The sequence below is a fragment of the Synechococcales cyanobacterium CNB genome, from assembly GCA_030263455.1.
Lineage (GTDB): Bacteria > Planctomycetota > Phycisphaerae > Phycisphaerales > UBA1924 > CAADGN01.
Map to the genome: position 1 here is coordinate 57155 of SZOZ01000012.1, position 57098 is coordinate 114252.

The window sequence follows — 57098 nt, forward strand, 5'->3', positions numbered from 1 at the left end:
GCCGGCTTGTTGCCGGGTCCGGCGGCCAGAAGAGGCCCAGCGGCGCCAACCGCTCGTTCAGTTCGTCCACGCACACGCCAGGCTCGACCCGGCAGCGCCGCGCTCCGGCATCCACCGACGGCACGCCCCGGCAGTTCACGGAGAAATCGATCACGACGGCCCGGTTCGTGCACTGCCCGGCGAGGCTCGTCCCGCCGCCGCGCGGCAGGATCGGCAGCCCACGCGAAGCGCAGAACTGCACCGCGCGAACAGCGTCCTTGACCGACGCGGGAATCACGACCGCCAGCGGCTCGACCTGGTAGAGAGACGCGTCGGTCGCGTAGAGCATCCTGTCGTGCAGGCCGAGCCGGACCTCGCCCTCCACCGCCGCTGCAAGTTCGCGTCCAAGCCCGTCGAGGCCCGCGTGAATAGAACCCCCGTCGAGCACCGGCAGCCGTGCCATGCGACCTCCCGCGCCACTATACGGCACGGCAGGTCGTGTCACGCCCGCGCAACACACCCGCCAGTCGGCACCCGCTCCAAGCCCACGGCGGTACCTAGGCTGCGCCGGGCCTGATCACACGCCCGAGCCAGGAGACGAACCGTGAAACACTCGACCGCCGCGCTCGTGCTCGCCGCCGGGATGGTGCTCGCCGCGCCGCACGCCGCCCTCGCCATCGGCGACGGGGCCGACTCGCTGCCCATCAGCCAGATCACGCTCTACCGATCGGGGGTCGGCTCGTTCGTTCGGCAGGGCGTCGTCGAGGGTGACGCGCAGGCCAGCCTCCGCTTCCGCACCGAGCAGGTGAACGACATCCTCAAGTCGATGGTCGTGCTCGACCTCGACGGCGGCACGGTGGCCGGTGTGACCTACGCCTCGAAGGAGCCGCTGGAACGCCGCCTGCGGGCGTTCGCGGTGGACATCTCCGATGACCCGAGCCGGGCCGTCCTGCTCACGCGACTGCGAGGGGCCCAGGTGCTCGTGCGCACGACGGAAGGCGAAGAGCGCGGGGCCGTGCTGGGCGTCGAGGCGCGGAACGTCGTGCATCCCCAGACGAACCGTTCGACGGTCGAGCACTCGCTGAACCTGCTCACGGCCCAGGGTGTGCGGACCGTGCAACTCGACTCGGTGCGCTCGTTCCAGGTGCTCGACGCAGCCCTCGCCGACGAACTGAACAAGGCCCTCGCCGCGCTGGCCGAGCACCGGGCGGACACGACGAAGTCGGTGGCGATCGACTTTACAGGTCGCGGGTCGCGCCGCGTGGTCATCGCCTATGTGCAGGAGACGCCGGTGTGGAAGACCTCGTACCGGCTGGTGCTGCCCGAGGAGGGCGGCGATGCCGGGCCGCGGCTCCAGGGGTGGGCCATCGTCGAGAACACCACGGATGAGGACTGGCAGAACGTGCGGCTGGCGCTCGTCGCCGGCCAGCCGGTGAGTTTCCGCATGGACCTCTACGAGCCGCTGTACCTCGACCGCCCCGAGGTGCCCGTGCCCGTCGCGTCCGGGGTCACGCCGCGCGAATACGCCGCCGGCGTCGGCAAAAGCCCGATGCGTGATGCACAGGAGGAGAGCGCGACCGAGAGGAGGCGAGGAGCCACGGCGCGTCTCCTCATGCCGGGAGCGCCCACCGCCGCGATGGACAAGGAGGCGGGTGACTTCTCGGCCGGGTTCACGGCGGAGATGCTCGGGCGCTACGTCGCCGGCTCGCGTGCCACCGCCGCGCAGGAGGGCGAGGTTTTCCAGTACGTCCTCGATACGCCGGTCACGGTCGCGCGCCAGCAGTCCGCCATGCTGCCGATCCTCTCCGCCCTGATCGACGCCCGACGCGTCAGCATCTTCAACCGCAACGACGGCCTCTCCAGCCCCATGCGCGGCGTCGAGATCACGAACACCAGCGACCTGCAACTCATGCCAGGCCCGATCGCCGTCTTCGACGGCGCGGCCTACGCGGGCGACGCCCAGATCGGCCACGTCCCCGCGGGCGACAAACGCCTCCTCGCCTACGCCGTCGATCTGGACGTGGCCGCGACGACCACCGACCGGGGTGCATCCTCGGTGCGCAAGGTCCGGATCGTGGACGGGCTGATCGAGCAGACGACCCAGCAGCAGCAGACGGTCGAGTACGCGTTCGAGAACAAGGATCGCGAGCAGGGGCGAACCATCATCGTCGAGCACCCGCGACTCGAGGGCTGGGAACTCGTGGACACCGCCGAGCCGAAGGAACGCACACAGGACACGCTGCGTTTTGAGGTGTCGGCCAAGGCCAACGACACGGCGAAACTGGCCGTGACGCAGCAGATCGTGCAGAGCCAACGGCTCGAGCTGCTCTCCTACGACCTGCCCACGCTGCTGGCGCACCAGCAGGCGGGGCGTGCATCGGCGAAGGTCGTCGAGGCGTTCCGGGAGGCCGCCCGGCGGCAGGCCCTCGTCCAGGAGGCGGAGAGGACGATCGCCCGGCTCCAGAACGAGCGCAATGAGATCAACACCGACCAGCAGCGCGTCCGCCAGAACATGCAGACCGTGGACCGCCAGAGCGACCTCTACACGCGCTACGTCAAGCGGCTCTCCGACCAGGAAACCCGCCTCGAACAGATCGGCGCGGAGATCACGCAGGCGACGAACGAGCGCGAACGCCTCCGGGCGGAACTGGCCGCGTACCTGCGGAGTCTGAACGTCGAGTGAACAAACGAGCCGCGACCGTGAGGGAGCGGTTCACCCTCACACGGCTTCACCCTTCACTCCGTCAACCACGCCAGCGCGATCTGCACCATTACCACGGCCAGCGCGGCCGCCATGACGAGCAGCACGACCGGGTGCGCGGGCGTGCGCTCGCGCTGAGCCGGCCGCACGAGCCGGAGCCGCGGCTCGACGCTCGGGCCGTGCAGCCCTTCGCCCAGTCGGGCCGCGTCCTGCACGATGGCGATCACGAGGTTCGTGTCGAACGGGCGCAGGCCGAGGTTCACGCCCAGCGCGACGAGGCGGTCGCGCTTCTCCGGCGGCAGGACGGCGGCACGACCGCCCTCCAGCGAGGCCGCCACTCGGACCGCCATCGCCCAGCGGGCGTCTGACGCGGTCAGCGCGGCCGCGGAGCGGTTCTCGACCTCGACCGCGTGGGCCGCGTCCGCCCATCGGATGTCCGGGGCAGCGTCGTCCGTGCGCACCGTTCGCCGACGCGGCAACGTCCCGGCGTTGACCACTCGCAACGCGGGCACGCCGGATCGGGACTGAAAACGCGGGTCCGTCACTCGCCATTTCTACGGGCGAACGGTGTGCCCGGCTCGCAGCATGCTCCGCCAGGCGCACAATCGCCGTTATTGGGACTCGCCCCGCGGCCGATACACTTCCCGCCCGGCACCGCATGACTCCCCCACGATTCGGCCAGAGAGCCATCGCGTGAGCGACCCCCGACCCGCAACGCCCGCTGCGCCGCTGCCCGAGGTCCGCACGCCTCTCGCGCCCGCCGATGCGCTTGCGCGGCTCTCGACCGCCGCCCGGCGCGGCCGCCTGCCCGACTACCGGCCGGTCGATGACACGGCCTTTGAGGCCGAGGCGTTCGCCACGCCGTTCACGCACGTCCTCAGGGGACGGTTTGCCGACGGGCAGGACGGCACGACGCGGATCACCTTCGACCTGCGGCGCCCGTGGCCGATGCCGGCGGTCTTCGCGGTCGTGCTCGCCGTCACGGTCTGGCCGGGCGTGCTGCTGACGGACTCGCTGCTGGCGACGTACTGGCCGGCCTACGGCGGATGGACGACGCGCATGCCGTGGCTGACCTACGCCTGGTACCTGCCGCTGACGGCCCTCCCGCTGCCGTGGGCGTGGCGTGCGTGCGTGCGCCGGTCGGCGGCGATGGCGCGCGAGTCCGCCCGCGAGACGATCTCGAAGATCGCCCGCGAGACGGACGGCACGCTGGCCGGCGCGGCGTGATGCGCGCCGGGTTGCACGTCACTTGACGTCCTTGCCCTCGACCACGTCCAGCGGCTTCGGATAGGGGTGACCGACGAACTCGCCCCGCTTCAACTTGCCGATGTACGTGTGGTAGGCCTTCATCGCCTGCGACCCGAAGATGAGCATGATCGGGATGTTGGCGAAGAGCATGACGCCCGTGCCGAGCGCGGTCCACGAGTCGAGCTGGGCGTCCGTGCGGATGAAGCCGAGCGTCGAGATGATGATGAGTGCGCAATAGCACACCTTGTAGAGCATGACGCCCCCGTTGCCGACGAGGTAGACGATCCCCTGCTCGCCGTAGTAGGCCCAGGAGATCATGGTTGAGACGGCGAAGAGCCAGCATGCGATGGTGACGAGCCACATCCCCAGGCCCGGCATCACGCGGTCGAAGGCGTGTCCGGTCAGGGCGGCACCGACGAAATCGTTGTAGAGACCCGGGCTGTCGAGTCGCGGCTCGTTGGGGGATGAGTACGGGGCCCAGGCGATGCGCAGCGTGCCGTTCACGTCCTGAACCAACCCTCGGAGGCGGTGCAGATCGCGGCCGGTGCGCGAGTCGTGGTCGCCGTGGACGATCATGAACACCGTGTTGCCCGCACGCCACGCCCCGCTGATGCGCCTGGCCTCGGCCGTCTTCTCCGGAACGCCCTCGGTCCGGGGCACCCACCGGGACGGGTCCGTCCCGAGCGCGACGACGGCGGAACGCGGCCAGACCTTGTACGCGGGTTCGCCCGGGCCGGTCTCGCCGTTGAGGAAGGCTACTTCCGATTCGCTCTCACCGATGAGCACGCCGTGGATGGTCCGCGATCGGGTTCCCTCCTGCACGGTCAGTGCGTGGGCGTTCACGAGGGCGGGCATCGAGTCAAAGGTCGCTTCCGCTTCGCGGTTCCACGCGCCGCTGAGCAGGATGACGAGCGTCGTCAGGGTGCAGACGACGATGGTGTCGATGAACGGCTCGAGGCCCGAGACGACGCCCTCGCGGACCGGCTCGTTCGTCTTGGCGGCGGAGTGGGCGATGGGGGCCGACCCCTGGCCCGACTCGGACGAGAACAACGCCCGCTTCATGCCCCACAGGAAGGCGTACCCGGCGGTGCCGCCGAGGAACGCGCCGCCGGCCTCGGCGGGCGTGAAGGCCGAGACGACGATGAGTTTCAGCATGTTCGGGATGTCGCCGATGTGCACGACGAGGACGTACACCGCCGCCAGCAGGTACAGGATGCACATGAGCGGCACCAGCCGCCCGGCCACCGCGCCGATGCGCTTGATGCCCCCGATGATGACCATGCCGACGAGGATCGCGAGGATCACGCCGACCACGAACTTCGGCACGGCCGGGAAGTAGCTGTTGGTGATCTCGGCGACGTTCCAGGCCTGGAACATGTTGCCGCCGGTGATCGCCGAGATGATGAGCGTGACGCAGAAGATGCCGCCGACGATCGCGCCCAGCGGCTTGAGCGCGGGGCTCCACTTCTCGAAGCCCTTCTGCGCCACCCACATCGGCCCGCCGTGCGGGTTCTCGGGGTCGTCGGTGTTGCGGTAGAGCATGGCGAGCGTGACCTCGGTCATCTTCAACGCCATGCCGAAGATGCCCACCATCCACATCCAGAAGACCGCGCCTGGCCCGCCCAGCGCGATGGCCAGCGCGACGCCGCCGATGTTGCCCAGCCCCACCGTCGCCGAGAGCGCGGTCGAGAGCGCCTGGAAGTGGTTGATCGCGCCCGGGTCGGCCTTGTTGTCGTACTTGCCGCGGATCACCTGCACGCCGTGCGTCAGCGCGCGGTACTGCCCGAAGCCGGACCAGATTGTGAACAGCACGCCCGTGGCGAGCACGATGTACAGGACGTAGTCGTGCCAGAGCACGCCGTTGATCACGTCGATGAAGTCGGTCAGGGCTTGCATGTCGGCTCCGTGCTGTGGGTCGCCGGCGCGATGCGGCCCTGGTCCGGCGGGCCGCGCGAGGGCGTCCGTGTCTGTCCCGGGCGCGACCCCCGCCGCCCCGGGCGAGCGGGGAGTATCGTCGATCCTGCATGTGGTGTCCAGAGGCCCTGGTCGAGGCCTGCACAGCCGCCCTCCGGGCCGAGGCCCGTCGTCTCGACGCCGAGCAGGCCGTCCACGGCCTCGACGCCCTCGACGAGACCGCCTTCCACCCCATCCTCGCCGCCGGCCTCGCGGACGCCGGCTTCGAGGCGCTCCGCGAGCAGCCCTACCCCGGCGAGCCGGCCCGCCTCGCACGGCACGCCGAGCGGAAGCGGTGCGACCTGGTCGTGCTCGAACGCCCGGGGCTGCGCCTCATGGACGAGACGGTCGAGCTGCGGGAGCGCGACCGGGCCGCGGGCACCCTCTTCGAGGCGTCCGCCGCGGTTGAGCGCATGCCCCAGGGCGCCGTCCCCCCCTCCGACGCGGCGTGGCTCGAAGTGAAGGCCGTCGGACAGTTCACCTACGTCGAGGGGTTCGCCGGGCCGAACCGGCGTTACGCCGCCGAGCTGGTCGGCGGTCCGCTCGCCGACGCCCGCAAGCTCGCCGCCGAACGCGCCATCCGGCTCGCGGGCGTGCTCATCATTCTCTTCACCGCCGACGCTGCGACGGCCGAGCACGACCTGCACGCCCTCGCGCACAAGGCCCTCGACCGCGACCTGCCCGTCGGCGCGCCGATCCTCGACGGCTTCGGCCTGACCGACCGCATCGGCAACGCGCGGTGCACCGTCGCGCTCCTGCCCGTGCGACCCGGGCCGGACTGATCGCGCGACGCGGGGTTCATCCGACGATCCCCGGGGATCAGCGATGGATCCCCGGGGTCCAGCGACGGATCCCCGGGGCGCAGCGGCCGGAACGCAGGGACCGAAGGCAGAACCCGCGGGTCAGACCGTCTCGGCCGCGACGCTCACCAGCCCGAGCGACTGCTCGACGGCGTCGGCCGCGCTGCGGGCCGCGTGCCGGCCCGCGAACTTCTCCGCGATCCGCGCCATCTCCGCCCGCTGCCGGGCCGCGAGCGACGGGTCCGCGAGCAGCCGCAGGGCGTGCTCGGCGATCGGCTCCGGGCCGCCGAAGTGCGGCACCAGCTCCGGCACGATCTCCCGCCCCGCGATCAGGTTGGGGAGCGTGAAGAACTCGGTCGAGAGCACCCACCGCGCCAGCAGCACGTACACCAGCGGGTTCGAGCGGTAGACGATGACCATCGGCCGCTGCTGGCGGGCGATCTGGAGCGTGACCGTGCCGCTCACGACCAGCGCCAGCTCGCACCAGTGGATGACCGCGTCGGCCCGCCCCGCCACCACGCTGAGCGACCCGGGCCAGCCGCCGTGGCCCGCCGCGATCGCCCGCAGCCGCTGCTCGACGGCCGGCGTCGTCGCCGCGACCACGCCGACCGCCCCCTCGTGCGCCCGGCCGATCGCCCGGAACGCCTCCAGCAGCAGCGGGAAGTTCTTCGTGATCTCGGCGGGCCGCGAGCCGGGCATCAGGGCGATGCGGGGCGATCCTTCGGGCAGTCCCGCCGCGGCCTCGTCGAGCGCGGCCCGGTCCAGCGGCCGGTCGAAGAGCGGGTGCCCGATGAACCGCGCCGGGATCCCCCGCTCGCCGAACCACGCCTGCTCGAAGGGGAGCAGGCAGAGCAGCAGATCGGTCAGCCGGCGCAGCTTGTGGATGCGCCACCCCCCCCACGCCCAGACCTGCGGCGCGACCAGGTGCACGATGCGCAGCCCCATCGACCGCGCGATCCGGCAGATCGGGAAGTTCGCCGCGGGCGAGTCCACCGGCACGAGCAGCCGCACCTCCGGGTGCCTCTCGAGCCACGCCCGCACCCGCCGGTTGATCCGCTGGTGCTCGCGCACCTTCGCCAGCCCCGGCACGCCCATCACCGCGTCCTCGCCCGTGCGCTCGACGAGCGTCGCCCCCGCGGCCGCCATCTTCGGCCCGCCCCAGGCGTAGATCGGGAGCGTCGGGTGCCGCGAGCGGAGCTCGCGCACGACCGCCGCGGCGTGATCGTCCCCGCTCGGCTCGAAGGCCGTGAAGAGCACCCCCGACACCTCGGGCGCGACGGCGGGCAGGCTCTCGGCGCGACGGCTCAAGGACGGACTCAAGCGACCGGCGGGCGGCAAGTCAACGCCGGCGCGTCGCCGTCAGAACCCCGCGGCCCGGAGCCACTCCGAAGGCTGGCGGCCCAGCGCAATGGCCACGGCGACCAGCGATTCGAGGCTCGGCAGGTGCGCGCCGCGCTCGATCGAGCTCAGCTGGCTCACGCTCACGCCGGACTCGTCGGAGAGCTCCTTGAGCGTCCAGCCGCGCTCCGTCCGCGCCAGCCGGATGTGCCGCCCGAGCTCCTGGCGCAGCCGGTCCTGCGGCCGCTCGCCGAGATGGAACGCCGCCGCCGCCTGCGCGAGCGTCCGGCGCAGCTCCTCCACCGAGAACGGCTTGGCGAGATAGTCGAAGACGTCCTGCCGGAACGTCTGCCGCATGCTGTCCAGCGACGGGTAGCCCGTGACCACGATCACGCACAGCCGCGACCACCGCCGGCGGATCTCGGCCAGCACCTCCTCGCCGCTGTGCGGCCCCATCTTGATGTCCAGCAGGACCACGTCCGGCAACGCCCGCTCGCACTCGGCGTAGAACGCCGCCGGCGTCGCCACCGCCCGCACCTCGTGCCCCTCCTCCTCGAGCACGCGGCGGACGTACTCGCGGAAGTCGTCGTCGTCGTCGAGCGCGACGATCGACAGCCGGTGCGGCACGGGTTCGCTTTCAGCGGGCGTCACGGAACGTTCTTCGCCTCCTCGCTTCTGCCGGCCGTGTCCGCCGCGGGCGCGGGGAGCACGACCTCGAACACCGCCCCGGACCTGCCGGGACGGTTGCGGGCCAGCATAACGCCGCCGTGCTCCCGCACGATGCCCTCGGCCACCGCCAGCCCCAGCCCGGTGCCGCGGGCGTCCAGCGTCGTGCTCACGAACGGCTCGAACATCCGCGAGAGGACCGCCGGCTCGATGCCTGGGCCGTTGTCCGTCACGGTGAGGGCGATCCAGTCGCCCCCGTCCCGGCGGGACAATGTTGCTTCGACTTCGACCGCGGGACGGCCGTTGGACTGCGACCGGCCCGCCCCGCGCCGGGCGGCATCGACCGCGTTCCGCACGAGGTTCACCAGCACCTGCACGAGCCGATCGCCGTCGCAGTCGAGTTCCATCGCATCGGGCACGCGATCCACCATCTCGACGTCCGCCGAGCCTCGGTCGAGTCGGACGAGCGTCAAGGCCTCCTCGACGAGCGGCCGCAGGCGAACACGCGCGGTCTCCGGCGGTCGGGCGCGCGCGAAGTCCAGCAGGCTCTCGCTCAGGCGTTCGAGCCGCCGCACCACCCGGAGCATGAGCTCCGCCTCAGCGGCGTCGACGCGGTGCGTCGGCTCGGCGGCCAGCTTCTCCACGAGTCCCTTGAGCACCGCCAGCGGCGTGTTCAGCTCGTGCGCGATGCCCGCCGACATCATCCCCAGGCTCGCCAGCCGGTCCGCGTCCGCGAGGTTCCGGCGGGCCGTTTCCAGCAGGTGGTTCTTGCGCCGCAGATCGGTCGCGACTTCCTCCAGCCGAGAGAGCGCATCGGCGAGCGCGGCCTCGTGCCGGCGCAGCGACACGATCGACCGGTTCCGCGACCGCATGATGTCCCCGAGTTCGTCGGCCGGGATCGCGGATTCGGGGATGATCTCCTCCGAGGCACGCCCGGCCTGCACGGCCTCGTCCGCGGCGAGAATGCGGCGGATCGGCGAGTAGACCTGCCGCGGCAGCACGAAGACCTCGAACGCCGCCGCGATCAGCCCGTAGAACGACAGCAGCGCGAGCGCGACCAGGCCGTACAGCCTGAGCACGGCCGACCGCGCCGCCTCGATCCGCGCCCGCGCGGTGACGAACACGCCCTCGCCCTCCTCCCACGCGACGAAGAGCGCCGCGACCTGGCTCTCGTCGTCCGCCGGCGCTCCGGTCGGGGTCCACGGTCTCGACCGCGCGAGCGCGGCGAGGCCCGGGTCAAGCCCGAGTTCCTCCGCGCTGCCGGCACGCATTTCAAGACCGCGCTCGCGGGCCGACGCGCTCGACGCAAGCGCGGCCAGGTCCGCCGACGAACCGCCCGCCCGCGCCTCGGCCGCGACGAGGCGCAACGCGAGCGCGGCGTGATCGGCCTCGGCCTCGCGGACGACCTTCGCGAGCGCGGGCCGCAACGCGAGCAGCAGCATCGCCGTCAGGGCGAGCGAGAAGCACGTGTGCAGCACGATCAACTTCCGCCGCACGCCCATGCCGAAGAGCAGCCGGCGACGGCGCTTGTCGCTCCGCGTGCCGGCTTCCCCCCCACCACCCTCACCTAGACTCGCCCCGTGATCGGCCACGGTGGATCGTTCGAGACGCGCTCGCCCGGGGCAAGCGCCCAGGCGGCGGACGCCAGGGACGCGGCCACGCGCCTGGTCGCCCACCACGCGCGCCGCTTCCCGAACCTCGAACCCGCCGAACTCCCCGAGTCGGGGCTTGATGCGCGCGATGCGGCCTTCGCGCACGCCATCGCGGACGCCTGCGTGCGCCGCTGGCTCACGCTCCGCTATCTGCTGGAACGATGCCTGTCGCGCCCGTGGTGGAAGGTCGAGCCGAAGGTGCAGGCCGCGCTGCTCGTCGGTGCGGCCCAGCTGCTCCTGCTCGACCGCGTGCCCACGCACGCCGCCATCGACGAGACGGTCGAGTGGGCGAAGCGGCACGTGCGGCCGGGGGCTGGCGGGATGGTGAACGCCGTCCTGCGTGCGCTCGCGAAGTTGCGCGCGCCGGACGGGTCGGGCGAGCGGGCGCTGCGCGAGCGGGCGACGCTCGCCCGGGACGAGTTGCCGCTCTCCGACGGCCGTGCGCTCGCCTTGGCCGGGCCGGCGCTCCCCGACGACCCCGTCGCGCGCCTGGGCGTGGCGACAAGCCTGCCCGAATGGCACGTCCGCCGCTGGGTGAAGAGGCACGGCCATGACTGGTCGCGGTACCAGGCGTTGCACACGCTCGTGCCGCCGCCCACGGTGCTGAACGTCGCCCACGCCGCGTCGCCGTTGCCGGCGGACACGCCGGTGGAGCCGCACGATGCGTCGGGTCACCTCGTGTGGACCGGTCCCCGCGCCGCGCTCGTTGCGCTGCTGCGGAGTCGCTCCGACGTCTGGGTGCAGGACGCCGGCTCCGCGCTCTCCGTCGGCGCGGCGGCGAACGAGCGACCTTCGCTTATCGCCGACGTCTGCGCCGGGCAGGGCACGAAGACCCGCCAACTGGCCGCGTTGTTCCCGAGCGCCCGGATCGTGGCGACGGACGTGGACGACTCGCGGCGCGCCGTGCTGGCCGAGACCTTCGCCCGGCATCCCGGCGTGGAGGTCATCGACCCTTCCCTCCTGCGGCAGCGTTGCGACGGGCGAACCGACCTCGTGCTCCTCGACGTGCCGTGCAGCAACAGCGGCGTCCTCGCCAGGCGGGCCGAGGCTCGCTACCGCCTCGGAGAACGCCAGCTCGAACGGCTGACGGGCACCCAGCGGCAGATCATCGCTGACTCGATCCCGTTGCTCTCTCCGCGCGGTCGCATCCTTTACTCGACGTGCAGCCTCGAGCCGGAGGAGAACGAGGAGATGGTCGAGTGGGCGGGCAGGTGGCACCGATTCTCACCCGCACGCGGCGGCCTGGCCGCGCCGACCGGCCTGCCGGGAGAATCTCACAACTCGTACCGCGACGGCTCGTTCGCTTCGCTTCTGGCACGATGACACGCCGAAAATGAGGGCGGGCCTCGGGCGTGGGGGCTACACTGTCCGCCACCCCTCCGGGGGCCTCGCGTGCGGCGACGGAACGCCGACCGAGTGCGCCGGGTCCGGTCCTTTCGCTCCGCCGAGGTGAGGCCGATGAACTTGCTGGACATCCTCACCCCCGAGTGCATTCGCGCGCCGCTGCACGCGGCCGACAAACGCGGGGTGATCGATGAACTGGTGGACCTGCTCGCGGTCGCGGGCAAGGTCGAGAACCCGGCCACGCTCAAGGAAGCTGTCTGGACCCGCGAGCAGACCCGCACGACGGGCATCGGGCACGGCTTGGCCATCCCACACGGCAAGTGCCCGGGCATGCCCGCGCTCGCCATGGCGCTCGGACGACCAGCCCAGCCGCTCGACTTCGAGGCCATCGACAATCAGCCCGTGCGCCTCGTCGTCCTCCTGGCCAGCCCCGCCGACCGGACGAGCGACCACATCCAGGCTCTCGCCCGCATCAGCCGCCTGATGACGATGGAAGACTTCCGCGAACGGATGTACAACGCGGCGAGCGCTCAGGAAATCTGGGAACTCCTCAGGGCAGCCGAATCCCGGTCCTGAACCCGAGCGTCACCCGCCGCGTCGGCGGCGCGGCATGCGACGATGACGCCGGCCAACGCCTCCAACCTCCCGAGCGCACGGTCCGCCTGGGACCGGAAGACCACGAACGGGAAGAGCGTCGCCAACGCCACAACCAGCCCGAACGCGGTCGTGTACAGCGCTTCCCCGATGCCTCCCGCCACCAGCGCGGGGTCCGTGACGACCTCCGCCCCGCCGAGCAGCCGGAAACTGCGGATGATGCCCGTCACCGTGCCGAGGATGCCGAGCATCGGTGCTGCGGTGATGATCGTCGAGAGCGGTACGGCGAACCGTTCGAGGGCGGGACGTATCGCCTCGATCTGCTCGGCGGCGAGCGCTTCCAGAGCCTCGCGCGACGCCTCGCCCGAACCAAGCAGCGATGCCGCGAGACGCCCGTAGACCGACGCGTCCGAGTCCGCGAGCGCAGTGGCCGCGGCAACGTCGCCCTTCCGCAGCCTTGACGTGATCTTCGCCAACCGCCGCACCCGACCCCGGCTGTGTGTGCTCATCCAGAAGGCGGCCCGCTCGAAGCACAGCGCGCCCGCCAGCAGGCTCAACGCCAGCAGCGGGTACATGACCCACCCGCCGGTGCGGAAGATCTCGACCAGCAACTGCACCCAGCCCGGCATAGGCCCGGATCGTAGCGAGACGGAACGGGCGCCGGCGTTCGCCCTCTATACTCACGCCCCGTGTGCCCACGTTGCCCGAGCTCTGTTCCTGCCGCGCCGAACGCCGCCGTCTCCGGGGCGAGCGGTCTGTCCCACCGCACGGTCGCGCCGCTCGAAGCGATCGAACGTGAACTCGCTTCGAGCATCGAACGGGCCGGTTACCCGGGCGTCCTGGACGCGGCGGTTCGCTACGCGGCTCTCGACGGCGGAAAGCGGCTGCGACCGCTGCTGGCGTGGCACGCCTGTCGAACCGTCTGCGGCCGAGGCGAGCCTGCCCTGCCGGTCTGCGCCGCTGTAGAACTGGTCCACGCCTTCAGCCTCGTCCACGACGACCTGCCGTGCATGGACGACGACGATCTGCGCCGCGGTCGGCCCACGCTGCATCGGCACGCGGGCGAGGCCGTTGCACTGCTCGCCGGCGACGCCATGCTCGCGCTCGCCTTCGCGACCGTCGCCCGTGTCTCCGATACCGCGCTCTCCTCGTCGCTCGCCACGGAACTCGCGCAGGCGACCTCGGCGATGATCGTCGGCCAGACGCTCGACACGCTCGGGCACGACGAACTCGCTCCGACGCACGCGACGCTCGAACGCATCCACGCCAAGAAGACGGGCGCGCTCATCCGAGCCGCGGTTCGCATGGGCGCGATCGTGGGCCTGCGCGAGCCGGGGGGGCAACCGGAGTGCCCCGACCCTCTTGCCGCACTGACGGACTACGCCGAGGCCATCGGCCTGCTCTTTCAGATCATCGACGACCTGCTCGACGTCGAGCAGACGCACGAACAGACCGGCAAGCGAACCGGCAAGGACGCCGCCGGCGGGAAACTCACCTATCCCGGGTTGCTCGGCATCGAGGCGTCACGCCGAGCGGCCTCCGAACTCCATGCTCGCGCCGTCCTCGCTCTCAACCCACTCGGCCCCGGGGCGGCCGCGCTCCGAGAACTGGCGGACTACATCGCTGTTCGGACGAAATAGAGGCTCACGCGAACGCGGGAACGACCGGCACCGAAGAATCCGGGCCGACCCCAGCGTGACAATGGACTACACTGATTTCAGAATCTATTGAAAGCCGGCCGCCCGGCACCAGGAACCCGAATGTCCATCCTCGAAACCATCCAAAGCCCTGCCCAGCTCAAGGGGATGGGCGTCGAACACCTGGAGACACTCGCGGCGGAGATCAGAGAGGCCATCGTCCGGCAGGTCGCGCACTCCGGCGGCCACCTCGCCCCGAACCTCGGCGTTGTCGAGCTCACGATCGCTCTGCACGCGGTCTTCGACTTCGCCCATGACCGGCTGCTCTTCGACGTCGGTCATCAGTGCTACCCCCACAAGCTGCTCACCGGCAGGCAGCACATGCTCCAGGGTCTGCGCACCCGCGCCGGCATGGCGGGCTTCCCGGCGCCGAGCGAATCGCCCTACGACCTCTTCGCCGTCGGGCACGCGGGCACGGGCATCTCCACCGCGATCGGCATGGCCCGTGGCGACACGCTCAACGGCGAGGCCTACGACCCGCGTGCCAACCCCGACGGCCGGCGCGTCGTCACGCTGATCGGCGACGCCTCCATCGTCAACGGCGTCGCCATGGAAGGCCTGAACAACGCCGGCACGCTCAAGCGCCAGTTCCTCGTCGTCCTCAACGACAACGGCATGTCGATCAGCAAGCCGCAGGGCGCACTCTCGCAGTACTTCGACCGCCTGCGCCTCAGCCACATCTACGCAGATTTCAAGAAGGGCGCTCGCGACATCCTCCGCCACATCCCCGGCGGCTCGCTCCTCGAAGAGGCCTACCACCGCATGGGCGAGGCCACCAAGGCCATGATCTCCGAAGGGAGCTGGTTCGAGCACTTCGGCCTCGTCACCGTCGGCCCCATCGACGGGCACGACCTGCCCACGCTCATCGAGTTTCTCTCCGAGGCCCGCGAGTTCGACCGACCGATGGTCCTGCACGTCAAGACCGTCAAGGGCAAGGGCTACGACTTCTGCGAGAAGGACTCCGTACGGTTCCACTCCCCCCCAGCGTTCCACACGGCCGAGGACGACGAACTCCTCTCGGAGGGGTGCCGCGTCGAACTACGCTCCGACGGCCGATCGTTCACCCGGGCCTTCGGGGAGGCGATGCTTGACATCATGGAGCGTGATCCGCTCGCGGTCGCCTGCACCGCCGCGATGCCTGACGGCACCGGCCTCACACCCGTCCTCGAACGCTTCCCGGATCGTGCGTGGGACACGGGCATCTGCGAGAGCCACGCGATGGACATGATGGCCGGCCTCGCCCGCACCGGCCGACGGCCGTTCTTCGCCGTTTATTGTACCTTCCTCCAGCGTGCGTTCGACCAGGCATTCCAGGAGGTCGCGCTGCAGGGGCTGCCGGTGCGGTTGTGCCTCGACCGCGCCGGACTCGTCGGCGGCGATGGCGCGGTGCACCACGGCTTCTGCGACATCGCGTTGCTGCGCGTGCTGCCCGATGCCGCGATCACGGCCGCCATCGATGAACCGAGCCTGCTCGCCGCGCTCGAGTTCATGCGGAGCTACGACGCCGGCCTGTCCTCGGTACGTTACCCTCGCGACACCGTGTCCATGCGGTTGGCTTCGGAGCCGTGCCCGCCCTTCGAACTCGGTCGCGCGCGTCGCCTGACGCCTCCCTGCCCTGTCTCCGAACTCGACGCCGCCGTGCTCGCCTTCGGCACGCCCGCCATCGCTGCACTCGAAGTCGCCGATTCGCTCTCCGGCGAGTACCGCGTGGGCGTCTGGGATGCGCGGTTCGCCAAGCCGATTGACGCCGAGCTTGTAACCGAACTCCTCACCGCGGGCGTTCCCGTGGTCACCGCAGAGGATCACTCGATCATCGGCGGGTTCGGCGCGGCCGTTCTCGAAGCCGCGCAGGCGCTCGGGCTGGATGCTTCGAGCGTCACTCGTCTCGGCATCCCGGACCTGTGGATCCATCAGGACTCGCGGTCGCGGCAGCTCGCCGAAGCAGGCATCGACGCCGCGGGCATCGCCCGTGCCGTCCGTGCCGCGGCCGGCACACGCCTCCCCGGTACGACGATCGAAGCGACGCCTCCCGCGCCGGTCGAGCCGCCCATCCGCTAGACTCTCTCATGCCCCGCGCCGCGCTGCTCGCCTACAGGCACGACGACGCCGAATCGACACGGGCGGCAACGCAGGTGCGCCCGCTCATCGAGCGATTCGGCCGACTCGTGGGCGTGGCGGATGCCAACGACCACGCCACGTCGCTCGACGGCAGGGGCGCGGACCTGCTCGTCGTCCTCGGCGGCGACGGCACCTTGCTCTCGATGGCTCGACGCACTGTGATGCATGGCGTTCCCCTCCTCGGCGTGAACCTCGGCCGCCTCGGCTTCATGGCCGAGTTTGATCTCGCCTCCCTCGCTTCACACGCCGCGTCGCTCTTCGGCGACGCCCCGCTGCGCCTGCACGAACTGGCCCTCCTCCACGCCTCGGTGCGTGCCCCCGATGGCTCGACCCGCTTCGAAGGGCTTGCGCTCAACGAGTGCGCCATCACCGCCGGCCCGCCCTACCGCATGATCGAGCTGGCCCTCAGCATCGACGGGCGGCCCGGCCCGATCGTCTCGGGCGACGGCCTCATCGTCTCCACGCCCACCGGCTCGACTGCGTACAACGTCTCGGCGGGCGGGCCGATCGTCGCGCCGGGGGTCGGCGCGTTCGCCATCACGCCAATCGCCGCCCACACGCTCTCCTTCCGTCCCATCGTCGTGCCCGACTCGGCATGCGTCGAGATCGCCGCGTTGCGCGTGAACTACGACGCCAGAGGCAACGGCACCACGCTCGTCCTCGACGGCCAAGTGCAGACTTCGCTGGCTGCGGGCGAGCGTGTCATCCTCGCCCGCAACGGGCGCGGCGTGCGCTTCGTCCGCAATCCGGACGGCAGCTTCTGGGCGACCGTGATCGAGAAACTCCACTGGGCCGCCCAGCCCCGCATGCGCACCCCGTAGCGAGAGCCGGCCATGAGACTCTGGATCATCCGCCACGGCAAGGCCGAGCAGGATTCGCCCACGTGCAGCGACGAGCACCGCCTCCTCCGCGACCGGGGCCGAATGCAGGCCCGATGGCTCGGAGAGCGGATGCGGGAATCCGACGCCCCACCCGTGCTGATCCTGTCGTCGGGCTTGCTGCGCGCCGTCGAGACAGCACGCATCATCCAGGATTGTCTCACCTGTCCTCTGCTGGTCGAACCCGCGCTCGAAACGGGTCGGCCTGCCGACGACGTGCTGCAACTCATCAAGGCTCATGCCGACGCACGCTCGCTGGCCGTTGTCGGGCACAATCCGCAACTGGAGTCCCTGGCAGAGATCCTGGCGGGTTGCGGCGAGGACGAGCCGTTCAGCATCAGGACCGGGCAGGCTCTCGAACTCGACCTGACACGAACGGTTGACGGCGCCCTGTCCGGTTCGATCATCCGCTCGCTGCGTGCGGACGAGTCCGAGGCCGCTTCCTGAGGGCCAGGCACGAACGCGGCGGGCGATCGCTAGCCACCGTGGGCCACAGTTTCCGCGATCTGCCCTGTTTCTTCCGTTGTGCGGCTCGTCGCGCGCCGGAATGGCGCGGCTTGGTTTTACGATCGTTCCCATCACCCTTTCCGGGAGAACTGCCATGGCCACGATCGACCACGCGCGCATCACGCTCTCCGTTCTCATGCTCGTGCTTCCACTCGCGGCTTCATGCTCGAGTGCGCCAACGCACGAGCGCGCGAGCGACCCGTACCCGCTCAAGCGTTGCCCGGTCTCCGGACGGACGCTGGGGGAAAATGCGGTCGTGTGTGAGATCGACGGACGCGAGGTGCGGTTCTGCTGCGAGGACTGCCCCGACCGGTTCGAGTCCGCGAAGGCCGAACTGTTCGCAAAGATCGACGCCGAACTGACCGCTGCACAACTTCCCGACTACCCCACGGATAAGTGCATCGTGACCGGCGCACCGATGACGCTCGACAGGAAGGACGTATCGATCAACATCATCTACCGCAACCGCCTGGTGCGGGTCTGCTGCGAGGACTGCCGGGCGCAGTTCGAGAGCGCACCCGAGCACTATCTCTCCATGCTCGACGAAGCCCGTCGTGCTGCCAGCGCGGTGGAGTGATACGAACCGGGTACGACCGCTGCACGCTGAGGGTCCGGCATGCGCGATGCCGCCACGACGTTGCGGACAGTCGAGGCGCAAGGCTCGTCGCGATCCGCAGACGCGCCGTCTTCACGCTCGCCGCCCGGCGCTCGCGTCCGGCCGCAACGTCCCGGGGAGGACTCGAACCTCCGACCTGCGATTTAGAAGGCCGTAGGGATACGCACAGAATACACGGGAAATCGGCCACTTTCCAACGCTTCTCCACCTTGGCAAGGATTCTGGCAAGGATCATCCCGCACAACCGGACCCCCAGAGGCCGGGAACCCTCTTTCCTTGGCGAGGGTTTCCGGGGTGCGTAGAATACTTGTGGCCCCCAAGATGAGCCGTCACCCGCCTTCAGGCGGAAACCGGGCCGGGGTCTGAATGATGAACTGCGAATGACGGACTGCGGATTCTGAAGCCCTGAATGATGAATGAGGAACCGCGAACTGCCCCAACCCGGCGCGTTCGTCCGTTCAGGGTTCCACCGTCCAGCGTAACGACGGCCCCGATTCGTTGACGGCCCGCGCCCCCTGGGAGCGTCCGTCATGTCTATTGCATCATCCGGCGGGGCGCTCCCCGCCGAGTTCGCGCGTGAAGTCGCGTCGATCGTTCTCGCCGAAATCCAGCGCCGGGGCATCGTCACCCCTGAATACCTGGACAGCGCGCAAGCGTCGGTCTACCTGGGCATGAGTCAGGATTGGTTGGCCAAGGCCCGAAGTGACGGCGGCGGCCCCAACTACTCCAAGGTGTCCGGCTCCCGTGGCGGCGCTGTCCGCTACAAGCGCACCGACCTGGACAAGTTCATGGCGGCCCGCCGCACTGGGGAAGGCCGCTAAACATGGACCCCGGATGCCACGCCAACTACTCCCATGCCTGGGCGTTCCTTGATCGTTTCCACCCCAGGCGGCCCCGCACCATAACGGGAATCACGCTGGACAAGCGCCAGATTCCTACGGCCACCTTCGGGCCGAACCAGCGCGCCGACTTCCTCACTTGGGCGGAAGCGTGCGCGAAGATGCCCGCCAATCTCTACTTCTCCGTCGCCGAACCGATCGGTACGCCAACGGAGAAGATGAGCCGGGCGGAAGTCCGCGCCGTGCATTGGTTGCACGTTGACGTAGACCCCCGCAAGGGTGAAGACCTGGAGGCGGAGCGATCCCGAATCCTGGAACTACTGCGCGATCCGACGGGGCTTCCCGCCCCGTCGGTCATCGTGTCCACCGGCGGCGGGTTCGCAGCGTACTGGGCGCTGTCGGAACCGATCATCATTGACGGGGACTTGGCCCGCGCTGAAGACGCGGCGCTCTACAACCTTGCGATAGAGCGGGCGTTGGGCGGGGATACTTGCCATGACGTTTCGCGCATCATGCGTCTTCCGTTCACCGTCAACCTTCCCGACGCTGGCAAGGTGAAGAAGGGCCGCGTTCCCGCTCTGGCCGCCGTGGTTGAGTGGCACGCCGATCGGGTCTATCCGTTGTCCGCTTTCCCGAAGGCCCAGGTGGACGGACAGGCCCCGACGCCCAAGGTGGACGCGGCCAGCGCGCGCAGCATCGCGCACGTTGACGACCTGGGCGAGCGGGTTTCGGACAGGCTCAAAGTGTTGATCGTCAACGGGTGCAACCCCGACGAACCGAACCACTTCCCTTCCCGATCCGAAGCGGTCTTCTACGTCGCGTGCGAACTTGTCCGCGCCGGCCTGGACGATGCAACGATCCTGGGCGTACTCCAGCACCCGGAGTTCCGCATAGCGGAGAGTGTGCGGGAGAAGGGGAACGGGGCCGCGCGCTACGCCGCGCGTCAGGTGGAACGCGCCCGCGCCGCCGTTGATGAAGAGGCCGCCGATTTCCAGTGTGACGACAAGGGGAACCCGTTCCCGTCGCCCCACAATATCCGCGTGTCCATCCGCAAACAGGACGTGCGCCTCTGGTGGGATGAGTTCGCCGATCGGAAGTTCATTGAAGGCTTGACGGGGTTCGGACCACACCTTGACGACCGCGCCGTAGTCCGCTTGTGGATCAACGCCCAGGAAGTCCACCGGCTCCGAACCGGGAAAGAGTTCTTCCATGACGTTGTGTCCGACTACGCCATTTCCAACCGTCGGCATCCCGTGCGTTCGTACCTGGAGGAAGTCGCCGACACCTGGGATGGAACGCCCCGCGTTGAAACGTGGTTGATCGACTACGCGGGCGCTGAAGATACGCCCTACGTCCGCGCCGTGTCCCGCTTGCCCTTGGTGGCCGCCGTGCGCCGCATCCTGTCCCCAGGGTGCAAGTTCGATGAAATGCCGGTCCTGGAGGGACCACAGGGCGGCGGGAAGTCTTCGCTTCTCCGCACGCTTTGCCCCGATGAATCGTGGTTCACCGATGATCTTCCGTTGGACGGGGACGCCAAGCGGTTCATTGAAGCCGTGAAGGGGAAGTGGATCGTTGAGGCGGGCGAACTGAAGGGCATGAGGAAGGCGGAGGCCGACGCGCTGAAGTCGGCGCTATCACGTCAAGTGGACCGGGCGCGCATGGCCTACGGGCGGGAGCCTGTAGAACTGGCGCGCCAGTGTGTCATCTTCGGGACCACGAACAGTGAACGGTACCTGAAGGACACCACAGGGAACCGGCGGTACTGGCCGATCCGATGCGGGGCGCTGGACGTGGCCGGGCTTGCCAAGGTGCGCGATCAACTCTGGGCAGAGGCCGCCCGCCTGGAGGCCGACGGAGTGTCGATCCGCCTGGACCCGTCCCTCTACCCGCACGCGGCGGAGGCCCAGGACGCCCGCCGACAGGAAGACCCGTTCATGGAAGCCCTGGAACCGGCTCTGGCGGGCTTGGTGGGCAAACTCCGCGCCCAGGACGCTTGGTCGATCGTCGGCAAGGCCGACGTCGGCACGCGGACGCAGGAAGATATGAACCGCCTGGGGGAGGCCATGCGGATGCTGGGCTGGGAGCGGAGCCGTCGGCGGTTCGATGATGGACGGCGGGAGTGTTGCTACGTCAAAGGCAACGCTGGCGAGCGGGAACGGCCCGTGGTCCTGAACTGTGTGGAAGGGCGTTGGGAGGGGGTGTCCGATGCCTTCTAGCCGTCCATGCCTCCGCCCAGGGCTGGACGCCCAGGGGTGGACGGGAAATCGCCCCTGGGGCTTCAGGAACGCCGATTTCGACCCCCTGTCCACCCTGTCCGTCCTGGACCACCCCACTTCCCCAGAGGGGCTAGCGGCCTGTGCTATACCCCTACCTGTCTATTCCTTTGATGAAATAGGGGTGGACAGGGTGGACAGTAGTAGAAATGGCCTCTGGGACTTCAGGAAGGCCGAATCCGCGTCCACCCCTGGGCATGGACGGAGGATGGACAGGGGATGGACGGCTCCGCCCCGGCTTGGGCGTCCATGCCGCGCAAGCCGCGCCGCATCCGATAACCCCTCGCGCGCCCGTGACCCTTGGTTATCGCACCCTAGACCACCCTTGCCAAGGGCCGCCGAATCCTTGCCAACGCCCCTTGGTCCGCTAGGAACCGCCTTCCCGTGGCCCCAGGGGCGTATCCCTTCCGCCTGTTACTTCCCGGCTCCGACCACCGACCATCGTTCTCGGACCACCACCTGTGAAGATGGGAGGTCTGGGAGGTCTGCAGTGGTTATGAGGGGGTGGTCCGAGAAATCGCAGATTCTCGGACCTAGGTACCCCTCCACCCCAGCGCCGGGCACCATTTCGATCATCGCAACTTGTTAGTAGTCGCAAACCAATAGCCATGAGTACGAAACCACCCACACCCCTTGATCCGAACGGCCTCCCGCCCATGCCTTCGCGCGGATGCCCGGTCAGTTCCAGCATGTTCGATCGACTGTTGGAGGCCGCGCGCCGTGGCGGTTGGCCCGCCGTCTATACGGTCTTCGCACAGGGCGAAACCGTCATCGACCGTGGCGGCCTGGGCGGAGTGTGCGAACGCCCCTCGCGCCGCGCCACGTTGAATGAGTTCCTCGCCAAGCGTTCGGACTTGGCCGCGCTCTTGGATAACGCGGCCCAGGAACGGCGGGACCGGCTCTTGGAGAATCTCCAAGATGAGGTGGAACAGATAGCCCTTGGGCCGGGCGACGTTACCCAGGACTTCGACGATAAGGGCCGACTGAAGCGCACGCGGATTGATCGGCGCAACAAACTTCACGCGCTGTTGAAACTGTTGGCCGCGCACGATCCCGACACCTACGCGGAGCGCCGCAAACTGGACGTGGCCGGACAGGTGAATCACGCGCACGCCCACCTGTCATTGGGCAACGCACCCGGCGGGTACGTTGTAGATATGGACTCCGTAGCGGCGCTGGAGCCGGGCGAGCAAGCCGAACTGTTCCGACTTCTCACCAAGATTGAAGACGCGCGCCGCGCGCTTCCCCCTGGAGATTCCGACCAATGAACGCAAGCGACCACCAAAGGCGCGTGGCCTTCCTGAACCTGAAGGCCAACGCGGGCGCGATCACACCAGATGAGCGGGCCGAACTGGATCAACTGTGCCAACTGCGCTTCGTTGAAACCACTGGAGGCGGGCCGATCATCGTGGAACCGCTCCCGATCCGGCCCGAAGACTGGAACGCATACGCGCAGCGCCGCAACGCTGAACGCACGCAGTTTCATACGGATACATAAGGCTACATAGTTTTACAAGATAGTTCGTACTTGTCAGTATTTCCGAGCAACGTAGAATACTAATGATGCAACCGGAAGAGGCCACAACCATTGCGGAGAAGATCATCGACTCCGACTTGATGCCCAAGCCAACGGCCTTGGCCGTCATCGCGGCCATTCAGGCGGCGGGCGGGGCGCGTGTCGGCCCGGAGCATTTCGTCCCGGCGGCCAAGGCAAAGCGCGCCAAGGTGCGCAGCGTGGCGGCGGCCTGTGGTTGGGGGCGATGCTGGCATTGTGGCGAGTGGCGCGACGTGGGCGCGGAGCCGCCGGACGATCCGTGTACCTGTCCCTGTGTGGTTGAAGTCATCGACGATGAAACCTGGGCCGCGCTGTCCGTCTACTTCCTGTGCGGCGGCCCAATCCGTGCATCCCTTGGCCTTCCGGCTTCACTGGCGGCGCGCTCCCGCCACTTCGATCCCGCCGTTTGACGACGGCGGTATGGTTTCGCATCGCGGTTGGCATCCCCGTGGTGCTCCTCTCTCCGCCGTGGTGGGCATACCACGGCGGGGTTTCCGAATCTGAATCACCCTCCCGCCCGCTAGTGGCGGACGGGCGGGTTTATGGCAAACGAACGAATCGACACGTCCATTTCAATGTCGGTCACTCCCGAAATGATCGACGTTCACCGGGACGGCTTCATCCTGGGCGCGAACACCGACGGTTCACCCGTCTTCCATGATGCCTTCACCAAGGCGCGGGCGACGATGGAAGCCGTCTTCACCAAGTCGCGTGCGCTGTCCGAAGCCGAGCGGGCGCTAAAGGCGGCCACGGCCCAGCAAGCCGACCCCGCCCAGGAACGCCGACTCCGCACGCTGGCCGCCCGCACCCTGGGCGAATGTCGGAAGGCGGTTGAAGGGGCGTTGGAGTCCATCGGGGCGCATCGCGCAAAGGCCGATGAGGAAATCACGAACGCCCTGGGCATCCCGGCGGCGCGTCTACAGGTCACAGATTCCCAGCGTGCATCGGACGTGCGGGCCGCGCTGCGCGCAATGGGCAAGGCCGAACGAATGGCCGCGCTGCGCTCCGCCGTTCAGGACGGGGACGCGGAAGCCGTCGGCGCGATCCTGTCGGCCAGTCCGCTTGCGGCGGGCCTGTCCCGAACCGAAGCGGACAATCTGCGCGCCGACGCTGAACGGCGGTTCACGCCCGAACTGGCCGCGTTCCGGTCCAATCTGGACCGGCTACGGGAAGTCATCGTCCGCGCTGGCGACGTGACGGAGAAGCGGTTCGGTTCCTTGGTCGGGCGCGGAAACTCCCCCGCCGCACGGGTGGAGGCGGCGCTGTCGGCGCTGGAGTCCAACTGATGGCGGAAGAGAATCCCAGTACGAACCCGTCGGAGGCGGAGTCCGTCGCCAAACTGACCAAGGCGCTTGAAGCCGAGCGCGCCGCGCACGCGGCCACCAAGTCCAAACACCGGGAGTTCTGCGCGTCCGTCTACAAGGCGCGCGGCCTCCCGGATGATGCCACCCCCGATGCACTCTTCGCGTCCCTGGGCGATGAGGAAGCCCGCGTGGCCGAACGCACAAAGTCGATTCAGGAAGAGCGGGACGCGGCCTTGAAGCGTGCGGAACAGGTGGCGGGCGAGTGGAACGCATTCCGTATTGACCGCGCATTGTCCGAAGCCTTCACCAAGTCGGGCATGAAGCCGGAGAACTTGGAAGATGCGTTGGCGATGGCGCGGGGCCTGTTCACCGTCGATGAGAAGGGCCGCGTTCACACCAAGCCGGACGCGCCGAACACTGTCCCCGGCCAGAGCGCCGAAACCTGGGCGTTCAGTGAACTTCGCGCCAAGCGCCCGCATTGGTACCCGCCGAGCATTGGCGGCGGCGCGAAGACACCTGGCGCGGGGTTCGTATCCCGCGTGGATGATTCATGCTTCAACCCCCGAAGCCCCAATCACAACTTCACGGCGCAACTGGCGTTTGAGGGGAGATACGGCGCGAAGGCCGCCGCCGACGCCCGCGCGAAGTACCGCCACCTGGGAGGCAGTTTCGTATGAAGACCGAGCATCAACTGTGGTCCGCGCGGGGTTTGGCCGTGGCGGAAGACGTGCGCCGGGAAGTCGCCCGCCGCGCCCTGAAGTCGGTTCGGCTTCAGGTGGAGCGGGCCGGGGGCGACTGGGACGACCACTCCGCCCAGGTGCGGGCCGCCGTCCGGGACTTCCTGGGCGGCGCATCGGCCTACCACGTCATCCTCTACGCGGCCTCCGCCGAAGCCGTCCCGCATCGGTACACCGGGCCGGGCGATGAGGCATTCCCCGGAGCCGTCCGGCGGGCCGTGCGCCGCATTGGACGGCTTCTCCCGGCGCTGGCCGCCGTGGCGGGCCTGGAGGCTTTGGCCTCCACCCTGGGCGAAGACTCGCCCTTGGTCCGGCGCTTGCGGGCGAACGGGTAGACAATCCACAGGGCCGCGCCGGTTGCGAACCCCGGACAGGGCCGCTATGCTCCGGGCAATGAAGACGATGAGTGACAATGCCCCCGGCCTCTTCATCGGTGAAGTGAAGCCGGACACGCGGGATACGGCCTTGGACTCTGTGCCCGGCCTGGATACCCGCCTGGTGGAACGTCACCCGCGTTCATTCAAGCGGGACGGGGTGCGAATCAGCAAGGGGGACGCCCAGGACCACTACGCCGACTGGGATTCACCTGTGGCGATCATCGCGGATGGCCCCTATGGAGTGGCGGGGTATCCGGGCGATCCTCCGAAGCCGGACAAACTGGGCGAGTGGTACGAACCCCATATCGCGGAATGGGCCAAGCGGTCTACCCCGCTCACAACGCTATGGTTCTGGAACACTGAAGTAGGTTGGGCGAACGTGCATCCTGTTCTGACCCGCTACGGGTGGGAGTACCGGGGCGCGAGCGTTTGGGATAAGGGCATCGCGCATATCGCGGGCAACATCAACACGGCCAGCATCCGCCGCGTCCCCGCCGTTACGGAAGTCTGTGTCCACTACACGCGCGAAGCCCGCTTCACTGTGGACGGGCAAGATGCGCCGATGAAGGAATGGCTACGCGCGGAGTGGTTGCGTTCCGGCCTCCCGCTCTACAAGACCAATGAAGCGTGTGGGGTCATCAACGCGGCCACTCGGAAGTATTTCACGCAATGCCACCTGTGGTACTTTCCACCGGCGGAAGCCTTCACCCAACTTGTGGAGTACGCCAACAAACACGGGAAACCGGAGGGGCGGCCCTACTTCTCCATCGACGGGAAGCGCTCAATGACCGGGGAAGAATGGGAGCGGATGCGCGCCAAGTTCCGTTGTGAACACGGGATCACGAACGTATGGCGCGAACCGGCGGTACGCGGCGCGGAGCGCGTGAAGAATGGGATGAAGGCGCTTCACTCCAACCAGAAGCCACTATCGCTAGTGGAACTCACCCTCCGCATGACAACCGATCCGGGTGATATGGTGTGGGAGCCGTTCGGCGGCCTTTGTACCGCCGCCGTTGCTTCGCACCACCTGGGCCGCCGATGCGAAGCCACCGAAATCAATGAAGAGTTCTACGCGCTGGCTATTTCGCGTCTGGCCCGCTACCGCCGTTGAAGACTTCCGGCGCGTCCAATGACTTGTCCGCGATGAGCGCTTGAAGCGTGGCCTTGTTCTCCGCCGCCTCCACCTGGGCGAGTACGCGGGACCATTGGGCAACCGTGCGCCCCTTGAAGGTCATTCCGAGTACGCGGCGTTTGAACTCTTCAAGGGACGTGTGTTCGATGCGATCCATCTTGGCGAAGTTCGTATCCAAGCGATACTTGAACTTGCCCAGCAAGCCCGCCAACTTCGCTTGGTACGCGGGATCATGGGAGAATGTCTTCCCGTTTCGCCCCCAGGATGCCACGATTCGTTCCGCTTCCTTGAACTGGGCGGGCGTGCCTTGGAACTTGTAGCCGTTCGTGTTCGTCTGTTGAAGGTTGGCCGTACGCGCGGACGTGTCTTCCGGCTCAAACACCAAGTAGTCCGGCGGGTTGTGGTAGTGTTTGTCCCGCGCCTCCGCCACACTCCGCGCCGTGTCTATCCACACGTCAAGGATGCGGGGCCGCCCGAAGATGATGAACTCCGGTACCCATGCCAGCATGGCCACGTTCGTTTGGTCATCCGCAAAGTGTGTGATTGAATCCTTGAAGCGCGCCGTGATTTCGGTAGCGAGCGGGAACCACGTCTTGATCTCGATTCCCGGCGCTGGCGTCACCGATCCCCTGAAGATTGTGTCAGGGAAGCCGGGGTCTTGGCGCTCCCACTTCCCCTTCGGATGCGCCACCTTCTCATTCAGGTACGAAACCGCCCCGTACTCAATCATGTTGCCGACAAGCGGAGAGAGTTTGGACACCACCTTGGACAGATGGAGCGCGTAGTCCAAGTCCGGCGGGCGCGCCACTTCCAACACGTCCAGCGTTCGGCCTGCGAAGCCCGCAAGCGTCTTGGATGCGTCCAGTAGAATCGACTTGTATTCAGGTACTTTCGGCATCAGGGCTTCAGGTGCGCCTCCATCGCGGAGAAGAGCGCGCTGGGCGGGACGCCCAAGCCTGAAGCGATGCGAACAATGCTGACAAGCGACGGGTTCCGCTCTCCCCGTTCAACGTCGGCAAGGTACGTCCGATGGAGCCGACAGCGGGCGGCCAACTCTTCCTGGGACAAGTCCAGCGCGTGGCGCTTCTCCCGGATGGCAAGTCCGAAGGCATCCGCTATCGCTTTGGCGTTGACACGCGACAATGGGACAACGATCCCGGCTTGACGCCGATCCGTCTACAGTCGATGAGTGACAATCCGGGATATCGGGCGGCGCGGACTTCGGACGTGAATCAAGCGCCCTTGGCGTACACTCCGCCCAACACCAAGGGAGCCGCCATGTTTCGAGTCATCATCCGAGTGAGTTTCAACGGGGACACCGGCAGCAAGTTGCGCAATGCCCTTGCTCTAGACAATGCCGCGTCCTATGGCCTCTCAAACACCAGCACGGGCATGTATGAAGGGTCCACCGTCACTCCGGCGCAGTTGGCCGCGTTGATGCAAAGGCTGGGGGCGCTGGGCGTCCCTGCGGACATTGCGGCTGGGACAACCGCAACCCTGGACCATTTCATGGTGTACGTTGCCCCCGTCTGAAACGTCCCCGGCTGGACTCGAACCAGCAACCACCCATTTAGAAGACGGGAGCGCTATCCAGTTGCGCCACGGGGACAGGGTTTGGGACCATTCTACGCGCTGGCCTGTCGGCTTGGGCGTCCGGCGGCCTCCCGTTCGATGCGGCCCGCCGGGTTCGTAGCCCCTGGACCGGTCCCCGCCTTGCGGATCAGGAAGCCCGCCACCTTCTCCGTTGCGGCCCGCATGGCGTCCATGCTGGGCCGGTTGTACCTGTGGTTCATGTTGGCGCTGTCGGGGGTGTGGTTCATCAGCGCCTTCATCACCCGTTCCGACACGCCCACTTCCTCTTCATCGGCGGTTGACGCGAAGGTGTGGCGCAGGACGTGGGCGGAGGCAATGGCCGTGAACTTGCGGGGTTGCCCCTTCGGGTCATTTACCCATTCGCCCGCCACGTTCCGCCTGAACCGGGCCACCTTGCCCGCCGCATCCCTCATGTAGTCCTGTTCCTTGGGTTCGCGCAGGTTGACCAATCGGCCTTCCTTGTCCCGCGTCGGGAACACCCACCCTTGATCGTCGCCGACGATGGACGGATTCTCCGCCTTGCGGCGCTTCAGGATTTCGACCACGGGCGCGGACAGGGGAACCGTGAACGCTTTCCGCTCCCCGCCCTTCGGGCATGGCCGGTGCATCGACTTGGGCGGAAGCGCCACCCGCTCCCCCTGGGCGTTGACGTACCACCCCGGCTTGTCGGTCAGGTTCACTTCATCCCAGCGCAGCATCCGGGAATCCTCGTTCCGAAGCCCCGTCAACAGAACGAACCAATGCCAATCCCGACGAACGGGGTTCGTAACGCCATTGACGCGGGCCGCCCACTCCGGGAGCGCCGCCCAGTCGATCGGCTTCCGCGTCCCCTCTTCATTCCACACCTTGCGGAACTTCCGAACGGGGTTCATCGCGTGTTCGTCCGCGTCGAAGCGCTCCGCCGCGCTGTTCCAGACGGCGCGGAGCATCCGAAATGCCTTGTTGGCGACGATCGGCCCGTGGTCCTGGGTGATGCGCCGGTGTCGGTCGATACATTCCCGCTTGGTCAGGGACGCCACTGGCCGTTCCATCCACTCGCCCAGGTAGCGGGCCATTTCGTCCCGCATCCGATCGACCGAGCGGGCGCGGTTCCGGGCCTTCATGTTGGCGACGTGTTCATCAATGGCCTGGGCGAGCGTGAACGCTTCCCATTCGTCCGGGGCCTGGGGCGCTTGCTCCGGGCCGTCCGCGTCCACCTGCGCGGCCTGAGGAGCGTCGGCGCGGGCCTGGGGGCGTGCGGGTGCGCCGTCGCGTTCGAGCCGGTCCCGGACGTGGGCGACGATCCGGGCGGCCTCCGCCGCGTCCCCGGCCTTGGCCGCCTTGTTTGCGTCGCCCAGTTCGCCCCGGACCTTCTCCGCCAAGTCCCGGAAGTCTGAGGCCGTCCGCTTGCCACCGACGCGGCCCAGGGCCACCCGGACGGCCTTCCCGCCTACGTCGCGTTGGACGTAGAACGTGGCCGACTCCCCGGACACCTTCAACAGGAACCCCTTCAACTTGTCATCGGTGAACACCACCGGCTTCCCGGCTTTGGCCGCCTCCGCCTTGCACTTCTCAACCGCCCCGTTCGTCAGGTACACACGCCGCGCCATATCGGACCTCCGAAATCCTTGCCAAGGCTCTTGGCAAGGTCGGTCCCTCCATAACCGTACTTGACGGCTACAAGGGGACCGAACGGAAATCCCTACGGCGCAGGGCGTTTACAACACTTTGGGCTACGGCTACAAGTCCATAGCCGCCCTTAGAAGACCGCTGCTCTGTCCAGCTGAGCTACCGGGACACACGAACGGATGATATCGCTTCACGGCGCGGGCTGAGATCGCGGCGTGAGCAGCCGCTACGCCCCGACGATCCTGCATACGCCGTTCTCCCGCTCGTACCGCGGCATCCCCGGTTGGATGTCCATCGCCCAGAGGTCGATGCCGCCCACGACGGACTTCGCGCCGGCGAAGCCGTGCCGCTGCAGGAGCAGGGCGGCCTTGACAGATCGGTTGCCGTGATGGCAGATCACGCAGATCGTGGCGTCTTCGCTCATGCCGCGATCGGCAAGCGCGTCCTCAACCTCGTCGAGACGTGATTCGAGTTCGTGCAGCGGGATCAGCACCGAGCCGTCCACGCGGCAGACCTCCCATTCCTCCGGCGTGCGACAGTCGAGGACCAGGAAATCTTCGCGAGTGCACATCTCCCGCGCAGCAACTCGCGGCGCCATCTCGAAATCCTCGTGGAAGAGGTAACCCACCGGCAGGCCGTTTTCGTCGAGCGTCAACTCCTTCACTCCGCCGCCTCCTCGGTCATCTCCCCCGGAGCAGACTCCTGTGACACCCCAGCATCGCGTGAGTCGGTCTCGTCCACGGGAACCAGCCTCGCCCGATCCGGCGCACGCTGCCAGATCGCTTTCGGGCTCCAGCCGGTGCGCCACTGCGGGTATACGAACAACCCCGGCACGACGGACACACCCTCGGCCGCCGCCTTGCCAAGGCCCAGGAACCCGTGCCCGATCTCGTCCGTGCAACCGCCCGATTCGAGATCGAGAGCGGAGACCGGCGTCGGGAACTCACCGCTTGCCCGTGCCGTGCCGGTCGGCCCGGCGTGCAGCGTGGCGTAGGTCGGTCTGTGCGACACGCCGTCCACGCCCGCCTCGAACCGAACGAGCGACCAGTTCGACCGATCGAGCCCGGCCAGCGATGGACCGTCGGCAACGCGATCAGGGCGCGGCTCGGCCCAATGCCCGTCGATGGCTTCCAGCCGGGCGCTGGCGCCGAGCGTGGCCCGGTCATTGTGGTGGCTCATGCAGCCGGCCAGCGTTCCGCCGGCGGCCAGGGTGACGATCGTCACCCGCAACAGGCCAAGGAGGTTGCGCTTTGTCATGCTCCCAGCGTATCACTCTCCCCTGCCCAGCACCACGCGCACGACTTCGAGGCAGGTCTCCTCGTCGTACCCCCGCCGGGCCAGGTATGCCGCGAGCCGACGGTGGGCGGCGGCGGGTTCAAGGCCGCGCATCGAGTCAGCCCGTCTCCGGGCAGCCTCGACTGCCCGTTGCCGATCATCCCCATCGCCGAATGCTCGCTGCACGGCAAGGTCAGCGTGTCTCTCGTCGATCCCACGCTGCACGAGCCGATCACGCGCCATCCGGCGCGACACCTTCCGCTCTGCCATGCCGATCGCGGCGGTCTCGGCGAGCGCACGCTCATCGATTGCCCCCGCTTCGGTCAGCCGATCAGCGACCGCCGCGGCGACAGTCGCGTCGTGTCCTCGATCCAGCAACCGTGCCGCAAGTTCACTTCTGGTGCGAGGCCGAACGCGGACGAGCCGGAGCGCATCCCGCCTGGCGGCACACGACGCGATCGCGGCCAGAAGTGCCTGCGCCATGTGCGCGTCCAGTATCGCACCGCGCGCAACGCCGAGCCGGTTCGCTTCCGCTGCCTCGACCTCACCTGCTTTCGCGCCGTCGAGCATCACAACGACGAGCGCGGGATCGCGCCTTGAACGGCGAACGCCCGTGACCCGTCTCCCTGCACTGATGTCAACACCGCTCACGACAACTGCCCCAGGTACGCAGCGATCTCGGACGCCGCCTTGGCGTCACCGACGCGCCGCGCGACGGTCAATCCCTCCTCCAGCGTCCGGCGCGCTCCGGCTTCGTGGCCCATCGCTTCGAGCGACCTCGCCAGGTGGAAATGCGTGTAGGCGTTGTCGGGGTCGGCTGCCGCTGCACGCCGGTACAACTCGGCCGCACGCCCGTGCTCGCCCCGCTTCGCCCACTCCTGTGCCAGCCCGTAGAGCACGAACCCGTCCGTCGGGTCCACGGCGAGAAGGCGTTCGAGTTGCTCGATGCTTGGCATGACACCATCGTATCGTGACAAGCCCCCGTGCGGACGCACGGGTCCGCGCCATATCCTCCGACGGACACCGGGGAGAAGGGAGCACCCATGCACAACGTCAGGAAGATCGGCATCGTCGGAGCGGGCCAGATGGGCGGCGGGATCGCGCAGGTCGCGGCTGTCGCGGGGTTCACGACCATCGTCCACGACCCCTTCCCCGGCGCGCTCCAGAAGTGCCGCTCGCTGCACGACAAACTCCTCACCCGCGCCGTCGAAAAGGCCAAGATGACGCAGGCCGACGCCGATGCCGCGAAGAGCCGCCTGACCTACGCCGACGGACTGGACACCCTCGCCGGGTGCGACGCCATCATTGAGGCCGTCGTCGAGGACGCGGGCGTGAAGAAGCAACTCTTCGGCGAACTCGTCGGCCTCGTGCCCGACAACGGTCTGCTCGCCACCAACACCTCGTCCATCAGCATCACCGAACTGGCGACGGCCGTGGGCGGGGCGGCCGATCGCTTCATCGGCATGCATTTCTTCAATCCCGTGCCCGTGATGAAACTCGTCGAGGTCATCAAGGGACTGGCGACGAGCGAGCAGACCACCGCCCGCACCATCGCTCTCGCCGAGGCGATGGGCAAGACGGCTATCCCCGCCAATGACCGCCCCGGTTTCGTCAGCAACCGCGTGCTCATGCCTCTCATCAACGAGGCTTTCTACGCGTGGATGGAGGGCGTCGCCGAGCCGCAGCACATCGACGAGATCATGAAACTCGGGTGCAACCACCCCATGGGCCCCCTCCGCCTCGCCGACTTCATCGGCCTCGACACCTGCGTCCACATCATGGACGTGCTGGCGGACGGCCTCAACAACGACCGCTACCGCGCCTGCCCGCTTCTCAAGCAACTCGTCGCCGCCGGACGGCTGGGCGATAAGACGGGTCGGGGGGTGTACGACTACTCGCAGAAGTAGCCGACCGAACTGCGCCCTCCACGCTCCCCCACCCCCGGCCACGATTCCGTGGCGCACCCGCGCGGGACTGGTGCCCCGTCATTTACCCTTCGTTTCGGAAGTTGCGTGACAATCTCACCATGCGCATCCCCCTCTCCCGAGTCTGGCGGGCCTTCCCCGAACTCGACCGCTTCACGGACGAGCAGTGCGCTCGCTTCGTCCGCGCGGCGTGCCGAACCGGGCTGCGTTACCTCCACCGGGCCGCGCTCGTGGTGCTGTTCGTGCTGCTCGTGGCCGGGTCGCTCCTCGTGGCGACGGGCATCACGCAACTCGCGGGGCGGCGCTGGGATCCGCTCGCCCCGACCGCGGGAATCATCAACTTCGCCTTGCTGCTCCTCGTGCTCGTGTTCTTCGCGCTGCCGCCGCTGCTGGTGATGCTCATCCGCGACCGGTTGCTCCTCCGTCGCATCCGGCGGGTGCTGCGGACACGGGGGGCGTGCCCGGTGTGCCGGTACACGCTGGTGGGGCTGCCGGTTACCGCTGAGCTGGCCGTCGTCTGTCCGGAATGCGGGTACGAGGCCGAGATCGATCCCGCACTGCGCGAACTCGTGATCGACGAGTCCGGCCGCGGCGTCTTCACGCCCGAGGCCTACCGCGAACCCCAGTCCTTCTGGACGCCGCGCCGCCGCCTGTGGCTGAAGCGGACGGCCATCGGGCTGGCATTCGTGCTGTTCGTGCTGCTGCCGCTGGGGTGGGGCGGGTACGAGGTGTTCCTGCGCCGGCAGGCCGCGCTCGCCCTGAGCGAGCGGTTCTCTCCCGAAGACATCATCGCCTACGTCGAGGCGAACCAGCCGGAGGGCACGTCGCCGGACGACCCGAACGCCTGGGACGCGTTCTACGCCGCGTTATCGAGGATGCGTGAGGCAGACACGCTGGTGGCGCCGGTCGCGACGGTCGGTACACGAGGCGTGTTTGCGGACTTCACGCTCATCTACGACTACTCCCAGCGCTCGTTCATGGACGAAGAGGATCGGCAGTATTTCGATGCGTGCCGCGATCTCGGGCTGCGTTCGCTCGTCGCCTATCGCGAAGGCGGCGTGTTCGACCACTTGGGAGAAATCTCGGCACGCAAGCGAGCCGTCAGGCCGATCACGATCGGCGCGCAGGGCATGCCGATGCTGTCGTCGATGGTGCTCACCGAACTCGGCCAGGCTCGCTCGTTCGTCCGCATGAACACGGCCCGGATGCACCTCGCCCTCGAAGCCGGCGACCTTCCGGAGTACGTCGATGCTCTTGAAACCAACCTCGCCCTCGCCAGAATCTGTGCTCATCAGCCGATGCTGATTGACGCCCTGGTCGCCTATGCGATCGAGGCGCAGGTGATCAGCAGGATCAGGGCGACGCTCGGCGCACTTCCATCGGAAGACTGGCTCGATGCGATCGAGGGCGCGCTCGACCGCCAGCGCATCGCGGTTCCGCTGTCGTACCACGTCGGCGGCGAGCGCTTCTGGAGTCTAGACGCCGTCGCCTGGACCTTCTGCGACCCGGCGAACGTCCGCTTCGGCGCGGCGTCCCCCGCGCTCCAGGCGTTCACGGGTGGCATGTCCTCGACCAATACGATCCTGCTCGGCACGTACAAGGGCAACCGCGACACCTTCAACCGCTACTTCGACGAAGCATTGCTTCACGCCGACCAGCCCCCCCACGCCCGCGGCCCCGCCCAAGAGCGACCAAGGGGCGCGCTCGCCGAGGTCTTCCTGTCCGCCATGACAAAGGCCCTGCAATCGTTCGACCACATCCACCTCGACCGCGACGGCCTGCGCGTCCTGATCGCGCTCGAACGCTACCGCATGCGGCACGCCGGCTACCCAGACACGCTCGACCAACTCGTGCCGGACTGCATCGACAACCTGCCATCCGATCCGTGGAGCGGCCACCCCTTCGGCTATGCCCGCGTGAACCCCGAGACCGACCGCCTCGGCCGGTCGTTCCTGCTCTACAGCGTCGGGGCGGACGGTACGGACGACAGCGGTCGAGAGACGCCGATGCTCAACGACCGGCACCACGTCCTCAATCCCGCCCACCAGCCGCGTCTGAAAGGCTTCGACTACGTGATCAACGGCGACTGACGACTTCCCGCGGCCCGGTCCCTAAACTTGCGCATCGTCAATACAACAACCCTCCCCGGAGGCCGGCCCATGTCCACCGCCAGCTCGCGCCAGACCATCTCCGGCCCCGGCATCGACCCCGTTACCGGGCGGGTCGATCCGAAGGCTGTGACGATCTCGGGTCTCGTCCTCGACGCCGCGTACGGCCCGGGCGTCCCCGGGTGGCAGCCCGCAGAGAGCCTCCGCAACGTCGAGCGAGACCTGCCGCCGCCCGGCGTCTTTCCGTACACGCGCGGCCTGTTCCCGCAGGGCTACCGCACCCGCCTCTGGACCATGCGCCAGTTCGCAGGCTTCGGCTCCGCGGACGACACCAACAAGCGCTTCAAGTACCTCCTCAAGGCCGCCAGCACCTCGACCGCCGCGAACACCGGCCTCTCCACCGCCTTTGACCTGCCCACGCTCATGGGACGCGACTCCGACGATCCGCTCTCCGTCGGCGAGGTCGGCAAGTGCGGTGTCGCCATCGACACCATCGAGGACATGCACCGCCTCTACGCCGAGATCCCCATCGACCGCGTCACCGTCAGCCAGACCATCAACGGCCCCGCCGCCGTCATCTGGGCCATGTACCTCGCCATGGCGCACCAGCGCGGCATCTCGTGGGACACGCTCGGCGGCACACTCCAGAACGACATCCTCAAGGAGTTCCACTCCCAGAACGAGTTCATCTACCCGCCGGAGCCTTCTGTGAAACTCGTCGTAGACACCATCGAGTTCCAGATGCGCCACGTGCCGCGCTGGCACTCGGTCTCGATCTCCGGCTATCACATCCGCGAGGCGGGCAGCACCGCCACGCAGGAACTCGCCTTCACGCTCCGTGACGGCATGGAGTACGTCGAGGCGTGCCTCCTCCGCGGGCTGGACATCGACGCCTTCGCCCCACGCCTTTCCTTCTTCTTCAACTCCCACAACGAGTTCTTCGAGGAGATCTGCAAACTCCGCGCGGCCCGGCGCATCTGGGCACGCATGATGCGCGACCGCTACGGCGCAGCGAACGAGAAATCCTGGTACATGAAAACCCACGTCCAGACAGCCGGATGCTCGCTCACCGAGCAGCAGCCTCTGAACAACGTCGTGCGCGTGGCCTATCAGGCGATGGCCGCCGCGCTCGGCGGGTGCCAGTCCCTGCACACCGACAGCATGGACGAGACCCTCGGCCTGCCCACCGAGCAGGCCGTCACGGTCGCCCTGCGCACGCAGCAGATTCTCGCCCACGAGACCGGCATCACCCGCGTCGCGGACCCGCTCGGCGGGTCGTGGTTCGTCGAAGACCTGACCGACCGCATGGAGGCCGAAGCGCTCGGCTACATCGACGAGATCGACGCCATGGGCGGGGGCGCGTGGCGCCGAGGGGCGACGCCGAACGAGAACCTCGGCGGCTACGGAGGCGTCGTTTCCGGCATCAACAAGGGCTACTTCCGACGCCAGATCGCCGAGGCCTCGTACCGTTTTTCCGAGGAATGCGAGGCCGGCGACCGAATCATCGTGGGCGTGAACCAGTACGTCGATGAGAACGAGGAGCGCCCGTTCGACATCCTCACCATCCCGGATTCGGTGGAAACCGAGCAGGTCGCACGCCTCAACGCGTTCAAGAAGTCCCGCGACGCCGCGGCCGTCGCCCGGGCTCTCGATAACATCCGCTCCGCATGCCAAGGCAAACCGGCGTCCACCGTCCATTTTCCACTGTCCACCGCCGACCTCCACCCCACCAACGTGATGCCCGCCCTGATCGACGGCGCGCTCGCAGGCTGCACGCTCGGCGAGATGACCCAGGCGATGGCCGACGTCTACGGCCGCTACTCAGGCGGGCCGGAGTGGTGAATGCAGGCCGTGACGCGAGTCGAAACCGAATCGTCCGGGATCCGCGACAATCGGAAACCGTCTCGCGAATTCCCCAACACCCTCGTGCCAGGCGTACGCCGCTACGCCAAGTCGGCCTCTCCGCGACGTTTCCCAGCATCACGCACGGACGGATCACCGCCCGGAGCGCCCACGGTCAACCCAGCGGTTGTTTGAGCGATCAACGTCCGGCAGGACGTTGTCGGGATCGACGACGACCTCGACCACGCGCCGACCGGCGGGGTTCCAACCGTCGGTCCAGAGTGTCGTTGTCGCCCAGATTTCCACGGGCAGCCGCCGCTCGTCGGATGTGCCGTCGTCGTAGTACACCCGCATTCGAACCGGCATCACCATGTCGCGCCGACTGGCGAGATAGACGCGCACCCATGAGCCGTCGTCAGTGTGCTCCACGCCCGTCACGGCCTGGTCGAGCGTCGCCGTGGAGAGGAACCACCCCCGCCAGAACCACGCCAGGTCGGCGCCCGCCACGTCCTCCATCGTGCGGAAGAAGTCTGCCGGTTGCGGGTGCTTGAACGCCCAGCGGTCGATGTACGCGCGGAAGGCAGCGTCGAACCGTTCCTCGCCCAGCACTTCCTCTCGCAGCAGGACGAGCGCGGCCGCAGGCTTGCCGTACATGAGAAAGCCGAGTCGCCCGCGCCAGACATGATCGGCGTAGGTCGGCGTAATGGGCTGCTGCTGGCCGCGCGCCATCTGGGCAGTGAAGGCATCCACGTCGCTGCGCCGGTCGCGGGCGCCGTCGCCGTAGCGGTCACGGACGGTGTACACGTTCATGAACGAGTTGAAGCCCTCGTCCATCCATGCGTAGCGGCGCTCGTCCGTGTTCACCAGCATGGGGAACCAGGTGTGCCCGAACTCGTGATCGGTCACGCCGTACAGCCCGCGTTCATCGTGGCGTTCGGCGCAGAACACGATCATCGGGTACTCCATCCCGCCCACGCGGCCGTTGACGTTGATGGCGGTTGGGTACGGGTAGGGGTGCCACTGGCGCGAGTTGAAGTCGATCGCATGCCGCGCCATCTGCGTGGCTTGGCCCCAGAGCGGGAGGGCCTCCTTCGGGTACACACTCTGCACGAGAACCCGGCCGTTCGGGGCCTGCGCCGAGCCACGAACGTCCAGCCCCGCCGCGTCCCACACGAAGGCCGCGCTGGAGGCCCATGCGAACGTGCGGACATTCCTCGCCGAAAATCGCCACGTGAGCGGCCCTTCGCCGGCCGGCCATGCGGACGGGGCGCCGACTTCCTCCGCCGAGCGGATGACGATCGTCTCGTTGCTCCGCAGCGCGTTGTCGAGTCGCTCGCGGGCTGTCGTGGTGAGGACGTCGGCGGCATTCGTCAGCGTGCCGGTCGCCACCACGACGTGCGAGCGCGGCGCGGTGATGGTCACCTCGTAATCGCCGAAGTTGGTGTAGAACTCGCCCTGCCCGAGGTAAGGCAGCGTGTTCCACCCATGAACGTCGTCGTAGACCGCTACAGCCGGGAACCACTGCGCGATCTGGAACACAACACCCTGCTCGACCTCTTCGACGGAAAGGCGGTCCACCCCGAACGGCGGAACGTTGAATCGCCACGACAGCTCGATCGAGATCGACCCGCCGGGTTGGAGCGGGTTCGGGAGGTCGATGCGGCCGAGCGTGTCGTACACGTGCAGTTCGACCGGCGTGCCGTCCACCGACACCTGCCCGAGCTCGTAGCCACCCTCGAACCCCTTGCGATACCCGAAGCGGGAGCCTGGTTCCTTCGACAACGAACCGAGGCTGTCGGGACGGAACAGGTTCTGCTCGAGGTGAAGCCAGACGTGGGTCAGCGTGTCGGGAGAGTTGTTGTGGTATGTGATCGTGCCGGTGGCGGACACGGCCTGCTCGCCTTCGTGGAGCGTCGCGTCGATGCGGTAGTCCGCGCGCTGCTGCCAGTAGGCGGGGCCGGGTGCGCCGGAGCCGAGACGCGCCGCGCTCGCAGCGGGAAGGTCCAGCGGGCTGAAGACCGTCGAGCCGTCGGGTTCCGGCGCTCGGAACCCGGCGTCGCTCGTCGCGCCGGCGAGCGAGGGGGTGGTTCTGAGCCGGTTGCTGTCCGTTGCACACCCGCCGGTCAGCAGGAAGATGGCAACGAGCAGGCACGAAAGAACGCCGAGGGGACGGGTTCGCATGGGGGTCTCCGAATCACCGAGGCCAAGGCGGAGGATATCCGGGGAACCCGCGTGAGAGACGGGTCGATTCTCCGTTCGTGACGGGGAGCGCGGTGTGCGCCCCGGTACACACACGAACACAGAAGGAGACCCGCCATGAAACGAAAGACCACGACGGTGTTGGCCGCGGTGGCTTGCCTTGCGGGCGCCGCGATCGGAACGGCCGCGGGCGACCTGCCCAACTACAGCGAGAAGCCCGACACCTGGCGGTCGAACCTCGTGACGATCGAGGGGCCGATGGTGAGCGACAAGGACTTTGCCGGCTGGCTGAAGAAGGCGGACGCGATGGTAGCCGATAAGGGCGGTGCGCTGACGGTCCTGGCAGCGTTCAACCAGTGCTTCGGCGGCGGGTTCCTGGCCGAGATGGAACGCGCGAGACTGCCACGCTTCGGCGCGGTGAGCGCATCGCGGTACTACCAGCCGGCGTACTACCGATCGCTGGACGAGTTCAAGAACGACGCGACCGGCGGCGGCTCCTACTTCACGCGCGCCTGGATCGCCGCGCTCGAAAAGGGACGAACCAACAAGTGGGACGACCGCCAGGTCGCGGAAGAGGCCCACGCCAGGAAGGGCATCGACACGGAACACACCCAGTACAACAGTTCGCAGAAGGATCGCGCCGGCGTCGAGTCGTTCGGCGGAGTCGTGCATTCGATCATCGTGCTGTTCGTGGGCGATCCTGACCCGGACGGTCGCGACAGCAAGTCCGTCACCGAACTCGCCGACCAGCTGGCCAGAGTCTACCTGATGAAGAAGCGCCCGGCAGTGCTCGTGCTCTACGGCGATGGCACGCCGCCAGACAATCTCCGCAAGGAGTTCTCGTGGGAGAAGGCCGACAACAAGAGCCACGCCGCGACGCGCGCCAACCTCGAGCACGCGCTGACGAACAAGGATGGCTGGCTCGCCAGGCGCGTCGGCGAGATCAAGAAGGGCGATCGAGTGCAACTCCTGTTCTGGGCGAGCGACCACGGCAACGCCGAACGATCGGCGTGGTTCTCGGTCGCCCCAGGCTCCAAGGCGATGGCTGGCACCGACATCCGCGCGGACAAGGCCCCGCACTCGAAGGCGTGGGAAGGCGGCCTCGGAAAGCACAAGCTCGCGTGGGAGCCGCCGAACCCGATGGCACGCAATGCCGACGTGAACGCGATCTCGTTCGACAACGACACGCTCCCGCCTCTCGACTCCGTGCTCCCCGGGGAGTTCTACTTCTCCGTGGACGAGCCCTCCGTCGGCGTCAAGGGAAGCGAAGTGCACACGGAGCGGGTCGCCCGTGGCAACCGTCCCGCACGGCGTGCAGCAACCGACATCTTTGCTGGTAACTCCGGCTCAAACCGGCAGGTCGCCGACGGTGAGCGCTCCTTCGCCCTCGACGAGGCCAAGGCCTCGACCGACGATCTCAATGCCTTCGCGTTCCAGCCTCCCGACGCGATCGGCAAGGACGGCCAGCCGACGACTTTGGTCTTCTGGTCGCGCACGGGCAGTTCCGTGATCGAGGTGTACGACCCCGCGCAGCCGATGGGTGCACGGGTGTACGACTTCGTGGACTTGTACGAGGAGTTCGGGTGGCCGAAAGACGACAAGGGCAACCCGACGTTGAAACTCGACATCGACGCCCTCATCGTCAATGTCGACGTCGCCGCTAGGCCCGACCGCATGGGCGATCCCGACCCGGACAACCCTCCGAAGCCTCTCGCGTTCATGCCGGGCAAGGACCGCATTCTCTTCTCGATCAGTCGCGACTCGCATGCGCCGTTCGTCATGGAACGCGATGGCATGCCCTGCGACGTGTTCTCGTTCGACGGCTTCATGCTCAGCATCGTCCGTTCGTGTGCCGAACTCGGGCTGCTCGCGCCCGATCCGGGCAACCCGGACGACAAGACCAAGCCTGACAACCTCAACGCGCTGGAGTACTTCGACCTGCCGATCGGCGAACGCGGCGGCGAGAACGGCCTCGGACTCACGCCCACCATGCACGGCCTGCCCGACTTCCTGCGCGACCACGCCACGGGCGATCCGTCGGCCGACCTGAACCGCGACGGCCGCACCGACGCCCTCGACGTGGTGCGTTACCTCGAAGCGCTCCGGGGCGGCGGTCGGTAGACCCACTCCGACAGGCTGCCTCCGCTGCGAAGCCCGGCCCCGCGCCGGGCTTCGCTTTCGCGCGGGCGGGTCAAGCGATGAAACCGCGAGGCGCCGCTTCCGAGTATGCTGCTGCCATGCCGTGCCTTGTCGCAGCCATCGCGTTCTTCTTCCCTCGCCTGGCGATCATCCTCCTGGTGATCTTCAGCGACTACATCGGGCAAGCGTACCAGACCGTCCTCTGGCCGCTGCTTGGGTTCCTTTTCGCCCCCTACACGACGCTCGCCTACGCCTTCTCGATCCACAGCAACGGCTCCGTCAGCGGCATCTACCTGCTCCTCGTCGTTTTCGCCGTGCTGGTGGACCTCGGCGTGATCGGCGGCAGCGGGGCAAGCGCGAAAGGTCGGCTGAAGGGATAACCGCGCAGACCGCGGCGAAAGATGGAGTGTCCGCAAGGCAGGGCCTGCGGATCGGAAAACCGCCTGCTGATCCTGCCATCCTCAACGCGGCGGGGTATGGTGCTGCGGGAGGTCCGCATGCCGATCAAGGTTCCGGGTGTCGCGGCGGTCATGCTCTTCGTGATGGGGGTGTTCCAAGCGACCGCCGCGTTCGCCTGCTTTATTCCCTCATTCGTCCACGATCGCGTGCCCGAACAGTTCGTCCCAGTCTGGCGGTTCCTCACGCGCCCGATCTACGGCGACACACCGAACGAGGCCGTCATCAAGGCGCTCGCGGTCGCCTCGCAGGTCATCATCGGCACGACGGAAGCGTTCGTCTCGGCGATGCTGCTCGGCGCGGCGCTCGTACCCCGACGGCGCCGCGCGCTGGCGCATCTGGGTCTGAGCGCGTCGATGCTGCTCTACACCGCGTTCATGCTGACGATGTACGCGATGCACGACAAGTCGCTCCCGAACTGGAACCAGTACCCCGCCATCCTCGCCTGGATCGGCGTGACCTGGACAGTCGTGGCCCTCGAGTCCAAGACAACGGTGTGAGCGAGGAAAAGAGAGAAGCCGCGTCTTCGAGAGGAAAGGCATCGGGAGGGCGGCGCATCAGGCATCCTCCCTCCACCTCGCAGGCGTCACTCCCGACCTGTCTTTCCATGCGGTCGCCGCGGCATGACACGCTCCGTGCTGGACTTCCACCACGGCGCTCGTCGTGGCTCGCACACCGCACGGGCATGCACTCAGCGACCCGCGCCGGAAGTCCTGAGCGATCCAGCCCACAGCGACCACGGCGCAGCACGAAGCCGCGTCGGTTCGCTCCGATCCGCACGAATCTTCGGAGACGCTTGTTGGAGCGGGCGTTACGCGGGAGGATGTGGTTTCGTGCGAAACCCCGCGAAACACTCCAACGCTCCAATGGGCAGGGCCGGAATTGAACCGGCGACACCCGCATTTTCAGTGCGGTGCTCTACCAACTGAGCTACCTGCCCGCTCGCCGGGCGTGGGTTGCACGCACGGCGGGGTGGACGGAACGATATCACGCCCCGAGGAAGCGTCAACACCCCGGGGGATGGGACGAGGACGGGCGGCCCGGTACCGTCAGGCGGCCTTGGCGACGACCCCGGGGGAGGACGAAGAGTCGGAGTTGGAACGAGCGCGTTCCATCTCGGTTGCCGCAGCGAGCAGGAACTGCCGTGGCGAACCGATCGTCCGCGCGGTGCGCTCGTCGAGGGTTGCGACTCCGATGGCGAGGGTGAGAGGGCTTCTCGTTCGAGCCTGGTCACCCCGAGAAAGGAGCGATGCCACGGATTCTGCGCCTCGGAGCGCGGCGATCCGGGGCGTGTCCGGCAGCAGGACGGCGAAACCGTTGGGGTCGAGGCGTGCGATCGTGCCGCCGAGATGGGAGAACTCGCGTCGCAGGACGGCGGCGGCGTTCAGGATCGCCTCATCGGCCGCGACTTGGCCCTCCGTTTGCGCGAGAGCGCCGAGGCCGCCGATCGCGAAGCGGATCAGTGAGAGCGGACCCGGATTCCGCACCGCGTGTTCGAAAGCGAGGCGGAGCGACCGCTCGAAGACCGTGGCGCACTGCACGCCGGTGAGGGGGTCGAAGTCCTGATCGGAGTCGATGCGGTGAGCAAGCGTCCGTGTGTCCGCGTCGTCGGGGCCGCACGCGCTCGACAACTCGGCGAGGCGTGCGTGGGCCTCAGTGATGATCGACTCGGCGGTCGGGATCTCGCCGGTCTGAAGGCGGAGCAGGCGTCCGAGTTCCACGGCGCTCTCGGTGACTTTGTGGAGCAGCGCATCGACGCCGGATGGTTCGAGCCTGAACCAGTCGCGCGCGCGCTGGTAGAGCCTGCGCAGCGCCGGGACCGCGTCAGCATCCGTGATCGTGTCGTGGAAAAGGTTGCCGAGCGCCACGCATCGGACGAGTTCGCAACACCCCATCGGCGCGGCCGTGGGTCGCTCGTGGTACTTGATGGGCAGCACCAGCTCATCGGGAAGCCGCCATCGCTGGGCGAGCATCGCGCCGATGTCTGGGTGCTGGGTGTCCAGCGCCGCGAGTTCGTGCTTGACGAGTTGGCGGTGGTCGCCGCCCGCGGCGTCAAGCACGCGCAGGTAGTCTGCCCCGAGCGTGCGATAGAGGGCGACCATGCCGACATCCTGGAGCAGTCCTCCCAGGAACGCCTCGTCCGCCTGCTTCAGACCGACATCGTGGGCAACGATGCGAGCCGCCGCGGCGGTGACGAGGCCGCGCCGCCAGTAACTGACATAGTCGAACCGCGGGTCCGAGTCGTCATCCACCGCGGATACGAGCGAAAAACCGATCGCGAGGCTCTTGACCGGCCCGAGGCCCATCAAGACGATCGCGCGGGAGATCGAACCGCAGCGCTGGCGCAGGCCGTAGAGAGGTGAGTTGACGGTCCGGAGCACCTTCGCCGAGAGACCCTGGTCCTTTTCGATCACGTCCGCCACTTCTTCGAGCGAGACGTCGGCGTCGGCGGTAAGTTGAAGGATGCGCACCGCGACCGTGGGCAGCGTGGGCAGCGTCGGGCATGCGAGGACCTGTTCTAGGAGTTGTTGGTTCACGGCGACCCTTCCACCCGGAATGGGCGGCCGGATCGCGTCGCAGCATCCGTGCCGCACGCATGGGATATCGACCCCCCCCGTGCGAACCTTTACTTTCGGGGGTTTCCAGCACGGGGGGAGGGCGGAGCGTCGGTGAGGGGACGCTTGCCGAAGACCCAGCGAACCGTCGGCAGGTCGCGTCCGAGAATTTCGCGGAGGTAGGCAGCGAGGAGACGGTTCGCACGGTCTATCGACGCGGCATCACCGCCGATCGAATGTCCCGATTCGAGGCGGCGGAGGAGTTCGACAGTGGGTGATCGCACCCTCCAGAACGGAGCGGAAGGGGTGTTATCCCCCTCGTCTTGAGCGATGCTCACAAGCCCGCCGGCGCGGGGACTGAAGCCGTACACCGCGCGAGCCTGCTCCGCCGGTTCCCGGCCGAGCGCGGGCTTGTAGCCGGTCTCGACCAGCGTCGCCCACTGGAAGTGGAGGATCGCCTTCGCGGCCGAGTCGCCGATCGTGCGCAGCGATGAGAGCAGTGCATCGAAGAGCGCGGGGTGAGGATCCTCGTCCGTGATCGAATGACAGACGAGATCGGCGAGGTACATCCCCGCGTTGAACGTCGCCAGCGAACGGCGGAGCGCGGGGAAGGTCTCCTGAAGATCCCAGGCCGTCAGCGTGGCCAGCGACCCGGAGGGCTTGACGATGGCGACGAGCTCTCCCCGGGTCAGGAGTTCGAGACCGCCCGAGAAGGCGGCTTTCTCCCGGCGTGCCCCCTTGGCGATGCCGCGGATCAGCCCGTGCTCGCGCGTGAAAACGGAGACGGTCTGGCTCGTCTCGGACCAGTCCCAATGTCGCACACAAACAGCCTGGTCGCGCACGGTCGGCACGCAGGAGGGTACGCGGAGCGGGAGTGGTCGATTCCCGCGCCGCGCAGCGGGACGGCGCGAGCTGTCCGGCGTATCGTGCCCTGCCATGCGGTTTGACCTTGTCGATGCCGTGCTAGACCGGGAGCCAGACCGGGTCGTTACGCTCAAGCAGGTGAGCGCGGCGGAGGAGTACCTAGCCGACCACTTCCCGACATTCCCGGTGCTCCCTGGGGTGCTCATGCTGGAAGCCATGGTCCAGGCCGCGAGGCTGTTGGTCTCGGAGGATGAGGGTGGGCCGTGCGTGCTCGGTGGCGTTCGTGCCCTGAAATACGGCCGAATCGTCCAGCCCGGGGACTCGCTTCGGGTTGAGGTGGTCGCGACGGCACGGAGCGGGGACGGATCGGCCGAGTTCAAGGGGGAAGCACGCGCGATCGGTCCGGACGGTGTCGAGCGGGGGATCGCGGCCGCGGGACGGTTCTCGCTCCGGACCGTTCGTTTCGCCCCCTCCAAGGTGGGCGGGTAGGCTCGCGTCGTGTAACATGGCGACCCGTGCCGGGGGGTAGCCCGCGAGTCCGAGGGAGCATGATGACGCGAGATGAGATTTTCGAGAAGGTCCGCGAGGTGCTGGTCAGTGCCTTGGCGGTCGATGAGGACGAAGTGACGCCCGGTGCCGTCCTGACGGCGGACTTGGGCGCGGAGTCGATCGACTTCCTCGACATCGTGTTCAAGCTCGAACAGGCCTTCGGGTTCAAGATCGGTCAGGGGGAGTTGTTCCCGGACAACGTGGCGCAGGACCCCGAGTACGTTCAGGGCGGCAAGATCACGCCGAAGGGCATCGCGGCGTTGAAGGAACGCCTGCCGCACGCCGACTTCGCGTCTCTGGAAGCCGACCCACGCGTCGAGCGTGTGGGCGAGATCTTCACGGTGGACGCGGTGGTCCGGTTCTGCGAGCGGAAACTGGCCGGCTGAGCCGCGGAGCGGACCATGCGCTGGATGTGGATCGACCGCGTGGTGGAGTTGCGGCCGCGCGAGCGGATCGTCTCGGTCAAGAGCGTGACGGCGGCCGAAGAGCACCTCTACGACCACTTCCCCCCCGCACGGCTGGCGGACGGATCGGTGCGGGATGCGCTCCCGATCATGCCGGCATCGTTGATCGTAGAGGGGATGGCGCAGTCGGCCGGCATCCTGGTCGGGCACGCCGAGGAGTTCCGCGAGAAGGTCGTGCTCGCGAAGGTCTCGCGGGCGGAACTGGAACGCGACGCGATCCCCGGCACAACGCTCCGCTACACCGCGGAGTTGCGGAGCATCGGCGCCCAGGGGGCCAGCACCGAGGGGACGGTCGAACTGCTCGACCACGCCCGGCCGGACGAAGGGTTCGTGCGGATCGGCCGCATTGACCTGATGTTCAGCCACCTGGACCGGAACATGGCCGGCATCGCGTTCCCCGAGCACAACTTCGTGTTCAGCGAATCGTTCCGCACGCTGCTGAAGACGAGCGGGATCGACTGCCCGTTCTGAATGGTGAACTCGCGGCTCCTTCGTGCTGGATCGGGTGTACGCGAAGCGGAGGAAGAATCGCTCAGCGTTCGAGCGACTCGCGGACGAGACGGCCGAAGAGCGCCCGTGGAGCGGGATGACCCGTCCACGCCGTGAACTGGGCCGCTGCTTGGAGGACGAACATCTCCACGCCGTCGATCGCTCGCCAGCCGACCTCGCGAACGTCGTTCAAGAGTTGTGTTCGCACAGGGTTGTAGACGGTTTCCATCACGACCGTCTCTGGACCGCACGGGTCGGTGCGGCGGGCGGCAAGTTCGTGCACGGGCAGCGGCGAACCGTCCGGCTCCGGTCCGCCTTTCATGCCGACTGGCGTGCAGTTCACGAAGGCGTGCGCGCGGGCGTGCGACAGCGCGGCCCAATCGTCGGCGGAGGCACGCGCGCCGGCGTCAAGAATCGCCTGAGCCAATCGATCGGCGCGCTCACGTGAGCGGTTGTAGATGACGACTTCCGCGCCACGAGCGGCGAGCGCAAAGGCGATGGCCCGCGCGACGCCTCCCGCCCCGAGGACGACGATGCGCCTGCTCGCAATCTCACCGAGTGAATCCTGTATGCAGGCAACCGCTGCCGGCGCGTCGGTGTTCGCAACGCGGACACTGGCGATCGCTCCACCTGCCGATCGCTCGACGACGAGCGTGTTGGCCGCCCCGCACGCCGCGGTGTCGGCATCGGCAGGCCACCGCTGCTCCATCGCGAGACGGGCGAGGTTTTCCTTGTGCGGGATGGTCACGCTCGCGCCTCGCAGGTCGAGCCCGGGATGGTGGAGCAGTTCGAGCATCGTGGCCTTGAAGGACTCGTAGGAGCCGTCCGCACCGTTCTCGGCGGCAGCGATGGGCAGGGGCAGGTAGACGCCGTCGTGGCCGACCGCCTCGAAGCCCGCGTTGTGCATGAGCGGCGAGAGCGAGTGGCCGACGGGCCAGCCCACGATGCCGTAGACGCGAGTTGTGGGCGAGATCGAGCGAAAGCGGTACAGGTCGAGCATCTCGCGGATGGTGGGCTGACCTGGTGCGGTCGCCCCCTGTGGGTGCAGGCTGGCAAAGGTGAGGAAGCCGCCGAACTTCGGGGCGAGGACGCGGCTCATTAGGCCGAACTCGCCCATGCCCAGGGCGATCGTCGGGCGATCTCGCTCGGCGAGCAGGTCAAAGAGTTCGAGGTTGTCCCGCAACGAACGGGCACGGAAGGCGACCTTGTGGACGGCCGCGGCCGGCTCGGCCCGCATCGCCGCGAGCCTGCGGGCGAGGTCCGCAGGCCGACCGTCGAAGTCGTGCATCGAGAGGATGAGGCGTGTGGACACTGGACGAGCCTGCTTTGGGTGATCAACCGCAAGGTTCACCTTCTGGCGAAGATTCGCCGATCGCGTGTAGGCGGTGAGTTCGGTGTCGAGGTACGCGGGCGGTGCGCCGCCCGTGCCGAGCCGCTCGAAGAGCGCGACGCGGGCGTCCTCGGGACCGTCGTAGTGGCCACCTTCCCAGGTCGGCCTGCAGGTGATGATGCAGGGCACAGGGGATTCCGCCGCGAGACGGAGGATGGCACGGGTCTCCGCCTCATCACCCGTGCCGGAGAAGCAGGCGTCAACCCGGTACTCGACGGCGTCCGCGCCGTGGTCGCGTGCGAGCGCGGCATCAGCGAGCGCCGCTTCGGAGTCGTGAACGAGGATGGGGACGCACAGGAGCGTGGACACTCGGAGAGTGTAGAGGGGACAAGAAGCCGCTCGCGCACCGGCTCCGCAAGGACGGGTGAGGCTCCCGTCCTCCCGCTCACTGACTCAGCAGCCCGCAACGAAGGCGTTGAGGAAGGCCACGAAGTCCAGGGTGTTCACGGTCGTGTCGCCGTTGAAGTCGGCCGCGCCGTCCTGTGCTACGAAGGCGTTGAGGAAGGCCACAAAGTCGAGCGTGTTCACGATGGTGTCGCCGTTGAAGTCGGCCGGGCAGGCGGACTGCTCGCCCGCTGCCGCGAGCGTGAGCGTGCCGTTCATGGCCGAGGAGACGGTGTCCAGAGTCAGGTTCAGAAGCAGGTGCGCGGTGTAGCCCGGCGGCAGGATGGTCGGCAGGTCGAGCGGGAACTCGGGGAGTTCGAGGCCGGGTTCTTGCGAGTCGCTGAACTCGATCGTCTGCGAGGCAACAACCGTAACGACATCGCCCGCGACCGTGATCGTGCCCGCCAGAGCAACCGCGAAGGGCAGGTCCGCGACCGGGAACGAGCTGCCCAGCAGTTCGAACTCCGCGTTCATCACCGCGGGGATAAAAACGGCGAAGTCGAACTCGCCGGGCGCGGTCTCGGTCAGCAGACCGACGGCCGCATCCTCGGTCTGCACGATGACCATCGACGTGATCGAGAGGTCGCCGAGCGGGAGTTCGATGGGAATCCCGATGTAGGTCGAGTCTGGATTCCGCGTGCGGAAGGACTCCGGGAAGAAGGAGATGCTGGCGGGGATGAAAGCGGGGCCGTCGGCAAGGAAGTCGGCGGAGAACCCCTGGATGATGAGCGTCGCGCCGTCGATGTCAAGGTACAGCCCGAAGCCGCCGGAGGTCTCGGTGTCGAGCGGGCCTGCAAGTTCAAGGCCCATCTGGACGGGCACGGGAACGTTCTCGGTCGCACCGAACGACCCCCACAGCCCGGGCTTGGTGCGCGTGCCGCCGGGGTTGGTGTCGGGGTCATAGTTGCCGATCAGCGAGCCGCTGGTATCGGCCTCGAACGATGTCGAACCGACGAGACCGCTGGCGGCCTGATCGATGACGACAACGTAGTTCTGTGCGAGCGAACAGGAAGCGAACACGAATGACGCCGCGACGGCGGCGAACGAACGGGTCGACGGCATGAATGGCACTCCTGGGACTGAGAACAGGATACGCGAACAGGCTCTCCCGACACAAGAAGCTCGATCAAGAACAATGATCCGCGGCCAATAATCACCAATGGACGCCGCGTACGCCCTCAGAGGGCCGCGAGCCGTTCGGCCGTTCGCTGCTCGAGGAGAGCGGCGAACAGCGGTGTCAGGTCCCCGGCGAGGACATTCTGGAGATTGAACTTCTCGTCCAGCCGCTGGTCGGCGACAATGTTGTCCTGGTATCGGTAAACTCGGATCTTCTCGGAACGCTCGCCCGCCCCGATCTGCCCGCGACGCTCGGCGGAACGCTCTGCCTCCACGCGCCGACGTTCGATCTCGTGGACACGCGCCGCGAGCAGTCTCCGGGCACGCTCGCGGTTTTGGTGCTGGCTCTTGGACTCCTGCATCCGAACTTCGACGCCCGTCGGCACGTGGACAAGATGCACGGCGGTCGCCACCTTGTTCACGTTCTGCCCGCCGGGGCCTTGCGCGGTCGTGACATGCTCCTGCACGTCCCGCGCCCAGTCGATCTTCACCACCACCTCCTCAGGCTCGGGAAGGACAGCGACGGTCGCGGTCGAAGTGTGGATGCGGCCCTGGCTCTCGGTCGCGGGCACACGCTTGACCGAGTGCACGCCCGCCTCGAACGAGAGTTCAGACCACACACCCTCGCCGCGGATGTTGACCACGGCGGATCGCACCCCCCCCACCGACGGGTCAGCAACGACATCGAGCTGCTCGAAGGCCCATCCCCGACGCTGGGCGTACTTCTCGTAGATGGCGAGCAGGTCGCGCGCCCAGAGGCCGGCCTCGTCGCCGCCCGTGCCCGCGCGGACTTCGAGCATGACGGACCCGACCCGGCGATCCTCCGCCCCGACAAGCAGCGTCTTCACGCGGACGGCGAGTTCCCCCGCCTCCGCCTCGACGAGCGGCAGTTCCTCTTTGGCCAACGCTGCCAGTTCGGCATCATCGGCTTCGATCGCTCGACGCAGGTCCGCGGCCTCGGAGCGGAGCGTTCTCCAACGCCGATACGCCTCGACCGCTGGCGCGAGCGCAGCCCGCCGGATCGAGAGGTCGCGCGCCGCACGATGGTCCGCGGCGATGCTCGGATCAGCCAAGCCACGCTCGATCCCCTCGAGCTCGGCATCCATCGCGTTCAGCCGCGCGACCAGGGCATCGGGAAGGGCGTCGGTTCCGGGCATCGCGCCCACGATAGCCTCCGAGGCGGCGGATCGTTGACCGGTGAAACGGCGGGGCGCGGATCCGCAATAATCCAGCGACCGGGCAACGCAGCCCGGACGCGAAAGGGGTGGACGTGACCGATGCCATCGTGATGCGGGGCGTGAACAAGTCGTTCGGCCCGAAGCAGGCCGTGATCGACATGAACCTGACCGTGCCCCGCGGCGCCCTCTACGGGTTCATCGGGCCGAACGGAGCGGGAAAGACCACGACCATCCGCATGGTCATGGCCATCCTCTTCCCCGATTCGGGCCAGTTGTCCGTGCTCGGACGCCCATCGGCGGTCGAGAGCAAGGACCGCATCGGCTATCTCCCCGAGGAACGCGGCGTCTACAAGAAGATGAAGGTCGGGGCGTTTCTCCGGCACATGGGGCGACTCAAGGGCGTGCCTGGGCGCGGGCTTGATGCCAAGGTCCGGGCATGGCTGGAGCGGATGGACCTCGCCGATTGCGTGCGCAAGAAATGCGAGGAACTCTCCAAGGGCATGCAGCAGAAGGTGCAGTTCATCTCGGCGGTCTTGCACGAGCCGGAACTGCTGATCCTCGACGAGCCGTTCAGCGGGCTGGACCCGGTGAACACTCGATTGCTGCGCGACCTGATCCGCGAGCAGCACGCCGCCGGGCGAACGGTGATCTTCTCAACGCACGTCATGCCTCAGGCGGAACAGATCTGCGAGCACATCGTGATGATCAACAAGGGGCGGAAAGTGTTGGACGCGAGCCTGCCCGAGATCAAGGCCAGGTTTGACCCCCACACGGTGCTCGTGGAGCCGCTGAACGGTTCGGCCGAGAGCCTGCTGGCAGGCGTGCCGGGGGTGCGAACGGTAACGCGGGTGGACGGCGCACTGGAGGTCTCGCTGGAATACGGGCACGACCCCCACACTGCGATCCGGGCGATCGTCGAGGCCGCGCCGGTGTCGCGCGTGGAGTTGCGGCGGCCGACGCTGGAGGACGTGTTCATCGAGATCGTGCAGGGATCGGCCGGCGATGGCGACGAGGCTTCGCTGCGGGCGGAGTTGCGGGGCGAGGTGGAAGCCGTCGCCGCCCTGGAGGGGAACCGATGAATCGTGTGCTCGCGGTGGCGTGGCGGGAGTTCGTCTCGACTGCGCTGACGAAGGGATTCATCATCGGGGCGGTCGTGGTGCCGTTGGCGTTCATCGCGATGATCCCCGTCATCGTGATGCTGACGATGGCGGCCAAGGGACCGAAGGTGGAGGGTGAGGTCGCGATTCTGGACCGGTCGGGCGTGCTCATGGAGGCCGTGGAACGGGAACTCTCCGCCGAGGCGATCTCGCAGCGAAGGAACCGAACCGCGAAGGCCGCGGCGGAGCAGATGGAGCAACTCAGCCCGCTCGGTCCGGGTGCGTCTCCGGCCGGCTCGACGGAAGCCGCCCTGGCGGCCGCGCTCGGCGAGGCTCCGGTGTTCCAGGTCGTGGCGCTCGCGCCGGATGCCGACATCGAAGCGGAGAAGGGCCGGCTCAGCCCCACGACCGGCGACGATCGCCATTTGGCCGTCGCCGTCATCGCGGAGGACGCCATCGTCCGATCCCCCGATGCCGAGGCCTTCGGCGGGTACGAGTTGTTCGTCCGGCCCAAACTCGACGATCGGGTCATCGGCGACATCCGCGCCGGCATGACCGCGGCGATCCTGCGCGAGCGATACCGCGCGAACGGATACTCCCCGGAGGAGATTCAACGCCTCACGAGCATCGCCGCGTCGGAGACCAGAGAGATTACGGCCACGGGCGAACGCTCCTCGACCGAGGGGCTGACCGCCATGCTGCCCTTCGGCTTCATTCTGCTGCTGATGATCTCGGCGATGGTCGGCGGGCAGTACCTGCTGACGACGACCGTAGAGGAGAAGTCCAGCCGCGTCGTCGAGGTGCTGCTCAGCGCGGTCTCGCCCATGCAACTCATGACCGGAAAGATCCTCGGGCAGATGGGCGTCGGCTTCGTGCTGCTGTTCGTGTACACGGGCCTGGGCACGGGGGCGTTGGCGGCGTTCGGGCTGATGGACCTGATCGGGCCTGTCAAACTGTTCTACCTGTTCGTCTTCTTCGTGCTGGCGTACCTGATGCTGGCCTCGTTCATGGCCGCGGTCGGGAGCGCTGTGAACGAGATGCGCGAGGCGCAGTCGCTGATGGGGCCGGTGATGATCGTCGTGATGCTGCCCTACATCCTGTGGCTGCCCATCACGCGCGATCCGAACTCGACGCTCTCGGTCGTGCTGAGCCTCGTCCCCCCGATGAGTCCGTTCGCCATGGTCATGCGCCTGACAAGCACGCAGGCGGACGCCATCCCGACGTGGCAGGTTCTGCTGTCGATAGGCGTGAGCGCCGCCGGGGCGTACCTCTCGGTGTGGACCGCGGCCAAAGTCTTCCGCGTCGGCCTGCTCATGTTCGGCAAGCCGCCCAACTTCAGAACGCTCATCCGGTGGGTGCGGATGGCGTGAGGGGAGGCCGAAGGCCGGAGGAGAAAGGCCCGAGACGCTTCCAAGCGGAGCAACAGGTTGTTCCGGATGTCCACTCTCAACTGCCCAATGTCCACTGTCGCCATGCTCTCCCGCCACGACCTCTACGAACTCTGCGTCCAGTCGCCGCGCCACGCGGTGCCGCTGCTGCGCGTGGTGCATGGGGGCGAGCCGCGGGTGCTGGGCGAGGACTTCGCCGGCACGGCCGCGCTCTCGCACCTGTGGGTCGAGTGGGTCGAGGGCGGGCGCGCGATCGCCGTGGACCTCGACCCTGAGACGCTGCGCGTGCGGCCGGACGATCCGCGGGTGCTGAAACTCGTCGGCGACGTGCGCACGGCGACTCGCCCGGCCGAGCACGACGCCGACGTCATCTTCGTCGGCAACTTCTCGATCGGAGAACTGCACACGCGCGACGAACTGCTGGAGTACCTGCAGCACGCCCGCTCACGCCTGCGGCCCGGCGGAGTATTCGTCTGCGACACCTACGGCGGTGAGACGGCCTTCCTCGTCGGCAGCGTGGAACGCGACCACTGGACCGAGGACGGCCGGCGCGTACGCTACACCTGGGAGCAGCGCGAGGCCGACCCCCTGACCGGGATGGTCGTCAACGCCCTGCACTTCCGCGTGGACCGGGGCGGCGAGGTCGAGCAGACCATGCACGACGCCTTCATCTACCGGTGGCGGCTGTGGAGCGTCCCCGAACTTCGCGACGCGATGCGCGAGGCGGGCTTTGCGAGCACCGAGGTCCACGACCACGTCCCCGACGCCGTGGACGACGACGGCAACGTCTACGCGACGCCCATCCGGAGCGGCGACGAGGTGGACGCGAGTTTCATCGTGCTGGTCGTGGGACGAACGTAACAGAGCACGACGCGCAAGCGAGTGCCCACTCCCGTACTACTCCGGGCGCCGGCACTCGCTTGCGCTTCGTGCTCCGTCGCGCTTCGCGCTCCGTTCCGGCGCTGCGACAAAAAGGCCGCGGGCCTCCGCTCTCGCAGAGGCCCGCGCCAACCGGTCCGGCGTGGCTGGTAAGCCGAGTTCTGTGCCCGTCGGCGGTTCGCGCGTGCCTTGACGGGGGCTTGTGCGCGCCTGCCGCGGGCCGCGGCCATTTCTCTTGCCGCGCCGTTGCCGACGCGGTCCGGGCCAGATGGCCCGAGCGCCCGACCCGTCCCCTGCCGCCCGAGCCGGGCGTCCCCTCGCGGGGCGGGAACTGCTTGGGCTTGCACGCGGTGGGGTTTGCCGTGCCCCGGGCGTCGCCGTCCGGGCGGTGCGCTCTTACCGCACCGTTTCACCCTTGCCTGTGCCGGATCAAAACCCGGCCATCGGCGGTCTGTTCTCTGTGGCACTGTCCCTCGCCCCGGACCGTGGGGCGGGTGGGTGTTGCCCACCACCGTGCTCTGCAGTGCTCGGACTTTCCTCGGACGCGCCTCCCGGCGGGTCCGCGGCCGCGTTGCCACGCTTGCAAGGATTGTACGCCGCACGGTTCGCCGCCGCGTCCGGTACGATGCACGCGCCATGGGCGAACCTGCACGGGTGGTGGCGTGGCTCGAGGAGCACCAGGCGTCGCTGGTGGGCCGCGTTGTCGAAGCGGCGGGGTTGCGGCTGGTCGGGGCCGGGTCGCCGGGGCGCGGGCGTGCCGGGGCCGCCGCGGCCGCGCTGGGCGTCGGCGCGCTCGACGACCTGCGGGCCGCGCTCGCGGAAGCCGACTGCGACCTCGTCCTGCTGGCGTCGCCCGGTGAGTTCGGGGCCTCGTCCGCGGACCTCGCCCCACTCGTCGCAGCCCGCTCGCGCGGCGTGCGCATCGCCTCGCTCGAACCCATCCCTGCGACGGCCATCGAACTGGCGGGGGGAGGCTGGACCGGCGGCAACCCGAGGCCGATCGACGCCGTTCGGTTCTGCCCGCTGGCCCGCTCGTCGCGTTCCTTCCGCGACGCGGCGGAAGTGCTCCAGATGTTCGGCCCCGTGCGCACGCTCGCGGTCGAAACCTGCTGCACGCCGGCGGAGGGGTCGCTCGGCGCGCGCCTCTTCGCGGCCATGGAACTGGTGCACTGGCTGATGGGCGAGCCGGAGACGATCGACGCTGCCTTCGCCGGCCCGGCGCAGGGGCCGGGGGTACATGCCCTCCCTGGCGAGACCCTCCGTGACCTGCACGGCGACCTGACGGCCAACCTCCGCTACGCCGACGGGCGGGCGGCGTGCGTCCTCGCCAGCGACCAGAGCGGGCGATGGTCGCGCACCGCGACACTGCTGGGACCGAACGGGCGGCTGCGCGTCTTCGAGGACGGGTTCGAGTGGGTCAGCCGAGCGGGTGAGAAGGTCGATCAGGCGCGGCGAACCAAGAAACGCGGCTCTGAGCCGACCCCGCACGCGGTGGAGGCGATCGCGGAAAGCCTATCGAGGCTGATCGACCCGTCGGCTGGCGACGATGCGCCGCTCGACCACGAGTCGCTCCTGTGCATGAGCCAGGCCGCGCTGCTGAGCGCGCGCACGGCCAACGGCGAAAGCCCGGCGACCATCCGGCGAATGGTGTCGGTGCAGTAGAGTCAGACGAGGAGCGAACGGCCGGTCATCTCCGGCGGCTGCGCGAGACCCATCATGTCGAGCACAGTCGGCACGACGTCCGCGAGTCGTCCACGCTTCGCCCGTGCGGCCTCATCGAACCAGCCGGCGGGATCGGCGTCGCCGCGAAGCACGCGGGAACGGAACGACTCCCCCGCCACGATGAGCGGCACGTCGTAGGTCGTGTGCGCGGTGTGGGGCGAGTCCGCGTCCGGATCCCACATCTGCTCAGCGTTGCCGTGATCGGCCGTCACGATGAGCGAGCCGCCGCGGGCCAGCGCAGCCTCGACGATCGCGCCCACGCACTCGTCCACAACCTCGCACGCCCTTACCGCCGCTCCGAGGTTGCCCGTGTGACCCACCATGTCCCCGTTGGCGAAGTTGACGACGATGAACGGCTCGCAGTCGATCGCGGCAAGGCGACGCAACACGGCGTCACGTACGCCGAAGGCAGACATCTCGGGACGCTGGTCGTATGTCTTCACGTCGGTCGGGCTTTGGATGATCTCGCGGCGTTCGCCCGGGAACGGCTCGTCGCGATAATCGTTGAAGAAGAATGTGACGTGCGGGTACTTCTCCGTCTCCGCGCAGCGGAACTGCGGCATGCCGAGCGAAGCCAGATACTCGCCCGCGACGTTCACCATGCGAGGCGGCTTGGGGAAGGCGACCTTCGCGTGCCGAGCGAGCGCCTCGGAATAGGCGGTCATCATCACGAAGTCAGTGTCGAGGCGCGGGCCGCGAGCGAAACCTCGAACGCCGGTGTCAGGCGAGGGCTTGACGGCGCGCCATTCGTCCTCTGGGAGAACGAACGCACTGACGAGCTCGCGCGGGCGGTCGCCGCGGTAGTTGTAGAAGATCACGGCGTCGTCAGCGGTGATGCGAGAGCCGCACAGAGTCTCGGGCGACTCCCCCACCATCGTCGGAGGGACGAACTCGTCGCCGAGTTGCTTGGGAGCTTCGGGACCGTCGTAGGCGGCACGGACGGCCTCGGCGGCGGAGCGCGCGGTGCGGACTCCCTGCGCCGCGGCGTTCCTGCCCGTCAGACACGCCCAAGCCCGGTGCACGCGCTCCCAGCGGTGGTCGCGGTCCATCGCCCAGAATCGGCCGATGACCGAGGCGATCCTGCCGACACCGTGCCGCCGGAGGCTCTCCTCGACGCGCGCGACGAACGCCGCGCCCGTGTACGGCCCCGTGTCGCGTCCATCCGTAAAGAGATGCACGAAGACCCGGTCGTGGCCGAGCCTGGCACAGATCGCTAGCAGGGCGTCGAGGTGTTCGAGCAGGCCGTGCACGCCGGCATCGGAGCAGATGCCCATGAGATGAACGGCGCGCCCTCGCTGCTTCGCGCCGCGCACCGCCCCGGCGATCACGGCGTTGGTTTCCAGGCCGGCGCGGCAGGCCTTGGTGATCCGCACGGCCTCCTGGTCCACGATGCGCCCCGCGCCGATGTTCTGGTGCCCGACTTCGCTGTTGCCCATCGTGCCTTCGGGCAGACCGACGTCCTCGCCGCTGGTCTTGATAAGCGTGTTGGGCCACTGCGACATCAGGCGGTCGGCGACAGGCGTTCGTGCCAGGTGAACGGCATTGAAGGGGCCGTGCGACGGGTTGGGGT

53 protein-coding genes, 2 tRNA genes, 1 other RNA gene and 1 pseudogene (2 of these 57 running past the window's edge) are annotated in these 57098 nt (G+C 68.0%); 33 read left to right on the forward strand and 24 right to left on the reverse strand.

All coding sequences use genetic code 11. The features are described 5' to 3' along the window. Positions 1-442 carry the start of an FAD-binding protein gene (locus FBT69_12465; GenBank protein MDL1905605.1) on the reverse strand. It extends 2579 nt beyond the left edge of the window, so only the first 442 of its 3021 coding nucleotides appear in the window; the start codon lies at positions 440-442; its stop codon lies off the left edge, out of view. 141 nt (positions 443-583) lie between these two features. Between FBT69_12465 and FBT69_12470 the strand changes: the two genes are divergently transcribed. After that, entirely contained in the window at positions 584-2662 is a 2079-nt protein-coding gene (locus tag FBT69_12470; GenBank protein MDL1905606.1) for a hypothetical protein, read from the forward strand. A 53-nt stretch (positions 2663-2715) separates the two neighbouring features. On the opposite strand, the gene FBT69_12475 is transcribed toward FBT69_12470, so the two are convergent. Beyond that, complete coding sequence (locus FBT69_12475) at positions 2716-3225, reverse strand: hypothetical protein (protein ID MDL1905607.1); 510 nt, start codon at positions 3223-3225, stop codon at positions 2716-2718. Positions 3226-3373: 148 nt separating this feature from the next. Between FBT69_12475 and FBT69_12480 the strand changes: the two genes are divergently transcribed. Next, complete coding sequence (locus FBT69_12480) at positions 3374-3907, forward strand: hypothetical protein (GenBank protein MDL1905608.1); 534 nt, start codon at positions 3374-3376, stop codon at positions 3905-3907. Between the two features lie 18 nt (positions 3908-3925). Here the strand turns inward: FBT69_12480 and FBT69_12485 are convergent, their stop codons facing one another. Then, entirely contained in the window at positions 3926-5824 is a 1899-nt protein-coding gene (locus FBT69_12485; GenBank protein MDL1905609.1) for a sodium:alanine symporter family protein, read from the reverse strand. A 128-nt stretch (positions 5825-5952) separates the two neighbouring features. On the opposite strand from FBT69_12485, the gene FBT69_12490 reads away from it, so the two are divergent. After that, positions 5953-6663, forward strand: a complete 711-nt coding sequence (locus FBT69_12490) for a hypothetical protein (GenBank protein ID MDL1905610.1) — start codon at positions 5953-5955, stop codon at positions 6661-6663. A 120-nt stretch (positions 6664-6783) separates the two neighbouring features. On the opposite strand, the gene lpxB is transcribed toward FBT69_12490, so the two are convergent. From lpxB to FBT69_12505, 3 genes are read right to left on the reverse strand one after another with little or no spacing between them, the layout of a single operon-like run. Next, positions 6784-8019 carry a lipid-A-disaccharide synthase gene (gene lpxB, locus FBT69_12495; protein ID MDL1905611.1) on the reverse strand — a complete coding sequence of 412 codons (1236 nt, stop codon included), beginning with the start codon at positions 8017-8019 and terminating at the stop codon, positions 6784-6786. Positions 8020-8040: 21 nt separating this feature from the next. Continuing rightward, positions 8041-8670 carry a response regulator gene (locus FBT69_12500; protein ID MDL1905612.1) on the reverse strand — a complete coding sequence of 210 codons (630 nt, stop codon included), beginning with the start codon at positions 8668-8670 and terminating at the stop codon, positions 8041-8043. After that, positions 8667-10277 (reverse strand): HAMP domain-containing histidine kinase, encoded by a 1611-nt coding sequence (locus FBT69_12505; GenBank protein MDL1905613.1) that lies wholly within the window; start codon positions 10275-10277, stop codon positions 8667-8669. Before FBT69_12505 ends, FBT69_12500 begins: the two co-directional genes overlap by 4 nt. On the opposite strand from FBT69_12505, the gene FBT69_12510 reads away from it, so the two are divergent. Further along, positions 10266-11660 carry a hypothetical protein gene (locus tag FBT69_12510; GenBank protein ID MDL1905614.1) on the forward strand — a complete coding sequence of 465 codons (1395 nt, stop codon included), beginning with the start codon at positions 10266-10268 and terminating at the stop codon, positions 11658-11660. The genes FBT69_12505 and FBT69_12510 overlap by 12 nt on opposite strands. A 135-nt stretch (positions 11661-11795) precedes the next feature. Further along, entirely contained in the window at positions 11796-12257 is a 462-nt protein-coding gene (locus FBT69_12515) for a PTS sugar transporter subunit IIA (protein ID MDL1905615.1), read from the forward strand. On the opposite strand, the gene FBT69_12520 is transcribed toward FBT69_12515, so the two are convergent. Beyond that, positions 12212-12904, reverse strand: coding sequence for a MotA/TolQ/ExbB proton channel family protein (locus FBT69_12520; GenBank protein MDL1905616.1), 693 nt, complete (start codon positions 12902-12904; stop codon positions 12212-12214). The two genes, FBT69_12515 and FBT69_12520, sit on opposite strands and share 46 nt — an antisense overlap. A 60-nt stretch (positions 12905-12964) precedes the next feature. On the opposite strand from FBT69_12520, the gene FBT69_12525 reads away from it, so the two are divergent. The 14 genes from FBT69_12525 (at position 12965) to FBT69_12590 (ending at position 26287) form a co-directional block, all read left to right on the forward strand. Beyond that, positions 12965-13915 (forward strand): polyprenyl synthetase family protein, encoded by a 951-nt coding sequence (locus FBT69_12525; GenBank protein ID MDL1905617.1) that lies wholly within the window; start codon positions 12965-12967, stop codon positions 13913-13915. A 120-nt stretch (positions 13916-14035) separates the two neighbouring features. Beyond that, positions 14036-16030 carry a 1-deoxy-D-xylulose-5-phosphate synthase gene (dxs, locus tag FBT69_12530; GenBank protein ID MDL1905618.1) on the forward strand — a complete coding sequence of 665 codons (1995 nt, stop codon included), beginning with the start codon at positions 14036-14038 and terminating at the stop codon, positions 16028-16030. Between the two features lie 8 nt (positions 16031-16038). Beyond that, a complete protein-coding gene (locus FBT69_12535; protein ID MDL1905619.1) occupies positions 16039-16911 on the forward strand; it encodes an NAD(+)/NADH kinase in 873 nt (290 codons plus the stop codon). 12 nt (positions 16912-16923) lie between these two features. Next, positions 16924-17415, forward strand: a complete 492-nt coding sequence (locus FBT69_12540) for a hypothetical protein (GenBank protein ID MDL1905620.1) — start codon at positions 16924-16926, stop codon at positions 17413-17415. Positions 17416-17569: 154 nt separating this feature from the next. Then, positions 17570-18052, forward strand: a complete 483-nt coding sequence (locus FBT69_12545; GenBank protein MDL1905621.1) for a hypothetical protein — start codon at positions 17570-17572, stop codon at positions 18050-18052. Positions 18053-18621: 569 nt separating this feature from the next. Beyond that, positions 18622-18912, forward strand: a complete 291-nt coding sequence (locus tag FBT69_12550; protein ID MDL1905622.1) for a helix-turn-helix domain-containing protein — start codon at positions 18622-18624, stop codon at positions 18910-18912. 2 nt (positions 18913-18914) lie between these two features. Continuing rightward, entirely contained in the window at positions 18915-21146 is a 2232-nt protein-coding gene (locus tag FBT69_12555) for a hypothetical protein (protein ID MDL1905623.1), read from the forward strand. Between the two features lie 746 nt (positions 21147-21892). Further along, complete coding sequence (locus tag FBT69_12560; GenBank protein ID MDL1905624.1) at positions 21893-22471, forward strand: hypothetical protein; 579 nt, start codon at positions 21893-21895, stop codon at positions 22469-22471. Continuing rightward, positions 22468-22701: a hypothetical protein gene (locus FBT69_12565; protein MDL1905625.1), complete on the forward strand. Its 234-nt coding sequence runs from the start codon at positions 22468-22470 to the stop codon at positions 22699-22701. The genes FBT69_12560 and FBT69_12565 overlap by 4 nt, the downstream gene beginning before the upstream one ends. A gap of 62 nt (positions 22702-22763) precedes the next feature. After that, positions 22764-23168 (forward strand): hypothetical protein, encoded by a 405-nt coding sequence (locus FBT69_12570; protein ID MDL1905626.1) that lies wholly within the window; start codon positions 22764-22766, stop codon positions 23166-23168. 183 nt (positions 23169-23351) lie between these two features. Continuing rightward, positions 23352-24044 carry a hypothetical protein gene (locus FBT69_12575; GenBank protein MDL1905627.1) on the forward strand — a complete coding sequence of 231 codons (693 nt, stop codon included), beginning with the start codon at positions 23352-23354 and terminating at the stop codon, positions 24042-24044. Further along, on the forward strand, positions 24044-24739 hold the full coding sequence (locus FBT69_12580; GenBank protein ID MDL1905628.1) for a hypothetical protein: 696 nt from the start codon (positions 24044-24046) through the stop codon (positions 24737-24739). Before FBT69_12575 ends, FBT69_12580 begins: the two co-directional genes overlap by 1 nt. Continuing rightward, entirely contained in the window at positions 24736-25134 is a 399-nt protein-coding gene (locus FBT69_12585) for a hypothetical protein (GenBank protein MDL1905629.1), read from the forward strand. Before FBT69_12580 ends, FBT69_12585 begins: the two co-directional genes overlap by 4 nt. A gap of 67 nt (positions 25135-25201) precedes the next feature. Next, on the forward strand, positions 25202-26287 hold the full coding sequence (locus FBT69_12590; protein MDL1905630.1) for a site-specific DNA-methyltransferase: 1086 nt from the start codon (positions 25202-25204) through the stop codon (positions 26285-26287). On the opposite strand, the gene FBT69_12595 is transcribed toward FBT69_12590, so the two are convergent. Next, on the reverse strand, positions 26256-27206 hold the full coding sequence (locus FBT69_12595; GenBank protein ID MDL1905631.1) for a hypothetical protein: 951 nt from the start codon (positions 27204-27206) through the stop codon (positions 26256-26258). The genes FBT69_12590 and FBT69_12595 overlap by 32 nt on opposite strands. Continuing rightward, entirely contained in the window at positions 27206-27451 is a 246-nt protein-coding gene (locus FBT69_12600; GenBank protein MDL1905632.1) for a helix-turn-helix transcriptional regulator, read from the reverse strand. Before FBT69_12600 ends, FBT69_12595 begins: the two co-directional genes overlap by 1 nt. A 135-nt stretch (positions 27452-27586) precedes the next feature. Between FBT69_12600 and FBT69_12605 the strand changes: the two genes are divergently transcribed. After that, the gene (locus FBT69_12605) at positions 27587-27841 is read left to right on the forward strand and encodes a hypothetical protein (protein ID MDL1905633.1); all 255 of its coding nucleotides are present in this window, start codon (positions 27587-27589) and stop codon (positions 27839-27841) included. Positions 27842-27843: 2 nt separating this feature from the next. On the opposite strand, the gene FBT69_12610 is transcribed toward FBT69_12605, so the two are convergent. The 6 genes from FBT69_12610 to FBT69_12635 all read right to left on the reverse strand — a co-directional run bounded on the left by FBT69_12610 (position 27844) and on the right by FBT69_12635 (position 31740). Continuing rightward, a tRNA-Arg gene (locus tag FBT69_12610) sits at positions 27844-27917 on the reverse strand. 16 nt (positions 27918-27933) lie between these two features. Continuing rightward, the gene (locus FBT69_12615) at positions 27934-29490 is read right to left on the reverse strand and encodes a hypothetical protein (protein ID MDL1905634.1); all 1557 of its coding nucleotides are present in this window, start codon (positions 29488-29490) and stop codon (positions 27934-27936) included. Positions 29491-29735: 245 nt separating this feature from the next. After that, positions 29736-30107, reverse strand: a complete 372-nt coding sequence (locus FBT69_12620; protein ID MDL1905635.1) for a sulfurtransferase — start codon at positions 30105-30107, stop codon at positions 29736-29738. 62 nt (positions 30108-30169) lie between these two features. Beyond that, entirely contained in the window at positions 30170-30766 is a 597-nt protein-coding gene (locus FBT69_12625; GenBank protein ID MDL1905636.1) for a hypothetical protein, read from the reverse strand. 12 nt (positions 30767-30778) lie between these two features. Next, entirely contained in the window at positions 30779-31435 is a 657-nt protein-coding gene (locus FBT69_12630; GenBank protein MDL1905637.1) for a hypothetical protein, read from the reverse strand. Further along, entirely contained in the window at positions 31432-31740 is a 309-nt protein-coding gene (locus tag FBT69_12635) for a tetratricopeptide repeat protein (protein MDL1905638.1), read from the reverse strand. The genes FBT69_12630 and FBT69_12635 overlap by 4 nt, the downstream gene beginning before the upstream one ends. 87 nt (positions 31741-31827) lie before the next feature. On the opposite strand from FBT69_12635, the gene FBT69_12640 reads away from it, so the two are divergent. The 3 genes from FBT69_12640 to FBT69_12650 all read left to right on the forward strand — a co-directional run bounded on the left by FBT69_12640 (position 31828) and on the right by FBT69_12650 (position 36659). Further along, the gene (locus FBT69_12640) at positions 31828-32691 is read left to right on the forward strand and encodes a 3-hydroxybutyryl-CoA dehydrogenase (GenBank protein MDL1905639.1); all 864 of its coding nucleotides are present in this window, start codon (positions 31828-31830) and stop codon (positions 32689-32691) included. 119 nt (positions 32692-32810) lie between these two features. After that, positions 32811-34799: a hypothetical protein gene (locus FBT69_12645; protein MDL1905640.1), complete on the forward strand. Its 1989-nt coding sequence runs from the start codon at positions 32811-32813 to the stop codon at positions 34797-34799. A gap of 69 nt (positions 34800-34868) precedes the next feature. Further along, entirely contained in the window at positions 34869-36659 is a 1791-nt protein-coding gene (locus FBT69_12650; GenBank protein ID MDL1905641.1) for a methylmalonyl-CoA mutase, read from the forward strand. A gap of 153 nt (positions 36660-36812) precedes the next feature. Here FBT69_12650 and FBT69_12655 read toward each other — a convergent pair. Continuing rightward, positions 36813-38705, reverse strand: a pseudogene (locus FBT69_12655) (M1 family metallopeptidase). A gap of 270 nt (positions 38706-38975) precedes the next feature. On the opposite strand from FBT69_12655, the gene FBT69_12660 reads away from it, so the two are divergent. From FBT69_12660 to FBT69_12670, 3 genes are all read left to right on the forward strand, one after another. After that, complete coding sequence (locus FBT69_12660) at positions 38976-40979, forward strand: hypothetical protein (protein ID MDL1905642.1); 2004 nt, start codon at positions 38976-38978, stop codon at positions 40977-40979. Positions 40980-41095: 116 nt separating this feature from the next. After that, positions 41096-41377, forward strand: coding sequence for a hypothetical protein (locus tag FBT69_12665; protein ID MDL1905643.1), 282 nt, complete (start codon positions 41096-41098; stop codon positions 41375-41377). 117 nt (positions 41378-41494) lie between these two features. Continuing rightward, complete coding sequence (locus FBT69_12670) at positions 41495-41953, forward strand: hypothetical protein (protein ID MDL1905644.1); 459 nt, start codon at positions 41495-41497, stop codon at positions 41951-41953. Positions 41954-42320: 367 nt separating this feature from the next. Here FBT69_12670 and FBT69_12675 read toward each other — a convergent pair. From FBT69_12675 to recO, 3 genes are all read right to left on the reverse strand, one after another. Next, a tRNA-Phe gene (locus tag FBT69_12675) sits at positions 42321-42393 on the reverse strand. 109 nt (positions 42394-42502) lie between these two features. Next, positions 42503-43990 (reverse strand): HDOD domain-containing protein, encoded by a 1488-nt coding sequence (locus FBT69_12680; GenBank protein MDL1905645.1) that lies wholly within the window; start codon positions 43988-43990, stop codon positions 42503-42505. 89 nt (positions 43991-44079) lie between these two features. Beyond that, positions 44080-44946, reverse strand: a complete 867-nt coding sequence (gene recO, locus FBT69_12685) for a DNA repair protein RecO (GenBank protein MDL1905646.1) — start codon at positions 44944-44946, stop codon at positions 44080-44082. On the opposite strand from recO, the gene FBT69_12690 reads away from it, so the two are divergent. The 3 genes from FBT69_12690 to FBT69_12700 are packed head-to-tail and all read left to right on the forward strand — an operon-like array spanning position 44753 to position 46356. After that, positions 44753-45361 carry a hypothetical protein gene (locus FBT69_12690; protein ID MDL1905647.1) on the forward strand — a complete coding sequence of 203 codons (609 nt, stop codon included), beginning with the start codon at positions 44753-44755 and terminating at the stop codon, positions 45359-45361. The genes recO and FBT69_12690 overlap by 194 nt on opposite strands. Positions 45362-45420: 59 nt before the next feature. Beyond that, positions 45421-45807 carry an acyl carrier protein gene (locus FBT69_12695; protein MDL1905648.1) on the forward strand — a complete coding sequence of 129 codons (387 nt, stop codon included), beginning with the start codon at positions 45421-45423 and terminating at the stop codon, positions 45805-45807. 15 nt (positions 45808-45822) lie between these two features. Continuing rightward, positions 45823-46356 carry a beta-hydroxyacyl-ACP dehydratase gene (locus FBT69_12700; protein ID MDL1905649.1) on the forward strand — a complete coding sequence of 178 codons (534 nt, stop codon included), beginning with the start codon at positions 45823-45825 and terminating at the stop codon, positions 46354-46356. A gap of 61 nt (positions 46357-46417) precedes the next feature. Here FBT69_12700 and FBT69_12705 read toward each other — a convergent pair whose 3' ends face one another. From FBT69_12705 to FBT69_12715, 3 genes are all read right to left on the reverse strand, one after another. Further along, positions 46418-48073 (reverse strand): type I 3-dehydroquinate dehydratase, encoded by a 1656-nt coding sequence (locus tag FBT69_12705; GenBank protein ID MDL1905650.1) that lies wholly within the window; start codon positions 48071-48073, stop codon positions 46418-46420. A gap of 84 nt (positions 48074-48157) precedes the next feature. Beyond that, positions 48158-49210 (reverse strand): hypothetical protein, encoded by a 1053-nt coding sequence (locus tag FBT69_12710; protein MDL1905651.1) that lies wholly within the window; start codon positions 49208-49210, stop codon positions 48158-48160. Between the two features lie 116 nt (positions 49211-49326). Then, positions 49327-50421 carry a PCRF domain-containing protein gene (locus tag FBT69_12715; protein MDL1905652.1) on the reverse strand — a complete coding sequence of 365 codons (1095 nt, stop codon included), beginning with the start codon at positions 50419-50421 and terminating at the stop codon, positions 49327-49329. A 113-nt stretch (positions 50422-50534) separates the two neighbouring features. Here FBT69_12715 and FBT69_12720 point away from each other — a divergent pair, with 113 nt between their 5' ends. The 3 genes from FBT69_12720 to FBT69_12730 all read left to right on the forward strand — a co-directional run bounded on the left by FBT69_12720 (position 50535) and on the right by FBT69_12730 (position 53788). Then, a complete protein-coding gene (locus FBT69_12720) occupies positions 50535-51521 on the forward strand; it encodes an ATP-binding cassette domain-containing protein (GenBank protein MDL1905653.1) in 987 nt (328 codons plus the stop codon). Then, positions 51518-52909, forward strand: a complete 1392-nt coding sequence (locus FBT69_12725) for an ABC transporter permease (protein MDL1905654.1) — start codon at positions 51518-51520, stop codon at positions 52907-52909. The genes FBT69_12720 and FBT69_12725 overlap by 4 nt, the downstream gene beginning before the upstream one ends. Positions 52910-52996: 87 nt before the next feature. Continuing rightward, on the forward strand, positions 52997-53788 hold the full coding sequence (locus tag FBT69_12730; protein ID MDL1905655.1) for a class I SAM-dependent methyltransferase: 792 nt from the start codon (positions 52997-52999) through the stop codon (positions 53786-53788). A 152-nt stretch (positions 53789-53940) separates the two neighbouring features. Here FBT69_12730 and rnpB read toward each other — a convergent pair. Continuing rightward, positions 53941-54388, reverse strand: an RNA gene (rnpB, locus tag FBT69_12735) — RNase P RNA component class A. 54 nt (positions 54389-54442) lie between these two features. Between rnpB and FBT69_12740 the strand changes: the two genes are divergently transcribed. Then, a complete protein-coding gene (locus FBT69_12740; protein MDL1905656.1) occupies positions 54443-55468 on the forward strand; it encodes a hypothetical protein in 1026 nt (341 codons plus the stop codon). Positions 55469-55470: 2 nt separating this feature from the next. Here FBT69_12740 and FBT69_12745 read toward each other — a convergent pair whose 3' ends face one another. Then, positions 55471-57098, reverse strand: partial view of a 2,3-bisphosphoglycerate-independent phosphoglycerate mutase gene (locus FBT69_12745; GenBank protein MDL1905657.1) — the 3' portion only. The gene runs 64 nt beyond the window's last position; 1628 of the gene's 1692 nt are visible here — the last part of the coding sequence; its start codon lies beyond the right edge, outside the window; its stop codon occupies positions 55471-55473.

Bases quoted from the DNA above. Each gene is read 5' to 3' on its own strand.
- FBT69_12670 (MDL1905644.1), top strand. From the start codon at position 41,495: ATGCCGATCAAGGTTCCGGGTGTCGCGGCGGTCATGCTCTTCGTGATG.
- FBT69_12695 (MDL1905648.1), top strand. From the start codon at position 45,421: ATGATGACGCGAGATGAGATTTTCGAGAAGGTCCGCGAGGTGCTGGTC.
- dxs (MDL1905618.1), top strand. From the start codon at position 14,036: ATGTCCATCCTCGAAACCATCCAAAGCCCTGCCCAGCTCAAGGGGATG.
- FBT69_12715 (MDL1905652.1), bottom strand. From the start codon at position 50,421: ATGCCCGGAACCGACGCCCTTCCCGATGCCCTGGTCGCGCGGCTGAAC.
- FBT69_12665 (MDL1905643.1), top strand. From the start codon at position 41,096: ATGCCGTGCCTTGTCGCAGCCATCGCGTTCTTCTTCCCTCGCCTGGCG.
- FBT69_12565 (MDL1905625.1), top strand. From the start codon at position 22,468: ATGAACGCAAGCGACCACCAAAGGCGCGTGGCCTTCCTGAACCTGAAG.
- FBT69_12700 (MDL1905649.1), top strand. From the start codon at position 45,823: ATGCGCTGGATGTGGATCGACCGCGTGGTGGAGTTGCGGCCGCGCGAG.
- FBT69_12625 (MDL1905636.1), bottom strand. From the start codon at position 30,766: ATGACAAAGCGCAACCTCCTTGGCCTGTTGCGGGTGACGATCGTCACC.
- FBT69_12650 (MDL1905641.1), top strand. From the start codon at position 34,869: ATGTCCACCGCCAGCTCGCGCCAGACCATCTCCGGCCCCGGCATCGAC.
- FBT69_12620 (MDL1905635.1), bottom strand. From the start codon at position 30,107: ATGGCGCCGCGAGTTGCTGCGCGGGAGATGTGCACTCGCGAAGATTTC.
- FBT69_12725 (MDL1905654.1), top strand. From the start codon at position 51,518: ATGAATCGTGTGCTCGCGGTGGCGTGGCGGGAGTTCGTCTCGACTGCG.
- FBT69_12580 (MDL1905628.1), top strand. From the start codon at position 24,044: ATGGCGGAAGAGAATCCCAGTACGAACCCGTCGGAGGCGGAGTCCGTC.
- FBT69_12585 (MDL1905629.1), top strand. From the start codon at position 24,736: ATGAAGACCGAGCATCAACTGTGGTCCGCGCGGGGTTTGGCCGTGGCG.
- FBT69_12545 (MDL1905621.1), top strand. From the start codon at position 17,570: ATGGCCACGATCGACCACGCGCGCATCACGCTCTCCGTTCTCATGCTC.
- FBT69_12640 (MDL1905639.1), top strand. From the start codon at position 31,828: ATGCACAACGTCAGGAAGATCGGCATCGTCGGAGCGGGCCAGATGGGC.
- FBT69_12645 (MDL1905640.1), top strand. From the start codon at position 32,811: ATGCGCATCCCCCTCTCCCGAGTCTGGCGGGCCTTCCCCGAACTCGAC.
- FBT69_12710 (MDL1905651.1), bottom strand. From the start codon at position 49,210: ATGCCGTCGACCCGTTCGTTCGCCGCCGTCGCGGCGTCATTCGTGTTC.
- FBT69_12635 (MDL1905638.1), bottom strand. From the start codon at position 31,740: ATGCCAAGCATCGAGCAACTCGAACGCCTTCTCGCCGTGGACCCGACG.
- FBT69_12595 (MDL1905631.1), bottom strand. From the start codon at position 27,206: ATGCCGAAAGTACCTGAATACAAGTCGATTCTACTGGACGCATCCAAG.
- FBT69_12730 (MDL1905655.1), top strand. From the start codon at position 52,997: ATGTCCACTGTCGCCATGCTCTCCCGCCACGACCTCTACGAACTCTGC.
- FBT69_12560 (MDL1905624.1), top strand. From the start codon at position 21,893: ATGTTCGATCGACTGTTGGAGGCCGCGCGCCGTGGCGGTTGGCCCGCC.
- FBT69_12535 (MDL1905619.1), top strand. From the start codon at position 16,039: ATGCCCCGCGCCGCGCTGCTCGCCTACAGGCACGACGACGCCGAATCG.
- FBT69_12570 (MDL1905626.1), top strand. From the start codon at position 22,764: ATGATGCAACCGGAAGAGGCCACAACCATTGCGGAGAAGATCATCGAC.
- recO (MDL1905646.1), bottom strand. From the start codon at position 44,946: ATGGCAGGGCACGATACGCCGGACAGCTCGCGCCGTCCCGCTGCGCGG.
- FBT69_12515 (MDL1905615.1), top strand. From the start codon at position 11,796: ATGAACTTGCTGGACATCCTCACCCCCGAGTGCATTCGCGCGCCGCTG.
- FBT69_12590 (MDL1905630.1), top strand. From the start codon at position 25,202: ATGAGTGACAATGCCCCCGGCCTCTTCATCGGTGAAGTGAAGCCGGAC.
- FBT69_12615 (MDL1905634.1), bottom strand. From the start codon at position 29,490: ATGGCGCGGCGTGTGTACCTGACGAACGGGGCGGTTGAGAAGTGCAAG.
- FBT69_12605 (MDL1905633.1), top strand. From the start codon at position 27,587: ATGTTTCGAGTCATCATCCGAGTGAGTTTCAACGGGGACACCGGCAGC.
- FBT69_12490 (MDL1905610.1), top strand. From the start codon at position 5,953: ATGTGGTGTCCAGAGGCCCTGGTCGAGGCCTGCACAGCCGCCCTCCGG.
- FBT69_12520 (MDL1905616.1), bottom strand. From the start codon at position 12,904: ATGCCGGGCTGGGTGCAGTTGCTGGTCGAGATCTTCCGCACCGGCGGG.
- FBT69_12550 (MDL1905622.1), top strand. From the start codon at position 18,622: ATGTCTATTGCATCATCCGGCGGGGCGCTCCCCGCCGAGTTCGCGCGT.
- FBT69_12690 (MDL1905647.1), top strand. From the start codon at position 44,753: ATGCCGCGGATCAGCCCGTGCTCGCGCGTGAAAACGGAGACGGTCTGG.
- FBT69_12540 (MDL1905620.1), top strand. From the start codon at position 16,924: ATGAGACTCTGGATCATCCGCCACGGCAAGGCCGAGCAGGATTCGCCC.
- FBT69_12575 (MDL1905627.1), top strand. From the start codon at position 23,352: ATGATCGACGTTCACCGGGACGGCTTCATCCTGGGCGCGAACACCGAC.
- FBT69_12555 (MDL1905623.1), top strand. From the start codon at position 18,915: ATGGACCCCGGATGCCACGCCAACTACTCCCATGCCTGGGCGTTCCTT.
- FBT69_12485 (MDL1905609.1), bottom strand. From the start codon at position 5,824: ATGCAAGCCCTGACCGACTTCATCGACGTGATCAACGGCGTGCTCTGG.
- FBT69_12660 (MDL1905642.1), top strand. From the start codon at position 38,976: ATGAAACGAAAGACCACGACGGTGTTGGCCGCGGTGGCTTGCCTTGCG.
- FBT69_12740 (MDL1905656.1), top strand. From the start codon at position 54,443: ATGGGCGAACCTGCACGGGTGGTGGCGTGGCTCGAGGAGCACCAGGCG.